This window comes from Geodermatophilus sp. SYSU D01106 (genome assembly GCF_054049995.1).
The window spans coordinates 1-52,536 of the sequence record NZ_JBJGYM010000028.1; the positions used below are offsets into that span (position 1 = coordinate 1).

53 protein-coding genes are annotated in these 52,536 nt (G+C 76.8%); 30 read left to right on the forward strand and 23 right to left on the reverse strand.

Annotated features, from left to right (window positions below):
• Positions 1-124 precede the first annotated feature (124 nt).
• On the reverse strand, positions 125-1,060 hold the full coding sequence (locus tag ACI78R_RS21170; RefSeq protein ID WP_457042170.1) for a DUF5926 family protein: 936 nt from the start codon (positions 1,058-1,060) through the stop codon (positions 125-127).
• A 45-nt stretch (positions 1,061-1,105) separates the two neighbouring features.
• Between ACI78R_RS21170 and ACI78R_RS21175 the strand changes: the two genes are divergently transcribed.
• From ACI78R_RS21175 to ACI78R_RS21185, 3 genes are read left to right on the forward strand one after another with little or no spacing between them, the layout of a single operon-like run.
• Positions 1,106-2,314 carry a cytochrome P450 gene (locus ACI78R_RS21175; RefSeq protein ID WP_457042171.1) on the forward strand — a complete coding sequence of 403 codons (1,209 nt, stop codon included), beginning with the start codon at positions 1,106-1,108 and terminating at the stop codon, positions 2,312-2,314.
• Complete coding sequence (locus ACI78R_RS21180) at positions 2,311-2,973, forward strand: DNA alkylation repair protein (protein ID WP_457042172.1); 663 nt, start codon at positions 2,311-2,313, stop codon at positions 2,971-2,973. Before ACI78R_RS21175 ends, ACI78R_RS21180 begins: the two co-directional genes overlap by 4 nt.
• 32 nt (positions 2,974-3,005) lie before the next feature.
• A complete protein-coding gene (locus ACI78R_RS21185) occupies positions 3,006-4,622 on the forward strand; it encodes a long-chain fatty acid--CoA ligase (RefSeq protein WP_073417794.1) in 1,617 nt (538 codons plus the stop codon).
• 9 nt (positions 4,623-4,631) lie between these two features.
• Here the strand turns inward: ACI78R_RS21185 and ACI78R_RS21190 are convergent, their stop codons facing one another.
• Complete coding sequence (locus tag ACI78R_RS21190) at positions 4,632-4,961, reverse strand: rhodanese-like domain-containing protein (RefSeq protein ID WP_457042206.1); 330 nt, start codon at positions 4,959-4,961, stop codon at positions 4,632-4,634.
• Between the two features lie 69 nt (positions 4,962-5,030).
• On the opposite strand from ACI78R_RS21190, the gene ACI78R_RS21195 reads away from it, so the two are divergent.
• Both ACI78R_RS21195 and ACI78R_RS21200 read left to right on the forward strand, forming a co-directional pair.
• Positions 5,031-5,546 carry a PH domain-containing protein gene (locus tag ACI78R_RS21195; RefSeq protein WP_073419402.1) on the forward strand — a complete coding sequence of 172 codons (516 nt, stop codon included), beginning with the start codon at positions 5,031-5,033 and terminating at the stop codon, positions 5,544-5,546.
• The gene (locus ACI78R_RS21200; protein ID WP_457042173.1) at positions 5,543-7,078 is read left to right on the forward strand and encodes a PH domain-containing protein; all 1,536 of its coding nucleotides are present in this window, start codon (positions 5,543-5,545) and stop codon (positions 7,076-7,078) included. Before ACI78R_RS21195 ends, ACI78R_RS21200 begins: the two co-directional genes overlap by 4 nt.
• Positions 7,079-7,183: 105 nt before the next feature.
• Here the strand turns inward: ACI78R_RS21200 and ACI78R_RS21205 are convergent, their stop codons facing one another.
• Positions 7,184-7,888, reverse strand: coding sequence for a response regulator (locus ACI78R_RS21205; RefSeq protein WP_245794212.1), 705 nt, complete (start codon positions 7,886-7,888; stop codon positions 7,184-7,186).
• A gap of 56 nt (positions 7,889-7,944) precedes the next feature.
• Between ACI78R_RS21205 and ACI78R_RS21210 the strand changes: the two genes are divergently transcribed.
• The 3 genes from ACI78R_RS21210 (at position 7,945) to ACI78R_RS21220 (ending at position 10,059) form a co-directional block, all read left to right on the forward strand.
• Complete coding sequence (locus tag ACI78R_RS21210; protein WP_457042174.1) at positions 7,945-8,682, forward strand: sensor histidine kinase; 738 nt, start codon at positions 7,945-7,947, stop codon at positions 8,680-8,682.
• A 121-nt stretch (positions 8,683-8,803) separates the two neighbouring features.
• Positions 8,804-9,664, forward strand: coding sequence for a manganese catalase (locus ACI78R_RS21215; protein ID WP_073417785.1), 861 nt, complete (start codon positions 8,804-8,806; stop codon positions 9,662-9,664).
• 116 nt (positions 9,665-9,780) lie between these two features.
• Positions 9,781-10,059, forward strand: a complete 279-nt coding sequence (locus ACI78R_RS21220; RefSeq protein ID WP_457042175.1) for a hypothetical protein — start codon at positions 9,781-9,783, stop codon at positions 10,057-10,059.
• Positions 10,060-10,188: 129 nt separating this feature from the next.
• Here the strand turns inward: ACI78R_RS21220 and ACI78R_RS21225 are convergent, their stop codons facing one another.
• Both ACI78R_RS21225 and ACI78R_RS21230 read right to left on the reverse strand, forming a co-directional pair.
• Positions 10,189-11,835, reverse strand: coding sequence for a solute symporter family protein (locus ACI78R_RS21225; RefSeq protein WP_217651084.1), 1,647 nt, complete (start codon positions 11,833-11,835; stop codon positions 10,189-10,191).
• Positions 11,828-12,223, reverse strand: a complete 396-nt coding sequence (locus ACI78R_RS21230) for a DUF485 domain-containing protein (protein ID WP_073417781.1) — start codon at positions 12,221-12,223, stop codon at positions 11,828-11,830. The genes ACI78R_RS21225 and ACI78R_RS21230 overlap by 8 nt, the downstream gene beginning before the upstream one ends.
• A gap of 164 nt (positions 12,224-12,387) precedes the next feature.
• On the opposite strand from ACI78R_RS21230, the gene ACI78R_RS21235 reads away from it, so the two are divergent.
• Positions 12,388-13,626 carry a Rieske 2Fe-2S domain-containing protein gene (locus ACI78R_RS21235; protein ID WP_457042176.1) on the forward strand — a complete coding sequence of 413 codons (1,239 nt, stop codon included), beginning with the start codon at positions 12,388-12,390 and terminating at the stop codon, positions 13,624-13,626.
• Positions 13,627-13,741: 115 nt separating this feature from the next.
• On the opposite strand, the gene ACI78R_RS21240 is transcribed toward ACI78R_RS21235, so the two are convergent.
• Positions 13,742-13,900, reverse strand: coding sequence for a hypothetical protein (locus tag ACI78R_RS21240; RefSeq protein WP_457042177.1), 159 nt, complete (start codon positions 13,898-13,900; stop codon positions 13,742-13,744).
• A 62-nt stretch (positions 13,901-13,962) separates the two neighbouring features.
• Here ACI78R_RS21240 and ACI78R_RS21245 point away from each other — a divergent pair, with 62 nt between their 5' ends.
• Complete coding sequence (locus ACI78R_RS21245; protein ID WP_457042178.1) at positions 13,963-15,171, forward strand: MBL fold metallo-hydrolase; 1,209 nt, start codon at positions 13,963-13,965, stop codon at positions 15,169-15,171.
• A gap of 3 nt (positions 15,172-15,174) precedes the next feature.
• Here ACI78R_RS21245 and ACI78R_RS21250 read toward each other — a convergent pair whose 3' ends face one another.
• Entirely contained in the window at positions 15,175-16,161 is a 987-nt protein-coding gene (locus tag ACI78R_RS21250; RefSeq protein ID WP_457042179.1) for a LacI family DNA-binding transcriptional regulator, read from the reverse strand.
• A gap of 285 nt (positions 16,162-16,446) precedes the next feature.
• Between ACI78R_RS21250 and ACI78R_RS21255 the strand changes: the two genes are divergently transcribed.
• Positions 16,447-17,922: a GAF domain-containing protein gene (locus ACI78R_RS21255; RefSeq protein ID WP_457042180.1), complete on the forward strand. Its 1,476-nt coding sequence runs from the start codon at positions 16,447-16,449 to the stop codon at positions 17,920-17,922.
• 34 nt (positions 17,923-17,956) lie between these two features.
• On the opposite strand, the gene ACI78R_RS21260 is transcribed toward ACI78R_RS21255, so the two are convergent.
• The 3 genes from ACI78R_RS21260 to ACI78R_RS21270 all read right to left on the reverse strand — a co-directional run bounded on the left by ACI78R_RS21260 (position 17,957) and on the right by ACI78R_RS21270 (position 20,916).
• On the reverse strand, positions 17,957-18,811 hold the full coding sequence (locus ACI78R_RS21260) for an Fpg/Nei family DNA glycosylase (protein WP_073417771.1): 855 nt from the start codon (positions 18,809-18,811) through the stop codon (positions 17,957-17,959).
• 154 nt (positions 18,812-18,965) lie between these two features.
• The gene (locus tag ACI78R_RS21265; protein WP_457042181.1) at positions 18,966-20,486 is read right to left on the reverse strand and encodes a malic enzyme-like NAD(P)-binding protein; all 1,521 of its coding nucleotides are present in this window, start codon (positions 20,484-20,486) and stop codon (positions 18,966-18,968) included.
• A gap of 52 nt (positions 20,487-20,538) precedes the next feature.
• Complete coding sequence (locus ACI78R_RS21270) at positions 20,539-20,916, reverse strand: hypothetical protein (protein WP_073417769.1); 378 nt, start codon at positions 20,914-20,916, stop codon at positions 20,539-20,541.
• 98 nt (positions 20,917-21,014) lie between these two features.
• Here ACI78R_RS21270 and ACI78R_RS21275 point away from each other — a divergent pair, with 98 nt between their 5' ends.
• Positions 21,015-21,950: a CPBP family intramembrane glutamic endopeptidase gene (locus ACI78R_RS21275; RefSeq protein ID WP_457042182.1), complete on the forward strand. Its 936-nt coding sequence runs from the start codon at positions 21,015-21,017 to the stop codon at positions 21,948-21,950.
• A gap of 37 nt (positions 21,951-21,987) precedes the next feature.
• Positions 21,988-25,206 carry a BTAD domain-containing putative transcriptional regulator gene (locus tag ACI78R_RS21280; protein WP_457042183.1) on the forward strand — a complete coding sequence of 1,073 codons (3,219 nt, stop codon included), beginning with the start codon at positions 21,988-21,990 and terminating at the stop codon, positions 25,204-25,206.
• A gap of 3 nt (positions 25,207-25,209) precedes the next feature.
• Here ACI78R_RS21280 and ACI78R_RS21285 read toward each other — a convergent pair whose 3' ends face one another.
• Positions 25,210-25,647 (reverse strand): SRPBCC domain-containing protein, encoded by a 438-nt coding sequence (locus ACI78R_RS21285; protein ID WP_457042184.1) that lies wholly within the window; start codon positions 25,645-25,647, stop codon positions 25,210-25,212.
• 35 nt (positions 25,648-25,682) lie between these two features.
• Positions 25,683-26,144: a DUF309 domain-containing protein gene (locus ACI78R_RS21290; RefSeq protein WP_457042185.1), complete on the reverse strand. Its 462-nt coding sequence runs from the start codon at positions 26,142-26,144 to the stop codon at positions 25,683-25,685.
• 178 nt (positions 26,145-26,322) lie between these two features.
• Here ACI78R_RS21290 and egtA point away from each other — a divergent pair, with 178 nt between their 5' ends.
• From egtA to egtE, 9 genes are all read left to right on the forward strand, one after another.
• On the forward strand, positions 26,323-27,579 hold the full coding sequence (gene egtA / locus ACI78R_RS21295; RefSeq protein ID WP_457042186.1) for an ergothioneine biosynthesis glutamate--cysteine ligase EgtA: 1,257 nt from the start codon (positions 26,323-26,325) through the stop codon (positions 27,577-27,579).
• Positions 27,576-28,856, forward strand: a complete 1,281-nt coding sequence (gene egtB / locus ACI78R_RS21300; RefSeq protein WP_457042187.1) for an ergothioneine biosynthesis protein EgtB — start codon at positions 27,576-27,578, stop codon at positions 28,854-28,856. The genes egtA and egtB overlap by 4 nt, the downstream gene beginning before the upstream one ends.
• Before the next feature lie 2 nt (positions 28,857-28,858).
• Complete coding sequence (gene egtC, locus ACI78R_RS21305; protein ID WP_457042188.1) at positions 28,859-29,569, forward strand: ergothioneine biosynthesis protein EgtC; 711 nt, start codon at positions 28,859-28,861, stop codon at positions 29,567-29,569.
• On the forward strand, positions 29,566-30,537 hold the full coding sequence (gene egtD, locus ACI78R_RS21310) for an L-histidine N(alpha)-methyltransferase (protein WP_457042189.1): 972 nt from the start codon (positions 29,566-29,568) through the stop codon (positions 30,535-30,537). Before egtC ends, egtD begins: the two co-directional genes overlap by 4 nt.
• A gap of 173 nt (positions 30,538-30,710) precedes the next feature.
• Positions 30,711-31,523, forward strand: a complete 813-nt coding sequence (locus tag ACI78R_RS21315) for a DUF4397 domain-containing protein (RefSeq protein ID WP_073417751.1) — start codon at positions 30,711-30,713, stop codon at positions 31,521-31,523.
• A 5-nt stretch (positions 31,524-31,528) separates the two neighbouring features.
• Positions 31,529-32,209, forward strand: a complete 681-nt coding sequence (locus ACI78R_RS21320) for a class F sortase (protein ID WP_457042190.1) — start codon at positions 31,529-31,531, stop codon at positions 32,207-32,209.
• A gap of 50 nt (positions 32,210-32,259) precedes the next feature.
• On the forward strand, positions 32,260-32,859 hold the full coding sequence (locus ACI78R_RS21325; protein ID WP_073419397.1) for an RNA polymerase sigma factor: 600 nt from the start codon (positions 32,260-32,262) through the stop codon (positions 32,857-32,859).
• Complete coding sequence (locus ACI78R_RS21330) at positions 32,840-33,670, forward strand: anti-sigma factor (protein WP_457042191.1); 831 nt, start codon at positions 32,840-32,842, stop codon at positions 33,668-33,670. The genes ACI78R_RS21325 and ACI78R_RS21330 overlap by 20 nt, the downstream gene beginning before the upstream one ends.
• A gap of 16 nt (positions 33,671-33,686) precedes the next feature.
• Positions 33,687-34,817, forward strand: a complete 1,131-nt coding sequence (gene egtE / locus ACI78R_RS21335; RefSeq protein ID WP_457042192.1) for an ergothioneine biosynthesis PLP-dependent enzyme EgtE — start codon at positions 33,687-33,689, stop codon at positions 34,815-34,817.
• Between the two features lie 58 nt (positions 34,818-34,875).
• On the opposite strand, the gene ACI78R_RS21340 is transcribed toward egtE, so the two are convergent.
• Entirely contained in the window at positions 34,876-36,249 is a 1,374-nt protein-coding gene (locus tag ACI78R_RS21340; RefSeq protein ID WP_457042193.1) for an 8-oxoguanine deaminase, read from the reverse strand.
• Between the two features lie 132 nt (positions 36,250-36,381).
• Here ACI78R_RS21340 and ACI78R_RS21345 point away from each other — a divergent pair, with 132 nt between their 5' ends.
• The 4 genes from ACI78R_RS21345 (at position 36,382) to ACI78R_RS21360 (ending at position 41,250) form a co-directional block, all read left to right on the forward strand.
• Positions 36,382-37,257 carry an FAD binding domain-containing protein gene (locus ACI78R_RS21345; RefSeq protein ID WP_457042194.1) on the forward strand — a complete coding sequence of 292 codons (876 nt, stop codon included), beginning with the start codon at positions 36,382-36,384 and terminating at the stop codon, positions 37,255-37,257.
• Complete coding sequence (locus tag ACI78R_RS21350; RefSeq protein ID WP_457042195.1) at positions 37,248-37,736, forward strand: (2Fe-2S)-binding protein; 489 nt, start codon at positions 37,248-37,250, stop codon at positions 37,734-37,736. The genes ACI78R_RS21345 and ACI78R_RS21350 overlap by 10 nt, the downstream gene beginning before the upstream one ends.
• The gene (gene pucD / locus ACI78R_RS21355) at positions 37,733-40,102 is read left to right on the forward strand and encodes a xanthine dehydrogenase subunit D (protein WP_457042196.1); all 2,370 of its coding nucleotides are present in this window, start codon (positions 37,733-37,735) and stop codon (positions 40,100-40,102) included. The genes ACI78R_RS21350 and pucD overlap by 4 nt, the downstream gene beginning before the upstream one ends.
• A gap of 296 nt (positions 40,103-40,398) precedes the next feature.
• On the forward strand, positions 40,399-41,250 hold the full coding sequence (locus ACI78R_RS21360) for a serine hydrolase (RefSeq protein ID WP_457042197.1): 852 nt from the start codon (positions 40,399-40,401) through the stop codon (positions 41,248-41,250).
• Between the two features lie 8 nt (positions 41,251-41,258).
• On the opposite strand, the gene ACI78R_RS21365 is transcribed toward ACI78R_RS21360, so the two are convergent.
• Positions 41,259-42,002, reverse strand: a complete 744-nt coding sequence (locus ACI78R_RS21365; protein WP_457042198.1) for an SDR family NAD(P)-dependent oxidoreductase — start codon at positions 42,000-42,002, stop codon at positions 41,259-41,261.
• 126 nt (positions 42,003-42,128) lie between these two features.
• Positions 42,129-43,124 carry an allantoicase gene (alc, locus tag ACI78R_RS21370; RefSeq protein ID WP_457042199.1) on the reverse strand — a complete coding sequence of 332 codons (996 nt, stop codon included), beginning with the start codon at positions 43,122-43,124 and terminating at the stop codon, positions 42,129-42,131.
• 83 nt (positions 43,125-43,207) lie between these two features.
• Here alc and ACI78R_RS21375 point away from each other — a divergent pair, with 83 nt between their 5' ends.
• The gene (locus tag ACI78R_RS21375; protein WP_175562755.1) at positions 43,208-43,369 is read left to right on the forward strand and encodes a hypothetical protein; all 162 of its coding nucleotides are present in this window, start codon (positions 43,208-43,210) and stop codon (positions 43,367-43,369) included.
• Here the strand turns inward: ACI78R_RS21375 and allB are convergent, their stop codons facing one another.
• Genes allB through ACI78R_RS21415 form a run of 8 tightly spaced genes read right to left on the reverse strand, consistent with a single transcriptional unit; the run spans position 43,370 to position 50,221 of the window.
• Positions 43,370-44,683, reverse strand: a complete 1,314-nt coding sequence (gene allB / locus ACI78R_RS21380) for an allantoinase AllB (RefSeq protein WP_457042200.1) — start codon at positions 44,681-44,683, stop codon at positions 43,370-43,372.
• Positions 44,680-45,363 carry an urease accessory protein UreD gene (locus ACI78R_RS21385; RefSeq protein ID WP_073417732.1) on the reverse strand — a complete coding sequence of 228 codons (684 nt, stop codon included), beginning with the start codon at positions 45,361-45,363 and terminating at the stop codon, positions 44,680-44,682. Before ACI78R_RS21385 ends, allB begins: the two co-directional genes overlap by 4 nt.
• Positions 45,360-46,037 (reverse strand): urease accessory protein UreG, encoded by a 678-nt coding sequence (ureG, locus tag ACI78R_RS21390; protein WP_073417730.1) that lies wholly within the window; start codon positions 46,035-46,037, stop codon positions 45,360-45,362. The genes ACI78R_RS21385 and ureG overlap by 4 nt, the downstream gene beginning before the upstream one ends.
• Before the next feature lie 18 nt (positions 46,038-46,055).
• A complete protein-coding gene (locus ACI78R_RS21395) occupies positions 46,056-46,694 on the reverse strand; it encodes an urease accessory protein UreF (protein WP_457042201.1) in 639 nt (212 codons plus the stop codon).
• Positions 46,694-48,415 (reverse strand): urease subunit alpha, encoded by a 1,722-nt coding sequence (locus tag ACI78R_RS21400; RefSeq protein WP_073417726.1) that lies wholly within the window; start codon positions 48,413-48,415, stop codon positions 46,694-46,696. The genes ACI78R_RS21395 and ACI78R_RS21400 overlap by 1 nt, the downstream gene beginning before the upstream one ends.
• On the reverse strand, positions 48,415-48,732 hold the full coding sequence (locus ACI78R_RS21405; protein ID WP_457042202.1) for an urease subunit beta: 318 nt from the start codon (positions 48,730-48,732) through the stop codon (positions 48,415-48,417). Before ACI78R_RS21405 ends, ACI78R_RS21400 begins: the two co-directional genes overlap by 1 nt.
• Complete coding sequence (locus tag ACI78R_RS21410; RefSeq protein ID WP_073417724.1) at positions 48,729-49,031, reverse strand: urease subunit gamma; 303 nt, start codon at positions 49,029-49,031, stop codon at positions 48,729-48,731. Before ACI78R_RS21410 ends, ACI78R_RS21405 begins: the two co-directional genes overlap by 4 nt.
• A gap of 59 nt (positions 49,032-49,090) precedes the next feature.
• Positions 49,091-50,221 (reverse strand): epoxide hydrolase family protein, encoded by a 1,131-nt coding sequence (locus ACI78R_RS21415; protein WP_457042203.1) that lies wholly within the window; start codon positions 50,219-50,221, stop codon positions 49,091-49,093.
• 109 nt (positions 50,222-50,330) lie between these two features.
• Between ACI78R_RS21415 and ACI78R_RS21420 the strand changes: the two genes are divergently transcribed.
• Genes ACI78R_RS21420 through ACI78R_RS21430 form a run of 3 tightly spaced genes read left to right on the forward strand, consistent with a single transcriptional unit; the run spans position 50,331 to position 52,323 of the window.
• On the forward strand, positions 50,331-50,693 hold the full coding sequence (locus ACI78R_RS21420; RefSeq protein WP_073417720.1) for a GntR family transcriptional regulator: 363 nt from the start codon (positions 50,331-50,333) through the stop codon (positions 50,691-50,693).
• Positions 50,690-51,628, forward strand: coding sequence for an ABC transporter ATP-binding protein (locus ACI78R_RS21425; RefSeq protein ID WP_457042204.1), 939 nt, complete (start codon positions 50,690-50,692; stop codon positions 51,626-51,628). The genes ACI78R_RS21420 and ACI78R_RS21425 overlap by 4 nt, the downstream gene beginning before the upstream one ends.
• Positions 51,625-52,323 (forward strand): hypothetical protein, encoded by a 699-nt coding sequence (locus ACI78R_RS21430; protein ID WP_457042205.1) that lies wholly within the window; start codon positions 51,625-51,627, stop codon positions 52,321-52,323. The genes ACI78R_RS21425 and ACI78R_RS21430 overlap by 4 nt, the downstream gene beginning before the upstream one ends.
• Positions 52,324-52,536 lie beyond the last annotated feature (213 nt).

The window sequence follows — 52,536 nt, forward strand, 5'->3', positions numbered from 1 at the left end:
CCCCCCCCCCCCCCCCCCCCCCCCCCCCCCCCCCCCCCCCCCCCCCCCCCCCCCCCCCCCCCCCCCCCCCCCCCCCCCCCCCCCCCCCCCCCCCCCCCCCCCCCCCCCCCCCCCCCCCCCCGGCTCAGCGCAGGGTGACCTGGCGGGACAGCAGCCCGGCGCGGGCGCGGCGCTCGTCGGCCGACAGCGGGCCGGAGGCGGCCAGCGCCTGCTCCAGCCGGCCGGCGAACTCCCCGGCCGGGCCGTTCCACTCCTCCGCCGGGGTGTCGGCGGGCAGGTCCCACACCGGCACGACCAGCCCGTGGGCGCGGAAGGCACCGGCGTAGCGGGTGCCCTCCCCGAGCACCAGCTCGTCGGCGGCCGACAGCCGGGCCAGCGCGTCGAGCAGCGGCTCCTCGGCCTCGGGCCGCACCCAGCGCAGGTGCGCCCGCTCGCTGCCGGGCCGCACCCAGTACGCGGCGCCGTGCCCGTCGAGCCGGACCGTCGGCAGCACCGCCTCGTTGGCCTGCTGCAGGCCGGCCATGGCGGCGGCGCCGGCGTCGGTGCCCTCGAGCCAGAAGCCGAAGTCCTCGTGCACGGTCACCTCGAGCGGCTTCTCCAGGTCCAGCAGCTCCTGCAGCCGGGGGCCGGCGGAGCCCGCGGCGCCGATCGGGCCCGGGTCGACCGGCGCACCCGCCGGGGCCTCGAGCGCCGCGGCCAGCGCCGTGCCGAGGTCGCGGCTCACGTCGTCGGAGGAGGCGGTGAGCTGGACGCCGAGCAGGATCTCGCCGTTGCTGCGCACCAGCGCGGGCGCCCCGCCGGGCAGCACGCTCGCGAGCGTGACGTCGCGACCGTCCGTGGTCGTCAGCGGCGCGGTGGCGGCGGGCACCAGCTCGCGCAGCGCCACCCAGTCGGGCTCGCCGGGCAGGCCCTCGAACGGGCGGGTCACCGGCGGCGCGTAGCCCGAGCCGTGGCAGTGCTTGTAGCGGCGGCCGGACCCGCAGGGGCAGGGGGCCTTGGGGTTGATCTCACCGGCGGCGGGCGCGGGCGCGGGACGGCGGCGGGTCGCGGAACGGGCCATGCGGCCCAGCGTAGAGAAGGGACCTCGCGCCCTAGGCTTCCCGCCGTGACCTCGCCGGCCGTCCCCCTCGACCTGACCGACGCGGCCGTCGTCGCCGATCCCTACCCGGCCTTCGCCGCGGCCCGCGCCACCGCGCCGGTGCAGTGGGACGAGCGCCTGGGCCTGTGGCTGGCCTTCACCCACGCCGAGAGCAACGCCGTGCTGCGCGACCGCCGGCTCGGCCGGATCTGGCGGGACCGCACGCCGGAGGAGCGGTTCGGGCAGTTCAACCTGATCCACCGCAACGCCATCCTCGAGATGGAGCCGCCCGAGCACACCCGGCTGCGGCGGCTGATCAGCGCGGCGTTCGCCCGCGGGCACGTCGAGCGGCTGCGGCCGTGGGTGCAGGAGTTGGCCGACTCGCTGGTCGACGGCCTGGTCGAGCGCTCCGGCGGCACCGCGGAGGTCGACGTCCTCTCCGAGATGGCCGAGGAGCTGCCGGTCGCCGTCATCGCCGAGCTGCTCGGCGTCCCGGCCGCCGACCGGCCGCTGCTGCGGCCGTGGTCCAACGCCATCGTGAAGATGTACGAGTACGGCCGCACCGACGCGGTGGAGGACGCCGCCGAGCGCGCCGCCGCCGAGTTCGTCGCCTACCTGCGGGAGCTCGCGGCCGAGCGGCGCCGCGCGCCCGGCGAGGACCTGCTCACCCACCTGGTCACCGTGCGCGACTCCGACGGCGACCGGCTGACCGAGGACGAGCTGGTCACCACCTGCATCCTGCTGCTCAACGCCGGCCACGAGGCCACGGTGAACGTGAGCGGCAACGGCCTGCTGGCGCTGCTGCAGCACCGCGACCAGCTCGCGCGGCTGCGCGCGGACCCGGCGCTGCTGCCTACGGCGATCGAGGAGCTCATGCGGTTCGACTCGCCGCTGCAGCTGTTCGAGCGCACCGCCACCGAGGACGTCGAGGTGGGCGGGGTGACCGTCCCGGCGGGGGCGAAGGTCGCCGCGCTGCTCGGGGCGGCCAACCGCGACCCCGCCGTCTTCCCCGACCCGGACACCCTCGACGTCGGCCGCACCGACAACCCGCACATCTCCTTCGGCGCCGGGGTGCACTTCTGCATCGGGGCGCCGCTGGCCCGCGTGGAGCTGCAGGCCTCCTTCGGCGCGCTGCTGTCCCGGACGTCGGACCTGCAGCTGGCCCGCCCGGCGCGGCGCCGTCCGGAGTTCGTCATCCGCGGCCTGGCCGAGCTGCCCGTCGTCCTCACCCGGTGACCGACGCCGCGGCGGTGCTCGGCCGGCTCCGCGAGCTGGCCGACCCGGCGCGGCTGGCCGGCATGGCGCGCACCGGCGTCGGCGGCGCGCGGACCCTCGGCGTCACGGTGACCGAGCTGCGCGCCCTGGCCCGGGAGCTCGGCCGCGACTCCGCGCTCGCCGCGGCGCTGTGGGACACGGGCGTCCACGAGGCCCGGATCCTCGCGAGCATGGTCGAGGACCCGGCGGCCGTCGACGCCGCGCAACTCGACGCGTGGGCCGCGGGGTTCGACGCGTGGGACCTGTGCGACCAGGTCTGCCAGAACCTCGTCCGGCACACCCCGCTCGCCCGGGACCGCGCCCTCGCGTGGGCCGCGCGGCCGGAGCCCTACGTCAAGCGGGCCGGGTTCGCCGTCATGGCCGGCCTCGCGGTCTCCGAGAAGCGGGCCGGCGACGACCGGTTCGAGCCGTTCCTCCGGGCGGTCGCCGAGCACGCCGACGACGACCGGCCGGTGGTCCGCAAGGGGGCGAGCTGGGCGCTGCGACAGATGGGCAAGCGCAGCCCTGGCCTGCACGGACGCGCCGTGGCGACCGCCGAGGGCCTGCGCTCCGGGGGCCGCGGCGCCCGCTGGGTCGCCGCCGACGTCCTGCGCGAGCTGGGCCGGCGTACTCCCCGGTAGATCGTGAGCGCCGTCACTGGCACGATGCCGCCATGCGCGGGCTCATGCAGGACTTCCCCCTCACCATCGACGCGATCTTCCGGCACGTCGAGCAGCACTACGGCGACGGGACGATCGCGACCAACAGCCCCACCGGCGTCACACGGGTGACCTACGCCGAGTGGGCCGAGCGCACCCGGCGACTGGGCGGCGTCCTGGACACCCTCGGCATCAGCGCCGACGGCCGGGTGGGCACGTTCGGCTGGAACAGCCAGCGCCACCTGGAGCTGTACTTCGCCGCGCCGTCGACCGGCCGCGTCCTGCACACGCTCAACATCCGGCTGTTCCCCGAGCAGCTGACCTACATCGCCAACCACGCCGAGGACGAGGTCGTGTTCGTCGACCGCTCGGTGCTGCCGCTGTTCTGGCCCCTGGTCGACACGATGAAGACCGTCCAGCACGTCGTCGTCATGGACGACGGCGGGGACAACGAGATCCCCGACGACCCGCGCGTCCAGGACTACGAGGCGCTGCTCGCCGATGCCTCGCCGGTCGACTTCCGCGTCACGGACGAGAACAGCGCCGCCTCGATGTGCTACACGTCGGGCACCACCGGCAACCCCAAGGGCGTCGTCTACAGCCACCGCTCGACGTTCCTGCACACCATGGGCGTGCTGCAGCGCAACGCCTTCGGCCTGGGCATCCAGGACGTCGCGATGCCGGTCGTGCCGATGTTCCACGCCAACGCCTGGGGCATCGCGCAGGCCGCCCCGGCCGCCGGCGCCTCGCTCGTCATGCCCGGCCCGATGATGCAGCCCGAGGCGCTGGCCAAGCTGATCGTCGATGAGGGCGTCACGTTCACCGCCGGCGTCCCGACCATCTGGCAGGGCGTGCTCCCCCACCTCGCCGGCAAGCCGCACAAGCTGCGCGACATCGGCTGCGGCGGCTCGGCGGTGCCCAAGGCGCTGTCGGAGGCCTACCGCGAGCAGGTCGGCCTGCCGATCCTGCAGGCCTGGGGCATGACCGAGACCCACCCGGTCGCCTCCTCCGGGATCCTGCCGCCGCGCTTCGCCGACGCCGACGACGAGACCAAGGCCGACCAGCGCGCCCGCGCCGGCATCCCGTTCCTCGGCGTCGAGGCGCGGATCGTCGACGCCGAGACGCTCGAGCCCCAGGCCTGGGACGACAAGGCCACCGGCGAGCTGCAGGTCCGCGGGCCGTGGTGCGCCCAGGACTACTACAACCCCGACGCCGGCGTCGTGCTCAGCACCGAGGACGGCTGGATGCGCACCGGCGACGTCGCCGCGATGGACGCGTTCGGCTCGATCCGCATCGCCGACCGCACCAAGGACCTCATCAAGTCCGGCGGCGAGTGGATCAGCTCGGTCGACCTCGAGAACGTGATCATGAGCCACCCGAAGGTGAAGGAGGCCGCCGTCGTCGGCATCCCGCACCCGAAGTGGGACGAGCGCCCGCTGGCCTGCGTCGTCCTCAAGGAGGGCGAGACGGCGACCGAGCAGGAGATCCTCGAGTTCCTCCAGCCGAAGGTGGCCAAGTGGTGGCTGCCCGACGCCGTCGAGTTCATCGACGAGGTGCCGAAGACCAGCGTCGGCAAGTTCTCGAAGAAGGACCTGCGCAGCCGCTTCGCGGAGTACGCGCCGAGGTCCTGAGGCGGAGGACTAGCGGACGAAGGGCGGCTGGCCGGTCTCGCTCACCAGGGGCCGGCCCGCCGCCTCCCACGCGCCCATCCCGCCGCCGACGTTCACCGCGTCGTAGCCGTTCTGGTTGAGCCAGGCGGCCACCCGCGCCGAGCGCCCGCCGCTGCGGCAGACGACGTAGAGCGGGTCGCCCTCGGGGACGTCGTCGAGGCGCGCGGGCACCTCGCCCATGGGGATGTGGGTGGCGCCCTCGGCGTGGCCGGCGACCCACTCGTCGTCCTCGCGGACGTCGAGGAGGACGGCGTCGGCGGGCAGCTCGTCGGCGGACACGGTCGGGACCTGCTGCGGCATCACGGCACCCATCCTCCCAGCCCGGACGCGCGGGCCGCCCTCCGCGCGGTCCTGGGAGGATGGGCCGTGATGTCCGCCGCCCCCGCGCCCCCGGTGTCCGAGCCGGCCTGGTCGCTCTCGCGTTCCGCGATCTGGCTCTGGGTGACCGAGGGGATCGTCGGCACGCTCGTCTACGGCGCGATCGTGACCGTCGCCGTGCTCCTGGTGCCGGCCTCGGTGGGCGGCCCGGTGCCGGTGCTGCGCTGGCTGCTGCCGGTGCTCGTCGGCGTCTACGCGGTCGTGGCGATCGGGATCCGGCCGTGGGTCCGCTACCGCGTGCACCGCTGGGAGGTCACCGCCGAGACGGTGCACACCCTCACCGGCTGGCTGACCCGCACCTGGACGCTCGTGCCGGTCGCCCGGATCCAGACCGTCGACGTCACCCGCGGCGTGCTGCAGCAGCTCTACGGCCTGGCCAGCGTCGCGGTGCTGACCGCGTCGTCGCAGGGCACCGTCCGGGTCCCGCACCTGGAGGTGGCGGTGGCCGAGCGGGTCGCCGAGGACCTGGCCCGCCGGGCCGAGCAGGTGCGGGACGAGGCCACGTGACAGGACCCGGCCCCTGGCCGGCGCCCACCACGTCGGTGGCCGCGCCGCCCGCCCCGCCGCCGCCCGCGCGCCGCACGTCGCCCCTCGTGGTGCTGCTGCACACCGTCACCTTCAAGCAGGCCCGGCAGGTCGTGCCGGCGGCGATCCCGGTGGTCGCCGCGGTCGGGGTCGACGGGCCCGGCGTCGTCGTCGCGCTCGTGGTGGCGGTGACGGCGCTGTCGCTGCTGTTCGCCGGGCTCACCTGGTGGCGCACCACCTACGCCGACACCCCCGCCGCGGTGGTGGTCACCCGGGGCCTGCTCGCCCGCTCGGTGCGCACCGTCCCCAACGACCGCATCCGCGGCGTCGAGGTGGAGGCGCCCGCGCTGCACCGGCTGTTCGGCCTGGTCCGGGTGCGCATCGACGCCGCGGCCGGGGTGGGCACCGACGGCGACGAGGAGGTGGTGGTCGACGGCGTCCCGCGGGCCGAGGGCGACCGGCTGCGCGTCTCCGTGCTCACCCACCGCCGCTCGGCCCGGCCCGTGCCCCCGGGCGCCGACCCGGAGGCGCCGTTCGAGGAGCCGCCCGAGGAGGAGCTCGCCCGCTTCGACCCGCGCTGGCTGCTGTACGCGCCGCTGGTCGCGAGCTACCTGGCGGTGCCGCTGGCCGCCGTCGGGGCGCTGTCGCGGCTGCTGCAGGAGCTGCCGCGCGACCTGCGGCCCGACCTCGACGGCCCGGAGCTGACCGGCGGCGTGGTGGCCGTCGCCGTGGTGGCCGGGCTGGCGCTGCTCGCGGTCGGGGCGGTGCTCGGGGCGGCGGTGGTCAACTGGGGCTTCCGGCTGGTGCGCCGCGGCGGGTCGCTGGTGGCCGTGCGCGGGCTGCTCACCCGCCGGCACACCGAGCTGGAGGTCGACCGGGTCCGCGGCGGCACGCTGGCCGAGGGCCTGGGCATGCGGCTGGTGCGTGCGGCCCGGGTGAACGCGCTGGTCACCGGCCTGGGCGCGGCCAACCGGCGGGGGCAGCTGTTCCCGCTCGGCCCGCGGCCGGAGGCGGTGCGGCTGCTCGGCGTGCTCGTCGACGACCCCGGCCCGCTGCGGCCGCACCCGCCCGCCGCGCGCCGGCGGGCCGTGTTCCGCGCGGTCCTGTCCGGCCTCGTCGTCACCGCGGGCGGGGCCTGGCTGTCGGCCGGCACCGGCTTCTGGGGCCTGCTCGCCGCCGGCATCGCGCTCACCGTGCTCGGCGTGCCGCTGGGGCTCGGGCGCTACGCCGCGCTCGGGCACGCCGCCGGGCCGCGGTCGTTCAGCGTGCGCAGCGGCCTGCTCGTGCGCGAGCAGGCGGTGCTGCAGCGCCGCGCCGTCGTCGGCTGGACGGTCCGGCAGACGTTCTTCCAGCGGCGGGCGGGGCTGGCCACGGTCACCGCCTGCGTGGGCGCCGGGGCCGGCGGCTACGCGGCCGTGGACATGGCCGCCGCCGAGGTCGCGGCGTTCACCGTGGCGGCGTCCGGCCCGTGGGCCGCCGCGGCGGGCGACGGCGCCCCGCCGGCCGCCGGCTGACCCGGCGTCCCGCTGGCCCGTCGGGGCCACCTTCCGGAACGCGGGCGTGTCGATCATGCGCCCGGGTAGCGGGGGCGCGATGCCCCCCGCACAGCCGGCTCCTGCTCAGCCCGGCCCGTCGGTCCCCTTCCGGAGGCCCGCGCGGCCGGCGAGTGCCGCCGCCTCCACGCGGGTCGCCACGCCCAGGCTGCGCAGCAGCGAGGCGACGAGCCGCTTGGCGGTGCGCTCCGAGACGTGCAGCGTCGTGGCGATGTCGACGGTGCTCGTGCCGTCGGCGACCAGCCGCCACAGCCGGCGCTCGTCGCTGGTGAGCCGGTCGGCGACGGTCTGCTCACCGGTCGGCGCGGCCTCGTCGAGCAGCTGGCGCAGCAGCGCCTCCGGCACCACCGACCAGCCGTCGAGGACCGCCAGCAGCGGGCGGACGAGGTGCTCGGGGTCGGCGGTCTTCGGCAGGAAGCCGGCCGCGCCCGCCCGCAGCGCCTCGAGCGCCGCGTCGGCCTCGGCGAGCCCCGACAGCGCCACCACGCGCACCATCGGGTCGGCGCGGCGGATGGCCGCGATCGCCCGAACCCCGCCCGGCGGCGGCATGTGCAGGTCCACGACGGCGACGTCGGCGTGGTGCCGGCTGACCATGGCCGCGGCGGCCGAGGCGTCGTCGGTGGTGGCCACGACGCGCACCCGGCCCTCGCTCACCCCGGGCAGCAGCAGCGAGAGCCCCCGGCTGAACAGCGGGTGGTCGTCGACGACCACCACGTCCACGTGCCCGCCCATCTGCCCGTGGCGCCCAGCCCCGGCGTCGGTCGACCCCACGACCCTCCCGTCCTCCGCGGCCGGCTCCGCCGGCCGCACGCACCCCGGAGGTGCCCGTGACCCTCGCCCCCGACACCCCGCGCACGCAGCGGCCCAGCGGGCTGCTGCCCGACCTCGCCCGGGTGGTGCGCGACCACGTCGTGCGCGCCACCCGCCGCCGGCGCCCGGAGCAGGAGCTGCCCCCCACCCCGGAGACGGCGCTGCTCCGGGCCATGTGCCACGACATGCGCAGCCCGCTGGCCTCGCTGGAGGCGCTGCTGGGCACGCTCGACCGCGTCCCCGCCGACCGTCCGGAGCTGCTGGAGCTCGCCCGCGCGCAGACCGCGCACCTGTCGTCGATGCTGCGCACCGCCGACGCCACCGGCGGGGCGACCCGTCGCACGGGCGGCCGGCTGCTCGGCGACGTCGTCCGTGCCGCCGTGTCCGCCTCCGGCCTGCCGGCCGGGCAGCTGTGCCTCGCCCTGCAGGACCGGGCCGCCGACGTCCGGGTGGCCGACGCCCGGGTGCAGCGGATCCTCACCAACCTGCTGGAGAACGCCCACCGGCACGGCGACGGCGCCCCCGTGGTGCTGGCGGTGACCAGCCGCGGCGGCGTCGTGCGCCTGTCGCTGACCCAGGACGTCGCGCACCCGCACCGCGTCGTGCAGTACCTGCGCCGCGACGTCCCGCCGGTGGACCTGACCGGCCTGGGGCTGTGGTCGGTGCAGCGGCACACCCACGACCTCGGCGGCACCGTCGTCTGGGCGGTGACCGGCGCCGGCCTGACCCTCCGGGTGGACCTCCCGGACCGCTGAGGGGGTTCCGGACGATCTGGCACCGGGGGGCCACGGGACGGCACGGGTGGGCCAGCGGGCGGGGGCAGAACGGAGGTGTCACCGCAGCGGCGGCGACGCGACGACGCCCCGAGGAGAGCCCGTGTTCACGCACACCCACGCCCTGCAGTACGAGGCCAAGCCCGACGGCCCGGACCCGGACTTCGCCCGCAAGATGCAGGAGATCCTCGGCGGTCAGTGGGGCGAGATGACCGTCGCCACCCAGTACCTGCTGCAGGGCTGGAACTGCCGACTGCCCGGCAAGTACAAGGACATGCTGCTCTCGATCGGCACCGAGGAGCTGGCCCACGTCGAGATGATCATCACGATGATCGACCGGCTGCTCGACCACGCGCCGCTCAAGCCCGACGCCGCCGACCGCACCAAGGAGGCCGCCGCCGGCTACGGGCAGCACAACCCGCAGCACCTGATCCAGAACGGCCAGGCGGCGTCCTACATGGACAGCATGGGCAACCCGTGGACCGGCGCGTACGTGACCGCCAGCGGGAACCTCTACGCCGACTTCATGTACAACGCGACGGCGGAGATGCAGGGCCGGCTGCAGGTCGCCCGGCTCTACAACATGACCGACGACCCGGGCGTCAAGGACATGCTCCGCTTCCTGATCACCCGCGACCACATGCACCAGCAGCAGTGGCTCGCCGCGGTCGAGCAGCTCAAGGAGGACGGCATCGAGGGCCTCCCGGTGCCGGAGGCCTTCCCGCTCGACGAGGAGATCGGCGACCTGGGCTACACCTTCATCCAGGCCTCCGACGGCCCCGAGGCCGCCAACGGCCGCTGGGCCTCCGGCCCGTCGATCGACGGCCGGAGCGAGTTCCGCGCCGCGGCGATCGAGGCCACCGCCGACGCCCCGGTCCTCCCCCCGGGCGACCCGCGGCTGTACAGCACCCCGCAGACCGAGGCCCACACGATGCTGCAGAAGGCCAAGGACCTGCTCAAGTGAGGCGCTGACCTCGCACCCCGCGCCGCGGCCGCGCCGGTGGCCGGGCTGTCCGCAGCCCGGCCGCCGGCCCGGCGGGCGCGTCCCCCGCTCGACCGGCAGTCCCCCGGAGGTCCCCCGTGCACCTGCCCTCCCCCGCCGTCCTGCTGACGGCGGTCTACGCCGCGGCGCTCGCCGTCGCCGTGGCGGCCGCCGCCACCGGCTCGGTCCGCGAGGCCCTGGCCGGCCTCGTCGTCGCCGCCGCCCTCGGCACCCGGTTCGCGGTGCAGCGCTCGCGCCGCGCCGCCCGCTCGACCGGCTCGGCCGTCACCGCGGTCGACGCCGCGCTGCCGGACGCCCTGCCCGACGCGCTGCCGGCCCCCCTGCCCGACGCCGTCCCCGCCGTCCGCGCCGCCTGATCCCGGACGCGCGAGACGCGCGCCCCCGGGTGGGGACGCGCGCCTCGGCCGGTGAGGTGCTGGAACCGGCCCCCTGGCAGGGGCCCGCCCCGAGCGGAGCGAGGGGTGGGGGGCCAGGGGGTCCTTCCGCTAGTGCTGGACGGCCTTCTCGGCACCGATCCCGGTGAGGGAGCGGACCTCGAGCTCGGCGTTCTTGTCGAGGTCCGGCTTCTCCTTGGACAGGATCGAGCCGAGCCAGCCGAGGAAGAACGACAGCGGGATCGACACGATGCCCGGGTTGTTCAGCGGGAACCAGTGGAAGTCCACGTCCTGGAACAGCGACGGGGACAGCCCGGTGGCCGGGTTGACCGGGGCACCGGACACGACCGGCGAGAAGACGATCAGCACGATGCACGCGATGAGGCCGCCGTACATCGACCACAGCGCGCCCTGGGTGGTGAACCGCTTCCAGAACAGCGTGTAGAGGATCGTCGGCAGGTTCGCCGAGGCGGCCACCGCGAAGGCGAGCGCCACCAGGAAGGCGATGTTCAGGCCCGCCTGCAGCGCCAGGATGCCCAGGCCGATCGAGATCGCCCCGATGACGATCGCGGTGATGCGGGCGACCTTCACCTCCCCGTTCGGGGACACCTGGCCCTTCTTGATCACCGACGCGTAGACGTCGTGCGCGAAGGAGGCCGAGGCCGTGATCGTCAGCCCGGCGACCACCGCGAGGATCGTCGCGAAGGCGACGCCGGCGATGATGCCGAGCAGGATCGTCCCGCCCAGCTCGAAGGCCAGCAGCGGCGCGGCGGAGTTGACCGCACCCGGGGCGCCGAGGATCCGCTCGGGGCCCACGAGCGCGCCCGCGCCGTAGCCGATCACCAGGCTGAACAGGTAGAAGACGCCGATCAGCCAGATCGCCCAGACCACCGAGCGACGGGCGTCCTTCGCCGTCGGCACGGTGTAGAAGCGCATGAGCACGTGCGGCAGGCCCGCCGTGCCGAGCACCAGGGCGAGGCCCAGGGAGACGAAGTCGAGCTTCGAGGTGCCGGTGGCGCCGTACTGCGCACCCGGGGCGAGCACGTCGCGGCCCTCGACCGCCACCGACTGCGCGTCGCCGAGCAGCGAGGAGAGGTTGAAGCCGAACTCCGTCAGCACCCACAGGGTCATGACCAGGGCGCCCGCGATGAGCAGCGTGGCCTTGATGATCTGCACGTAGGTGGTGCCGCGCATGCCGCCGACCAGCACGTAGATGATCATCAGGGCGCCGACCAGGACGACGACGAGCGCCTGCGCCGCCTCGCCGGTGACCCCGAGCAGCAGGGTGACCAGCCCGCCGGCGCCGGCCATCTGGGCCAGCAGGTAGAACAGCGACACCGCGAGCGTGGAGATCGCCGCCGCGGTGCGCACCGGGCCCTGCCGCATCCGGAAGGCCAGGACGTCGGCCATCGTGTACCGCGCGGTGTTGCGCATGAGCTCGGCGACGAGCAGCAGCGCGACGAGCCAGGCGACGAGGAAGCCGATCGAGTAGAGGAAGCCGTCGTAGCCGTAGACGGCGATCGCGCCGGCGATGCCCAGGAACGACGCCGCGGACAGGTAGTCGCCGGCGATGGCCAGGCCGTTCTGCGTGCCGCTGATGTTGCGGCCGGCGGCGTAGTAGTCGGCCGCGCTCTTGTTGTTGCGGCTGGCGCGGAACGTGATCACCAGGGTGATCAGGACGAACGCGCCGAAGATCGAGATGTTGACGGCGGGGCTGCCGATGGTGGCGTCCGCCGCGAGCACGGTGGTGTCAGGCACGCGTGGCACCGCCCTTGCTGATGTCGGTGCCCGTGCGGCCGGAGCCGGCGTACTGGTGGCTCTCGAGCCGCTCGCGCATCTCGTCGGCGATGGGGTCGGTCCTGCGGTTCGCGTGCGCCACGTAGAGGTGGGTGATCACGAACGTGGAGACGAACTGCCCCAGCCCCAGCAGGACGCCGAGGTTCACGTTGCCGAAGACCTGCGTGGACATGAAGTCCGGCGCGTAGGTCGAGAGCAGGACGTAGAGCAGGTACCAGGCCAGGAAGGCCACGGTCATCGGGAAGGCGAAGCGCCGGAAGCGCCTGCGCAGCTCGGTGAACTCCGGCGAGTCCTGCGCCTGCCGGTACTCCTCCGGCGTCAGCAACCGCCGTTCGGCGGGTTCTGTCACGGGTTGCTCCCTCGTCGATCCGGAACGCCACTGGTCTTGTGACCGCGCTCACCTTAGGGGTCGAGAGGTTGCGTCGCGTACCACCGAAACTTTCGAGGCCGGGCCGTGACCTGAGCTTCTTCCTCGCGGAACGCGCCGGTAGCGCGGCGGCGCTGCAATGGGTCATGACCGCGACGCGGATGCCGTCGACCGCACGGTCGGCGGGCTGGTTCCCGGTGGCGCGCGCCGCCGAGGTGGGGACGACGCCGGTGCCGGTGGGCGCCGGCGGCCGGTCCTGGGTCGTCGTCCGGCTGCGGCCGGGCGCGGAGGTGAGCGCCTTCCCCGCCCGCTGCCCGCACCGGCTGGTGCCGCTCGCGGCGGCCACCGTGGTGGAGGGCCGGCTGCAGTGCCCGTACCACGGCTGGCGGTTCGACGGCGACGGCCGCTGCGTCGACGTGCCGTCGCTGGGCCCCGACGGCTCAGCGCCCCCGCGCGCGGACCTCGCCGTCCCGTGGGCGGTCGAGGAGCGGCACGGCTGGGTCTGGCTGGCGCCCGAGCGCACCGCCGTCGGCCTGCCCCCGGCGCCGTCGGCCGCCCCCGTCCCGGAGACGGCGCCCGCCCCCGCGCCGCCGGCCGGTCCGGTGCTCGGCAACCTGCACCCCGCCCTCGAGCACGCCTGGCACCCCGTCGCGCTGTCCCGGGAGCTGCGCCCCGGCGGCTGGCTGCAGGTGCGGCTGCTCGGGCGCACGTGGACGCTGTCGCGCACCGCCGCCGGCGTGATCGCCGACCCGCCGGCGTGGGGCGTGCGCGAGCGGCTCGGCGTCGTCTGGCTGGCGCCGGCCGAGCCGCGCGGCGCCGACCTCGTGGTCCCCGAGGACGGCGACCGGCGGTTCGTGCGCGGCTGGCTGCCGCCGGCGCGGTCGGCCGGCCCCGCCGCGACGCTCGCCGACGCGCTCCTCGACGTCGCCCACCTGCCGTTCGTGCACGCGGACGGCGGCGAGCCGGAGGTCGCCGGCGGCACGGTGACCGCGGAGCCCGGCGGGTTCACGGTCAAGCGGACGGGCGACGGGCGGCGGGTCACCTCGGAGTTCCGCGCCCCGTTCCTGCTCCGGGAGCGCACCGACCTCGACGACGGCTCCTCCCGGACGCTGCTGGTCCTCCTGCAACCCGAGGACGCCGACTCCACCCGCGTGCACGCCTGCGTGCTGCTCGCCGCGCCTCCCGGGGCGCCGCTGCCCGGGCCCGACGACGTCGCCGCCGCTGTGGCCGCCGAGGCGCGGGCGCTCGACGAGGACCTCGACCTGCAGGCGCAGCTGGAGAGCCCGGGCCTGCCGCTGGACCTGCGTGCGGAGCTGCACGTGCGCGCCGACGCCGCCGGGGTGGCGCTGCGGCGCGCGCTCGCCGACCTCGCCGCCGGCCGCTGACCTCGCGCCGCACGATCAGGTGGCCTGATCGTGCCGCGTCCTGGCTCACCGCCGACCGCGAGCCAGGACGCGCTGCGGTGAGCCAGGACGTCACCGGAGCGAGCCGAGGCGGGCGTCAGTCCGCGGGGAGCTCCTCGCCGCACGCCGGGCAGCGGGTGGGCGGGTCCTCGTCGGCGAGCCGGCCGCACGCGGGGCAGACCCGCGCCAGCCAGCACGCCGGGTCGCCGCCCTCGTCATCGGGGACGGGCACCCGCCGGTCTCCGTCGGCCGCCACGTGGTGAGCATGACCCCGGCGCTCCCGGCCGGCACCCGGTGACGGCTGGGATGCTGGAGGGCGTGCCGTCCCCGCGCCGAGCCCGTCGCATCGCCCTGACCGCCGCCCTCGCCCTGCCCGCCGGCTTCCTGGCCCGCGCCGCGTGGGGCCTGCCGACGGCGATCGGCGCCGGGCGCCGCGAGATCCGCTCGACGGTGGCCGGCTCCCCGCAGTGGTCGGGCGGCCGGTTCTCCAACACGCTGCCCACGCCGGCGCTGCCGCCGCCCAACGCCCGCCGCGGACTGCTGCGCCAGTGGCACGACGACCGGCACGTCGGCCTGCCCGCCGGCCCGGTGCCGCTGGCCCGCCCGGAGATCCCGGCCGAGGCCGGCGAGCTCGCCGTCACCTGGTTCGGGCACTCGAGCGCGCTGCTGGAGGTCGATGGCGCCCGCGTGCTGGTCGACCCGGTGTGGGGCCACCGGGTCTCGCCGTCGCCGGTGTTCGGCCCCACCCGCCTGCACGAGCCGCCGGCCCCGGTGGAGACCCTCCCCCGCGTCGACGCGGTGCTGATCTCGCACGACCACTACGACCACCTGGACCTGCCCACCGTGCGGGCCCTGGTCGAGCAGCAGGACGCGCCGTTCGTCGTCCCGCTCGGCGTCGGCGTGCACCTGCGGCACTGGGGCGTCCCGGCCGACCGCGTCGTCGAGCTGGACTGGGACGGCGCGACGACGGTCGGCGACCTGACGATCACCTGCACCGAGGCGCGGCACTTCTCCGGCCGCTACCTCACCCGCGACACCACGCTGTGGTCGTCCTGGGTGGTCGCCGGGCCGCGGCACCGCGTGTTCTTCGGCGGCGACACCGGCTACACGCCCGCCTTCGCCGGCATCGGCGCGCGGCTGGGCCCCTTCGACCTCACGCTGCTGCCCATCGGCGCCTACAACGACGCGTGGGCGCACATCCACATGGACCCCGAGCAGGCGGTGCGCGCGCACGGCGACCTGGGCGGCCGCGCCCTCCTGCCGGTGCACTGGGCCACGTTCAACCTGGCCTTCCACCGCTGGGCGGAGCCGGTGCAGCGGCTGCTGGCCGCCGTCGGCCCCGACGTGCCGGTGCTCGTGCCCCGCCCGGGTCAGCGGGTCGACGTGCTGGCCCCGCCGCCGCTGGAGGACTGGTGGAGCGCCGTCGACCCCGCCGGGGAGGAGCGGACCGCCGACGACGACGCCGGCGTCGGCGGCGCGGTGTTCGCCCGGCTGTTGTCGCGCCTGACCTCGCTGCTCGCCGGCTGACGGTCAGGCGCTGCGGCGCAGGACCAGCTCGGAGGGGAAGAACAGCGTCCCGTCCGCCGGGGCGCCGGTCAGCACCGCCCGCACGGCCGCGTCGGTGATCCGCTCGACCGGGTGGGTCGCCGTCGTCAGGTCGGTGACCTCGGCGAGCGGCGCGTCGTCGAAGCCGGTGACCGCGACGTCGCCGGGCACCTGCCGGCCGTGCCGACGCAGGACGGCGAGGACGCCGAGGGCGACGTCGTCACAGCTGCCGAGGACGGCGTCGGTGTCGGGCCACCGGGCGAGCACCTCCTCCGCGCCGGCCGCCCCGGCCGCGGCGTCGAACCCGCCCGGGACCGTGCGCACCGGCAGCCCGGCCGCGGCGACGGCGGCGCGGAAGGCCGCCACCGGCCGCCGGGTGCACGGCAGCCACTCCGGGCCGGTGACCATCGCGATCCGGCGGCGCCCCGACCGGACGAGGTGCGCGACGGAGGCGGCGGCCGCCGCGGCGGCGTCGACGTCGACCGAGGGGACGACGGCGCTGCCCACCCCGATCGACACGACCCGGCCGCGCAGCTCCCGGGGCACCGCGGCCAGCTCCTCGGCGGTGGTGTTCACCAGGACGACGCCGTCGACGGTGCGGTCACGCGCGAGCGCGTCGAGCTCGGCGGCGGGCGCGTGCAGCGGCAGCCGGCGCAGCGCCACGCCCAGGCCCTCGGGGGCCAGCAGGCGGGCGGCGGTGCTCAGCACCCGGCCGGTGTAGGCGCAGTCCAGCACCGCGTCGGAGGTGCCGGTCATGGCGACGACGAGCCGCGTGCCCGTGCCGCGGGCCAGCGCCCGGGCGATCGGGTCGGCCACGTAGCCCAGCGCCTCGGCGGCGGCGCGGACCCGGCGCAGGGCGTCGGCCGACACCGGCCCGGAGCCGGTGACCGCGCGGGACACCGTCGCGCGCGAGACCCCGGCCGCGCGCGCGACGTGCTCCAGGGTCACCACGGGAGGCGGCCGCTCTGCCACGGGTCCGTCGTACCACCCCCGGGGCGCCGGCGGACCCCCTCCGCGGGCTGGGACCGCTCCCAGCCCGACGGCCGACCAGGACAGGTGGAACGAGACATGTCCGTTTCTGTGGCTTGTCATCCGATCGGGCGCGATCGGACTGTTTCGAACTCAACAACGCACCACCGATGCCGAGGAAGGGGTTGACGACGTCGAGGAGGACTCGCGATGGCACGGTTCGGACGGGCCGCACGGCCCGGACAGGATGAGCGCGACGCAGCCGAGGCGCGGGCGGACGTGGCCGCCGTGACCGCGGTGGTCCAGGCGCTCGCCGGTGCCACGACGGTCGAGGAGGCCGTCGGCCGCGCGCTCGACCTGGTGCGCGAGCACTTCGGCTGGGCGTACGGCTCCTACTGGCGGGTCGACGCCGGCGAGAAGGTGCTGCGCGTCGTCCGCGAGTCCGGGGACGCCGGGGAGGAGTTCCGCCGGGTGACCCGCGAGGCGTCCTTCCGCGAGGGCGTCGGGCTGGCCGGCCGCGCGTGGCGGGCGCGCGACCTGGTGTTCGTCCCCGACCTCGGGCAGCTCGGCGACTGCGTCCGGGCGCCCGCCGCCCAGCGGGCCGGGGTGCGCAGCGGGATCTGCTTCCCCCTGCTCGAGGACGGCGCCGTCACCGGCACCATGGACTTCTTCGCCACCGAGACGCTGACCCCGTCGCCGCAGCGGGTGGAGAGCCTGCGCGCCGTCGGCCGGCTCGTCTCGCAGGCGCTCGAGCGGATGACCGCCGCCGTCCGGCAGCGGCGGGCCGCCGAGGACACCCAGGCGGTCAGCGACCTCCTCCGGGTCATCAGCACCGCCATCACGCGCGAGGAGGCCACCACCCGCGCCCTGGAGACCATCCGCAACGGCTTCGACTGGACCTACGGCTCCTACTGGGCCGTCGACCCCGCCGACCGCGCGCTGCACTTCGTCCTGGAGTCGGGCACGGCGGGCCAGGAGTTCCGCGACGTCACCCTGCGCGCGTCCTTCCGCGAGGGCGTCGGCCTGTCCGGCCGGGCTTGGCGCAGCCGCGACCTGGTCTTCGTCGAGGACCTCGCCGAGGTGACCGACTGCGTCCGCGCACCCGCCGCCCAGCGGGCAGGCGTCAAGAGCGGCGTGTGCTTGCCGATCCTGGTCGGCGGCGAGGTGGTCGGGACGATGGACTTCTTCGCCACCCGCACGCTGGTGCTCGCCCCCGGGCGCGCCGCGGCCCTGCGCAGCGCCGCCTTCCTGCTCGGGCAGGCGCTGGAGCGGTTCGCCGTCGCCGAGCGGCTGGAGCTCGCCGGGCAGCAGCTGCTCGAGTCGATCTCCGAGGTCGAGCGCAACGTCCTCTCGGCGACCTCGGTGGCCGGCGACGGACAGCGGCTGGCCGCCGAGGCCGAGGACCAGGTGATCGGGCTCGGGGAGGCCAGCACCGACATCGGCAAGGTCGTCAAGACCATCCGCGGCATCGCCGACCAGACGAACCTGCTCGCCCTCAACGCCACGATCGAGGCCGCCCGGGCCGGCGAGGCGGGCCGCGGCTTCTCCGTCGTCGCGAACGAGGTGAAGGAGCTGGCGGCCGAGACGGCGCGGGCGACCACCGACGTCGACGCGCGGGTGACCGCGATCCAGCAGCAGGTGGAGCGGGTCACCGCCGGACTCACGGCCATCAGCAGCGTCGTGGCCAGCATCAACGAGACCCAGCAGGTGATCGGCGGCGTGCTCACCGAGCAGGCCGCGGTGACCCGGGAGATCCTCGGCTGAGCCGCCCCGGTCGGGCCGCCCCGCCGGACCGCTCTCAGCGCAGCAGCTTGCTCATCCGGCGGTCGGCCAGCGGCTTGCCGCCGGTCTGGCAGGTCGGGCAGTACTGCAGCGAGGTGTCGGCGAAGCTGACCTCGCGGACGGTGTCCCCGCAGACGGGACAGGGCAGGCCGGTGCGCGCGTGCACCTGCAGGCCCGAGCGCTTCTCGCCCTTGAGCGTCGCCGCCTGCTGCCCGACCTGGCGCTGCAGGGCGTCGGTCAGCACCGCCCGGACGGCGTCGTGCAGCCGCAGGACCTCGTCGTCGGTGAGCTTGTCGGCCATCTTGAACGGCGAGAGCCGGGCGACGTGCAGGATCTCGTCGGAGTAGGCGTTGCCGATGCCCGACAGCAGGGTCTGGTCGGTCAGCGCGCCCTTGACCTGGCCGGAGCGGCCGGCCATCAGCCGGGCGAAGGTGTCGCCGTCGACCTCGAGGGCGTCGGGGCCGAGCCGCTCGATCCCCGGCACCTCGGCCGGCGAGCGGACGACGTAGACGGCGAGGCCCTTGCGGGTGCCCTGCTCGGTGAGGTCGAAGCCGTTCCCGTCATCGAGGTGCACGCGCAGGGCGAGCGGCCCCTTGCCGGGCTTGGGCGGCGCGGCGGGCAGGGCGGTGCGCCAGTGCAGCCACCCGGCGCGGGCCAGGTGGACGACGAGGTGCAGGCCGGAGACCTCGAGGTCGAGGAACTTGCCGTGCCGGGAGGCGCCGGTGACCTCCAGGCCGGACAGCGCCGACAGCGGCGGGTCGAACGTCTTCAGCGCCTGGAGGCCGGTCAGGTCGGTGCGCGCGACCACCCGGCCGACGGCGTTCTCGCGGAGGAACGCCGCCAGGGCCTCCACCTCGGGCAACTCGGGCACGGTGACATCGTCGTCCTCCGGACGACACCGCGGCCAATCACCGTCCCCCGCCCGGGTGGAGCCCCCTCGTCCGCTCCTCGCGGGAGCCTCCGGCCCCCACTCGTCGAGGACACCGCGGCCGATCACCGTCCCCCGCCCGGGTGGAGCCCCGGCGTCAGCCGCTCGAGCTCATCCGGTCGGTGACGGGGGCGGTCGCGCCCGGCTCGGCGCGGGCCTGGTCGGCGACGGCGGCGGCGACCGCGGGCGTCACCGCCGGGTCGAACACGCTCGGGATGACGTAGTTGGCGTTGAGCTGGTCGTCGCGCACCAGCGCCGAGAGCGCCTCGGCGGCGGCCAGCAGCATGCCGGTGCTGATCTCCGTGGCGCGGGCGTCGAGCAGGCCGCGGAACACGCCGGGGAAGGCCAGCACGTTGTTGATCTGGTTGGGCAGGTCCGACCGGCCCGAGGCGACGACGGCGGCGTACTGGCGCGCCCGCACCGGGTCGACCTCCGGCGTCGGGTTGGCCATCGGGAACACCACCGCGCGCTCGGCCATCCCGGCCAGCGCCTCGACCGGCAGCACGTTGCCGGCGCTGACACCGATGAACACATCGGCGCCGGCCAGCGCGGCGGGCAGGTCGCCGCGCGTGCACGCGGGGTTGGTCCGCTGCGCCAGCGCGAGCTTGGCCGGGGACAGCCGCTCGTCGTCCGGCGAGAGGATGCCCTCGCGGTCCCACACCAGCACCTGCCCGGCGCCGGCCTCCAGCAGCAGGTGCACGATCGCCGTCCCGGCGGCGCCCGCCCCGGCGACGACGATCCGCACGTCGGGCAGCTGCTTGTCCACGACGCGCAGGGCGTTGCGCAGGGCGGCCAGCGCGACGATCGCCGTCCCGTGCTGGTCGTCGTGGAAGACGGGGACGTCGAGCCGCTCGCGCAGCCGGGCCTCGATCTCGAAGCAGCGGGGCGCGGCGATGTCCTCGAGGTTGATGCCGCCGAAGCCCGGCGCGATCAGCTCGACGGTGCGCACGATCTCGTCGACGTCCTGGGTGTCCAGACAGATCGGCCAGGCGTCGATGTCGGCGAACCGCTTGAACAGCGCCGCCTTGCCCTCCATGACCGGCAGCGCCGCGCCGGGCCCGAGGTCGCCGAGGCCCAGGACGGCCGAGCCGTCGGTGACGACGGCGACGGTGTTGCCCTTGATGGTCAGCCGCCGCACGTCCTCGGGGTGCTCGGCCAGCGCGAGGCACACCCGCGCGACGCCGGGCGTGTAGGCCATCGACAGGTCGTCGCGCGTCTTGAGCGGCACCTTGGAGGCCACCTCCAGCTTGCCGCCGAGGTGCAGCAGGAAGGTGCGGTCGCTGACCTTGCGCACGGCCACGCCGGGGACGGCGCGCAGCGCGTCGACCATCTCCTCGGAGTGGGCGGCGTCGGCGGCCGAGCAGGTGACGTCGACGGTGAGCCCGTCGGAGCGGGAGTCGACGACGTCGATCGCGGTCACCGCGCCGCCGGCGGTGCCCACCGCGGTGGCGATCCGGCCGATGGACGCCGGGTCGCCGTCGGCGGTCAGCCGCACGGTGATCGAGTAGGACGCCGAGGTGACCGGCCCGCGGGGCGCGGCGGCCGGCTCGCCGGGCGCGCTGTCGCCGGTGGCGGTGGAGGGAGCGGTGCCGGTGGAGGGAGCGGTGTCGGTGCTCACCGGACCATCGTGACACCGCGACCGGAGCCGGACGTGGTTCCGGTCACAGTGGTCACGGCACCCGCCGCAGCGGCTCCAGCACGACCTCCAGGCCGCCGTCGGCCGCGGCGGCCACGAGAGCGGCGCCGTCCAGCGGCGGCGGTCCGACGAGGGCGGCGAGCGTCCGCTCCGGCCCCGACGGGAAGCCGACGGCGGCCAGCCGGGCGGGTGCCGGGCCGCCGGCGACCGACCAGGTCACCCCCCGCGGGCAGACGACGACCGAGCCGGCCGGGCGGGCCTGCGGCGGGCCCGCCCCGACCGCGAGCGCCGGCGCCCCCTCCAGGACGACGAGCACCAGGTCGGCGCGGCGGGCGAGGTAGCGGTGCGCCGGGGTGCCCGCCGGGAGGGTCAGCACCTGCGCGCCGGGGAGGACGGCGTCGATCGGCTCCATGTCCCGCACGGTGCGCCCGCGCGCTGGTGGGCCGCTGGTCGGCGCCGCGCCAGCCGGCGACCAGCACCCGACCAGCCCGGTCACCGAGCGTGGCCGCCATGACCTCCCCCTCGCTGTCCACCCCGGCGGCGGCCACCCCACAGGCCACCGCACCGGCCACTGCACCGGCCACCGCGCCGGCGCCCGCCGTCCGCCCGTCCCCGTGGCGGGAGATCGGCGTCTTCCTCGCCACGGTCGCCGTCCTGCTCTCCGTCACCACCTCCGTCGCCGCGGCCGCCGGCGCCGACGTGACGCGCGTCGACGAGGCGCCGCCGCTGGTCCAGGCGCTGCTGTTCGGCCAGGCGCTCATCCCGCTGCTGGCCGCCGTCGTCGCCCGCCTGGTCGCCACCGGGACGCTGCGCCGGCCGGACTGGGGCGTCCGCCGGACGTCGCTGCGCAGCCTCGGCACCGCGTGGCTGTGGGCGCTGCTGCCCACGCTGGCCGCCGGCGTCCTGCTGTGGGTCACCGGCCTGGCCGGCTTCGCCTCCGGCGCGGTCGGCCCGGTGCTGCCGCTCGGCCTGACCGTGCTGGTGCTGCCCTACGTGGCGCTCGCGCTGGCCGAGGACGTCGGCTGGCGCGGCCTGCTCGTGCAGCGCCTGGCGCAGGTGGCGGGCCCGCGCACCGTCGTGCTGGTCAGCGGGCTGGCGTGGTCGCTGTTCCACTGGCCGCTCGTGCTCTTCGTCGGCGGCGCGCCCGCGGGTGTCCCGGTGGTCTTCGCGCTGGCCTGCCTGACGCTGGGCACGACCTCGCTCGGCGCGGTGCTCGCGAGCATGCAGCTGCGCTGGGGCATCTGGCCGGGCGTGCTGGCGCACGCGGTGCTCAACGCGCTGCTCTACCACGTGCTCGCGCCCCTCACGGCCGACAGCGGGCCCACCGAGTGGCTCTCCACCGAGACCGGCGCCATGGGCGCGGTCACCCTGCTGCTGGCCGCCCTCGCCTGGTGGCGGGTCGCCCCGCTGCGGCGGGCGCCCGGCGGCGGCACGGTCGCCGGCTGACCCGGCGACGGGCCGCGAGCACCTACCCTCCTGCGCCGTGGAGCTGCAGCTGGACGTCCTCGGGCCGACCCGGCTGGTCCGGGACGGCGCCGGGCTGGACCTCGGCGGGCGCCGGCCCGCCGAGGTCCTGGCGCTGCTCGCGGCGGCCGAGGGCCGGATCGTCCCGGCGGGCGCGCTCGCCGACCGGCTGTGGCGCGGGGCCCCGCCGGCCACCGCCACGACGACGCTGCAGGGGCACGTCAGCCGCCTGCGCCGGCTGGTCGACCCGGGCCGCGGCGCCCGCGACGCGGAGGTCCTGGTCACCCGCGGCGACGGCTACGCGCTGGTCCTCCCGCGCACCGCCGTCGACGCGCACGCCTTCGCCGACCTGGTCACCGCGGGCACCTCCGGCGACGACCGGGAGGCCGCCCGGCTGCTGCCCGAGGCGCTCGCCCGCTGGCAGGACCGCCCCTACGCCGACGTGGCCGACGTCGACGACGTCGTCCCGGTGGTCGCCCGGCTGGAGGAGCTGCGGCGGGTCGCCGTCGAGCGGCTGGCCGAGGCGCGGCTGGCGCTCGGCGCCGGCGCGGAGCTGGTGCCCGGCCTCACCGAGGCGGTGGCGGTGTCCCCGCTGCGGGAGCGCACCGCCGGCCTCCTGGCCCGGGCGCTGGTCCGCGCGGGGCGGCAGGCCGACGCCTTGGACGTGCTGCGCCGCGTGCGGGAGCGGATCGCCGACGAGCTGGGACTCGACCCCTCCGCCGAGCTGCGCGACCTCGAGGCCGCCGTGCTGCGCCAGGACCCCGCGCTCGGCGCGAGGCCGGCGCCCGCCCGAGCGCGCGGGACGGCGCCTCCTCCGCCCGCGCCCGCCCCGCCGGGGCCCGCCACGGACGGCTTCGTCGGCCGGCCCGCCGAGCTGGCCGCCCTCGGCGCCGCCTGGTCGGCGGCCTCCGCCGGGCGCGGCACCGCCGTCGTGGTCACCGGCGAGCCCGGCATCGGCAAGACCCGGCTGGTCGAGGCCTTCGCCGCCCGCGCCGGGGCGGCGGTCCGCTGGGGGCGCTGCGCGGAGATCGGCGGGGCGCCGCCGTACTGGCCGTGGCAGCAGGTGCTGGGCGGCCTGCCCGAGGCGGCGCTCGGCTCCGACACCGGCGCCCGCTTCGCGCTCGGCCTGGACACCGCCCGCCGGCTGCACGCGCTCGCGGCCGACGCGCCGCTGCTCGTCGTCCTCGACGACCTGCAGTGGGCCGACCGCGACTCCCTGCACGTGCTGGAGGTGGTGCTGTCCCAGCTGCACGACAGCCGGGTGCTGCTCGCCGTCACCTGCCGCGAGGAGGCGACCGGCGACGCGGCGCTGTCGCGGGTGCTCGGCGCCGCGGCCCGCCTGCCCGGTGCGCGCCGGCTGCGCCTGGGCGGCCTGGCGGCCGACGAGGTCGCCGACCTGGTCGGGGAGCTGCGCGGCGCCCCCGCCGAGGACGCCGCCGCGCTCACCGCGCGCACCGGCGGCAACCCGTTCTTCGTCACCGAGCTCGCCGCGCTGCCCGCTCCGTCCGGTCCCGCCGTCCCGGCGGGCGTGCGCGACGTCGTCCGGCTGCGGGTGGCCGCGCTCCCGGCCGGCGCGCAGCGCGTGCTGGCCACGGCCGCCGTCGCCGGGCGGGAGGTGTCGCTGGCGCTGCTCGGCGCGGCGCTCGGCCCCGGCGACCCCGCCGGGGTGACGGCGGCCCTGCGCACCGGGCTGCTGCTGGAGACGACGCCCGGCCGGGTGCGGGTGGCACACGACCTGGTGCGGGAGGTCCTGCTGGCCGACCTCGGCCCGGTCGAGCGCGCCGCCGTCCACGGCCGGCTCGCCGCGGCGCTGGAGGACGGGCCGGCCGCGGCCACCTCCGCCGGGGCCATCGCCGTGCACCGCAGCGAGGCCGCCGCCGGCGGGCCGGACGAGCCGGCCGCCCGGGCCTGCCTCCGCGCCGCCGGTGAGGCCCTCGACCGGGCCGGCGTCGACGAGGCGGTCGCGCTCGCCGGGCGGGGGCTGGCGCACGTCCCGGCCGGCGCCTCCGCGCTCGGGGCCGACCTGCACCTGATCCGCGGCGAGGGGCTGCGCCGGCTGGGCCTGCTGGAGGACAGCGGCGCCGAGCTGCGCACCGCCGCGGGCCTCGCCCGCGCCGCCGACGACCCCGCCCGGCTGGCCCGCGCCGCCGTCGCCTCGGCCGGGGGCGGGGTGGGCGGCTACTGGGCGTCGGTGGGCGCGCCGGCCGCCACCGACGTCGCGCTGCTGGAGGAGGCCGCCGCCCGCGCCGGGGAGCTGCCGCCCGCGCTCGCCTCGGCGGTGCTCGCCGCACTGGCGGTGCAGCGGTCCTCCTCCGGCGAGCCCGGCGGCCGCGAGCTGGCCGACCGGGCGCTGGCCGCGGCCGGCGACTCGCCCACCGCGCGCCCGCGGGCGCGGGTGGCCCGGTTCGTCGCCGACTGGGCGCCGGCGCACGCGGCCGGCCGGGTGGCGCTGGCCCGGACGATGCTGCGCGAGTCCACCGGCGACCCGGCGGCCGAGGCGACCGCGCTGCACCTGCTGCGCTGCGCGCTCACCGAGACCGCGCAGGCGGAGGAGGCGGCGGTGGTCAGCCGGCGGTTCACCGAGCTGGCCACCCGCCGCGGCGACGGCGACCTGCTGCAGCTCGACGCCTGGTGGTCGGCCGGCCTGGCGCTGGCCCGCGGCGACGCCGACGGCGCGCGCCGGCTGGCCGACGCCGCCGTCGCCGACGCGCCCACCACCTCCCCGGCCGCCGCGGACGTCACCCGCATGTCCCGCCAGACGATCGAGGGCATCGCCGCCTGGCACGAGCGGCGGATGCCCGACCTGGTGCCCGAGGTGGTCGACCTGGCGGCCACGGTCGACCCCGGCTGGCTGGCGGTGCTCGCCCAGGCGCACGCGCAGGCCGGCCGCACCGGGGCGTCGCGCGCCGCCGTCGAGCGGTGGCTGGGCTTCCCCGCGCACGGCGCCCGCGAGCCGGTGCGCACCGTCCTGCTGGCCGACGTCGCCCTGGAGCTGCGCGCCCGCGACCTTGCCGCCACCGTGCTGCCCGCGCTGCGCTCCTACGGCGACACGGTGGTGGTCCTGTGGGCCGGGACGACGGTGCTCGGCCCGACGGCGCTCTACCGCGGCGGCGTGCTCGGCCTGCTCGGCGAGCCGGGCGCGGCCGCGGAGCTGGAGCGGGCGCTGGAGCTGTGCGACCTGTTCGGCTTCGCGCCGTTCGCCGCCCGCGCGCGGGCGCTGCTCGCCGAGTTCTGCTGAGCCTCAGCCCGGGTGCCGGGCCGACCGCTCGGCGCGCGCCCGGAGCCCCGCGCAGAACTGGCGGAACGAGGGGTTGAGGTCCGGTGTCGCCCGCTCGGTCACCCAGGCCAGCGGGCCGGTCTGGTCCTCACGGACGGTGAGCACCGTGCCGCCGCCGTCCTGCCGGTCCAGGGTGTAGGTGCGCTCGATGACCGCCAGCCCGAACGGCAGGCCGCCGCGCCAGCGCATCGCCTCGCCCGGCCGCAGCTCGGTGACGGTGACCGCGAACGGGCGGCTGCGGATCATCGTGGCGTAGAGGGTCAGCCGCTCGCCGAGCGCGACGCGGCCCTCGACCCGGTCGACGCCGGAGTCCCAGTCCCGCCAGCTGCCGACGTCGACCAGGTGCCGCCACACCTCGTCCGGCGCCGCGTCGATCCGCGTGGCCGCCTCGTAGCTGCGCATGGGGCCTCCTCCCGCCGCCCGCAGTCTGCCCGGGCTCAGGGGCGCGGGCCAGGGGCACGCAGGCGGAACGGCCGGTCCGGGTCGAGCGGCCCGCGCGCCCAGGCCAGCAGCCCGGCGACGTCGAGGCCGTGCGGCGGTGCGGCGGCGTAGGGGGCGACGTTGGCGGCGCCCCGCTCCACCAGCGTCGCGGCGCCGCGGGCGTTCCCGCGGGCGGCGTGGGTGAGGCCGACGGCGAGCTGGGCCAGGCCGCGCCAGAGCTGCCGCTCGTCGGCGGGCGCGGCCTTCCACGCGTCCTCCAGCACCTCGTGGGCGTGGAACGGGCGGCCGGCGTCGAGCAGTGCCTGCGCCTCGGCCACCGCCTCGTCCGGGGTGCGCGGCACGCCCTCGGGCGCCCGCTCGATGCCCTCGGCGCCGCGCGGCAGCGGGCGGCCGAGCGCGTCGCGGGGGCGGGCGTTGCGTGCCCGGCCCTCCGGATCACGGTCGCGGGAGACATCCACCCGGCGATCGTGCGACGAACGCGGGGGGACGGCACGACGACGACGGCCGCGGGGGGTTGTCACCGCGGCCGTCGCGTGACTGGATGGGAGCCGAGGACGGCCGCGCACTGGAGGCCGCCCCCGCACCGACCCGCGGTCGCCCCGGCGACCGGTCCGGACCTGGAGGGGGGTGGGCGCCATGGCGCCCGTCGTGGAGGAGTGCACGGCGCTCGACCTGGACGCCGCCGTCGCGGCCGTCACCGCCGCCGCGCTGCGGCCGGGGCCCGTGGGCACCGTCGGCCTGGAGCTCGAGGCGAACCTGGTCGACCTGGACGCGCCCGCCGACCGGGTGCCGTGGGAGCGCGTCACGGCCGCGGTCGCCGGCCTGCCGCCGCTGCCCGGCGGCTCGCGGGTGACGCTCGAGCCCGGCGGGCAGGTGGAGCTCTCCGGCCCGCCGCTGCCCGGCGCCGGCGCGGCCGTGGCTGCCCTGCGGGCCGACCGGGCGGTGCTCGCGTCGGCACTGGCCGCGGACCGGCTGGCGCTCGCTCCGCTCGGCACCGACCCGCTACGGCCGCCCGCCCGGGTGAGCCCCGCCCCGCGGTACCGGGCGATGGAACGGCACTTCGCCGCCGTGGGCTGCGGCGAGGCGGGCGCCGCGATGATGACGGCGACCGCGTCGCTGCAGGTCAACCTCGACGCCGGCCCGCGGGAGGGCTGGGGCGCGCGGGTGTCACTGGCCCACCGGGTGGGCCCGGTGCTGGTGGCGCTGTCGGCCTGCTCGCCGCTGACCGCCGGGCGGGCCACCGGCTGGCGCTCGGCGCGCCAGCGGGTGTGGGGCGCGATCGACCAGCGCCGCTGCGGGCCGCTGCTCGGCGGCCCCGACCCGGCCGGCGAGTGGGCCGACTACGCCCTCGCCGCCCCGGTGATGCTGGTGCGCGACCCGGCGAGCGGCGCGGCGGAGCCGGTCCGCGCCCGGGTGCCGTTCGCCGACTGGGTCACCGGCGCCGCGCCGCTGGGCGGGCGCCGGCCGACGGCGGCCGACCTCGACTACCACCTGTCCACGCTGTTCCCGCCGGTCCGCCCGCGTGGCTACCTGGAGATCCGCTACCTCGACGCCGCCCCCGAGCCGTGGTGGCCGGCGCTGGCCGCGGTCACCACCGCGCTGCTCGACGACCCGCGGGCCGCCGACGCCGCGGCCGACGCCACCGCGCCCGTGGCCGGCGCCTGGACCCGCGCCGCCCGCGACGGGCTGGCCGACCCCGCGCTGCGCGCCGCCGCGGTGGCCTGCCTGGCGGCGGCGGTGCCCGCCGTCCCCGCGGCGCTGCGCCCGGAGGCCGAGGCGCTCGCCGCGCTCGCGGAGTCCGGGCGGTCCCCCGGCGACCTGCTGCCCCCCGATCCCGTCGCCGCCCTGCTCACCGCCACCCTCCCGATCCCCGGCCCGGAGGACCTGCCGTGACCGCGACTCCCGAACGGCTGGCCCGGGAGCTGGAGGCCGCCCGCCGGCGCACCCTGCTGCTCACCGACCACGACGACCCGGAGCTGCTGCGCCAGCACAGCCCGCTGATGAGCCCGCTGGTGTGGGACCTCGCGCACGTCGGCCAGCAGGAGGACCTGTGGCTGCTGCGCGGCGGCGACGCCCGCCGGCCGGGCCTGCTGCCGCCCGCCGTCGAGGCGCTGTACGACGCCTTCACCCACCCCCGGGCGGTGCGCGACCGGCTGCCGCTGCTGCCGCCCGTGGAGGCACGCGCCTACGTGCGCGAGGTGCGCGGGCAGGTGCTGGACCGGCTGGAGCACCTCGGGCCGGAGGACGACCCCTTCGACGTCGCCATGGTGGTCAGCCACGAGGCCCAGCACGCGGAGACCATGCTGCAGACCCTCGGCCTGCGCACCGGCCCGCCGCTGCTCGGCGACGGCGACCCGCTACCGCCGGGCCGGCCGGGCGTGGCCGGGACGTCGGTGGCCGTGCCCGGCGGCCCGTTCGTGCTCGGCGTCGACGCCGCGGACGAGCCGTTCGCGCTGGACAACGAGCGGCCGGCGCACGTGGTCGACGTGCCCGCCTTCCGCATCGGCCGGGTGCCGGTGACCAATGCCGAGTACGCCGCCTTCGTCGCCGACGGCGGTTACGACACCCCGCGCTGGTGGTCGGCGCGCGGCTGGGCGCACCGGCAGGAGGCCGGGCTCACCGGGCCGCGGAACTGGAGCCCCGACGGCACGGTGCGCACCCGCTTCGGCGTGCTGGAGGAGCTGCCGCCCGACGAGCCGGTGCAGCACGTGACGTTCTTCGAGGCGGAGGCGTACGCCGCCTGGGCCGGCGCCCGGCTGCCCACGGAGGCGGAGTGGGAGAAGGCCGCCGTCTGGGACCCCGCCACCGGAGGGCGGCGGCGCTGGCCGTGGGGCGACGCCGACCCGACGCCGGCGGTGGCGAACCTCGGCGGCGGGGCGCTGCGGCCCGCGCCCGCCGGCGCCTACCCGGCGTCGGCCTCCCCGTGCGGGGCCGAGCAGATGATCGGCGACGTCTGGGAGTGGACGTCGTCGGACTTCACCGCCTGGCCCGGCTTCCGCCCGATGCTCTACGCCGACTACTCCGCGCCCTTCTTCGGCGGCGACTACAAGGTGCTGCGCGGCGGCGCCTGGTCGGTGGAGCCCTCGATCCTGCGGCCGAGCTTCCGCAACTGGGACCACCCGGTGCGCCGGCAGGTGTTCAGCGGGCTCCGGCTGGCCTGGGACGCGTAGGCGTGTGCCGCCACCTCGCCTGGCTCGGCCGGCCGCGGTCGCTCGCGTCGCTGGTGCTCGACCCGCCGTCGTCGCTGCTCGTGCAGTCGTGGGCGCCGCGGCGGCAGCGGTACGGCACCGTCAACGCCGACGGCTGGGGCGTGGGCTTCTGGGCCGAGGGGCGCGAGGGCCCGGCGCGGTGGCGATCGGCCCGGCCGCTGTGGGGCGACCCGTCGTTCGCCTCGGTGGCGCCGGTGCTCCGGTCGGGGTGCGTGGTGGCCGCCGTCCGCTCGGCCACCGTCGGCATGCCGCTGGAGGAGAGCGCGGTCGCGCCGTTCACCGACGGGCGGTGGCTGCTGTCGCACAACGGCCGGGTCGACCGGGCGGTACTGCCGCCGGTGCGCGACGCGGAGTCCACCGTCGACAGCGCGCTGCTCGCGGCGCTGGTGTTCGCCCGCGGGCCCGAGGCGCTCGGCGACGTCGTCCGGGAGGTGGGGGCCGCCGACCCCGCCGCCCGGCTCAACCTGCTCGCCGCCGACGGCAGCCGGCTGCTGGCCACCACCTGGGGCGACACGCTGTCGGCGCTGGTCACCGACGAGGGGACGGCGCTGGCCAGCGAGCCGTGGGACGACGACCCGGCCTGGACCGACCTCCCCGACCGATCGCTGGTCGCGGTGACGCCCGACGGCCTCACCGTGACCCCCCTCGACCACCCGAGCAGAGGAGCCCCGTGACCGACACGCAGGACCGCCTGACCCCCTCCGACGCCGACGCGCTGGCCGCCGACGTGCGGGCCGGGCTCACCGCGACGCCGAGGTCGCTGCCGCCGCGCTGGTTCTACGACGCCCGCGGCAGCGAGCTGTTCGACGAGATCACCCGGCTGCCCGAGTACTACCCGACCCGCGCCGAGCGGGCCGTCCTCGAGGCGCACGCCGGCGACGTCGCGGCCGCCTCGGGCGCCGACGTGCTGGTGGAGCTCGGCAGCGGCACGTCGGAGAAGACGCGGCTGCTGCTCACCGCGCTCTCCCGCGCGGGGACGCTGCGCCGGTTCGTGCCGGTCGACGTCGACCCGACCGTGCTGGCGGCGGCCGGCACGGCGATCCGCGAGGAGTACCCGGGCGTCGTCGTCGAGCCGCTGGTCGCCGACCTCACCTGCGACCTGCACCGGCTGCCCCGCACCGGCCGGCGGCTGGTGGCCTTCCTCGGCTCCACGATCGGCAACCTCGAGCCGGGCCCGCGGGCGGCCTTCCTCCGTGACCTGGCCGCCACGCTGCGGCCCGGCGACTCCTTCCTCCTCGGCACCGACCTGGTCAAGGACCCGGCGCGGCTGGTGCGCGCCTACGACGACGCCGCCGGGGTGACCGCGGCGTTCAACCGCAACGTGCTCGCGGTGCTGCGCCGCGAGCTCGGCGCCGACGTCGACCCGGACGCCTTCGAGCACGTGGCGCTGTGGGACCCCGACGCCGAGTGGATCGAGATGCGGCTGCGCTCGCGCACCGACCAGGTGGTGGCGGTGCCGGCGCTCGGGCTGGAGGTGCCGTTCGCCGCCGGCGAGGACCTGCGCACGGAGGTGTCGGCGAAGTTCCGCCGCGAGGGCGTCGAGGCCGAGCTCGCCGCGGCGGGCCTGGCGATGACGCACTGGTGGACCGACCCGGCCGGCGACTTCGGCGTCTCCCTCTCGGTCCCCGCACCGGTGTCCTGAGCCGGTGTCCTGAGCCGGGTCGTGCTCTGCACACCCCGGTGTGCAGAGCACGAAGCGCACCTCGTGCTCTGCACACGTCCGCGTGCAGAGCACGACCTCGCCGGGGACTGCATCCGGACCTGGGAGGACGCCGGAAGAGGGGGTGTCAGCACACCCCGACCCCGGAGGTCCCCGTGACCCGCACCCGCACCCTCGGCATCGCCACCGTCGCCGGTACCGGCGCACTGCTGGCGCTCGGCGTCGCCCCCGCCTCGGCGGCCGACGCCACCGTCTCGGTCCTGCACGCCGTCCCGGACACCCCGGTGGACGTCTATGCCAACGGCGAGCGGCTCATCGACGACTTCCAGCCCGGCACCCTGACCGACCCGCTGTCGCTGCCGGCCGGCTCCTACGACCTGGCGCTCTTCCCCGCCGACGCCGCCGACGGCTCGGGCACCCCGCTGCTGTCGGCGAACGACGTCGCCGTCCCGTCCGGCGCGAACGCCACCGTGGTCGCCCACCTGACCGCCGAGGGCCAGCCGGCGCTCACCCCGTTCGTCAACGACGTCTCCGAGGTGGCCGCGGGCCAGGGCCGGGTCACCGTCCGGCACACCGCCGCCGCCCCCGCCGTCGACGTCCGCGCCGGCGGCCAGGTGGTCGTGCCGAACCTCGCCAACCCGAACGAGGCGTCGCTGGAGGTCCCGGCGGGCACCGTGAGCGCCGACGTCGTCCTGGCCGGCACCGGCACGGTCGCCATCGGCCCGGCCGACCTCGAGGTCGCCGAGGGCGCCACCACGATCGTCTACGCGTGGGGCTCCGAGGAGGCCGGCTACGAGCTCGCCGTCCAGACGATCGGCGGCGGCCACTCCTCGCCGTCCGGCGTCCCCGGCGGCAGCGCCGGCCTGGCCGACGACGAGGGCCTGCCCATGCCGCTGCTCGGCCTGTCCGCCCTGGGCCTGGTCGGCGCAGGCCTCGCCGCCCGCCGGCTCGCCACCACGCGGGCCTGACGGCCGTGCGACCCGCTGCCGCCGGCGTGGCCCTGGGCCTGGCCCTCGCCGTGGGCGTGCCCACCGCGTGGGAGCTGACCCGGCCCCCGGCGGCGGCGGGCGCGCCCGTCGAGCAGGCCCTTGCGGCCACCCCGACACCGACACCGACACCGACCCCGACCCCGACGACGGCACCCCCGCCGTCGCCGGCCGTCCCGCAGGTGACCACCCGCGACGCCGCGCCGTCCCCCGCCGCCCAGGTGGTCCCGCCGGTGCGGGTCGAGCTGCCCGCCCGCGGCCTCGACGTCCCCGTCGACGCCGTGGGCACCGCGGACGACGGGCAGATGGCCATCCCCGACGACGTCGACCGTGCAGGCTGGTACCGCTTCGGCCCGGCGCCCGGCGCGGCCGGCTCGGCGGTGGTCGCCGGGCACGTCGACGACGTCGAGCAGGGCCTCGGCGCGATGGCGGCGCTGCGCGCGGCCGAGCCCGGCGACGAGGTGCTGGTCACCGACGCCGCCGGCGCCGTCACCCGCTGGCGGGTCCTCGGCCGGGAGCTGCTCGACAAGGGCGCCCTGCCGGTCGACGACCTGTTCCGCCGCGACGGACCGCCCCGGCTGACCCTCGTCACCTGCGGCGGACCATTCCTCCCCGACCTCGGCGGTTACCGCGACAACCTCGTCGTCGTGGCGGAGCCGGCGCCGTGACCGGCCTGCTCGAGCCCCGCACGGGCCGGTGGTCGCCTAGGGTCGGTGACGTGACCACCCAGGCCGAGCCGGTGCCCCCGGGCGCGGCGGAGCCCGACGACGACGAGGTCGGGCGCCGCTTCGCCGCGGGCGACGAGCAGGCGCTGGCCTGGGCCTACGAGCGCTGGGCCGCCCGCGTGCACGGCATGGCGGTGCGCGCCTTCGGCCCCGGCCCCGACGCCGAGGACGTCACCCAGCAGACCTTCGTCTCCGCCTGGACCGGCCGCGCCGGCTACCGCCCCGACCAGGGCCCGCTGCCCGCGTGGCTCACCGGCGTCTGCCGCCACAAGATCGCCGACACCTGGGCCAAGCGGGACCGCCAGCGCCGCGCCGCCGAGGCCGCGATCATCGAGGCCCAGGCCCGCCCGACCGGCGGCCCGCAGCCGGTCGACGCCGCCGTCGCCGACCGCGTGCTGCTGCTCGGCGAGCTGGACCGCCTGGGGCAGCCCCAGCGCGGCATCATCGAGCTGGCGTTCTTCGCCGACCTCACCCACGCGCAGATCTCCGAGCGCACCGGCCTGCCGCTGGGGACGGTCAAGAGCCACATCCGGCGCACCCTGGAGCGCCTGCGCGACCGGTTGGAGGTGGACGGTGCCGCACTGCACGCCTGAGGACCTCGGCCTGGCGGCGCTGCGCGAGCCGCTGGGCCCCGACGCCGCCGAGCACCTCGCCGGCTGCGCCTCCTGCACCGACGAGGTGGGCCGGCTGCGCCGCGCCGTCGACGTGCTCACCGTCCCCGAGCTGGCCGAGCCGACGGCGCCGGTCGCTCCCCCGCCCGCGCTGTGGGCCGGCATCGCCGCGGCCACCGGCGTCTCCAGCGCCCCGCGCCCGCAGGTGGTGGCGGCGTCGGCCCCGCCGGCCGGCCCCGTGCCCGACGCGCCGCCCGTTCCGCTCGCACCCCTGCCCGCGGAACCGGTCCCCCCGCGGCCGGCCGCCGCCCGGCCGCTCCCGCCCGAGCCGCCGGTCGCCCCGGTGGTGCCGCTGCGCCCCCGCCGCTCCCGGCTGCTGCTCGCCGCCGCCGCGGCGCTCGTGGTGGGCCTCGGTGTCGGGGCCGGCGCGGTGGCGCTGTCCGGCCGGGAGGACGAGGGCGTCGCGGTCGCGGCGGCGCAGCTCGACCCGCTGGCCGGCAGCGACGCCACCGGCACCGCCTCGGTCGTCGAGCGCGAGGACGGCACGCGGGTGCTGCGGGTGGAACTCGCCGCCGACGCGCCGGCCGAGGGCTACTACGAGGCCTGGCTGCTCACCGAGTCGGTGTCCGGGCTGGTCCCGCTCGGGGTGGTCCGCGCCGGCACGGAGGAGTTCGAGCTGCCGCCGGGCATCGACATCGGCGAGTACCCGGTCGTCGACGTCTCCGTGGAGCCCCTCGACGGCGACCCCGCGCACTCCGGCGAGTCGGTGGCCCGGGGGCTGCTGGAGTCCTGAGCGCTAGCGTCGCGGGGTGACCGCGCTCGACCTGCTGCTGCCGCACGACGACCTCGCCGACGCCTGGCGCGCCGGCCGCCCCCGCGCGGCCGGCCGGCACCTGGACTCCGCCGCGTGCAGCCGGCAGAGCGAGCGGGTGCTCGGCGCGGTCGCGCAGCACGCCCGGCACGAGGCCGAGCTCGGCGGCTACGTGGCGCAGGCGGCGGCCGAGCACCTGCTGCAGCAGGGCCGCAGCGTGATCGGCGGGCTGGCCGGCATGGCGGCGGCCGACGTGGTCTTCGTCGAGTCGGCGCAGGCGGCGCTCGGGGCGCTGCTGGCCGCCTGGCGGCTGCCGGCCGGGGCGCGGGTCGCGGCGCCGACCGGCGAGTACGGGCCGAACCTGGCGCTGCTGCGGGCGGCCGGCTTGGAGGTGGTCCCGGTGGCGTCCGACGGCGACGGACGGGTCGACGTCGCCGCGCTGGAGCGGCTGCTGGCCGCCGACCCGCCGCGCTTCGTGCACCTCACGCACGTAGGCAGCCACCGCGGCGTCGTCCAGCCGGCCCGCGAGGTGGCGGCGCTGTGCCGGGCGCACGGGGTGCCGCTGGTGCTCGACGCCGCGCAGTCGCTCGGCCACGTCGACGTCGACCTCGGCGCCGACGTCGTCTACTCGACCTCCCGCAAGTGGCTGGCCGGGCCGCGCGGCGTCGGGGTGCTGTGCGTGCGCCCGGCGGTGGCCGCGGAACTCACCCCGGCGGTCCCGGCGCCCGGGGACGTGCCGCCGTTGCGCGCGCTGGAGAGCGGTGAGGCGCACGTGGCCGGGCGGGTCGGGCTGGTGCTCGCGGTCGGGGAGCACCTGGCCTCCGGCCCCGACCGGGTGCGCGAGCGGCTGGCGGCGCTGGGCCGGGCGGCGCGCACGGTGCTCGACGGCGCGGCGGGCTGGTCGGTGGTGGAGCCGGCGGGCGAGCCCACCGCGACGACCACGCTGCGCCCGCCGGACGGCGTCGACGTCGCGGCCACCCGGGCGCGGCTGCTCGCCGAGCACGGCGTCGTCACCACCGCGGCCGGCCCGGAGCGGGCGCCGGGCGAGATGACCGGGCCGGTGCTGCGGGTGTCGCCGCACGTGGACGCCACCCTCGACGACCTCGAGGCCCTCGCCGCCGCCCTCTGAGGGCCTTTGTAGCGCCAATGGCTCCCCGCCGAGGGGCCTTTGTAGCGCTATTGGCCCCTCAGACGGCGGCCTGCATGCGCTCGCTCACCCGGCGGTGGACGGCGAGCTGCCCGTCGAGGCCCGGGTGCACCGGCACGCCGTCCTCCACCACGAACCGCCCGCCGACGACGGTGTGCCGAGCGGCCACGGGCCCGCAGCGCAGCCACGCCTCCACCGGGTCCGACAGGGCGCCCGCGAACGCCGGCCCGGTGAGCGGCCAGACGGCGAGGTCGCCGCACGCGCCCACCGACAGCTGCCCGATCTCGCCGGTGCGCCCCAGGCACGCCGCGCCGCCTCGGGTGGCGATCTCCAGGGCGTCGCGGGCGGAGAAGGCGCCGGCGCCGTGCCGGAGCTTGCCCTGCAGCATCGCGGTGCGGGCCTCCAGCCACAGCGACGCCGCGTCCGCCGACGCCGACCCGTCGACGCCCAGCCCCACCGGCGCCCCGGCCGCCCGCAGCTCTGCCACCGGCGACAGCCCGCTGCCCAGCACCATGTTCGACGACGGGCAGTGCGCCGCCCCGACCCGCGCGGCCCCGAGCCGGGTCACCTCGTCGGCCGAGGGCCACACCACGTGCGCGAGCCAGGTGCGGTCGGTCATCCAGCCGACGTCGGCGAGGTAGTCCACGGGGCGGCGGCCGAAGCGCTCGAGGCAGAACGCGTCCTCGTCCTGCGTCTCGGCGAGGTGGGTGTGCAGCCGGACGTCGAGCCGCTCGGCCAGCTCCGCCGTCCGGGTCATGAGCTCCGTGGAGACGCTGAACGGCGAGCAGGGCGCCAGCGCCAGCCGGGTCAGCGCGTGCGGCGAGCGGTCGTGGTGGGCCTCCACCAGGCGCTGCGACTCGGCGAGGACCTCGTCGTCGTCCTGGACGACGGAGTCCGGCGGCAGCCCGCCGTCCTTCACCGACAGCGACATCGAGCCGCGGGTGAAGTGCGAGCGCATCCCGAGGTCCTGCGCGGCGCGCACCTCGGCGCCGATCAGGTCGCCGGCGCCGCGCGGGTGCACGTAGAGGTGGTCGGTGGAGGTGGTGCACCCGGCCAGCGCGAGCTCGGTCAGCCCGACGTAGGCCGAGACGTACGCGGCCTCCTCGTCCAGCCGCGCCCACAGCGGGTACAGGGTGACCAGCCACTCGAAGAGCCCGCCGGTCAGCGCGGGGGCGAACGAGCGGGTGAGGTTCTGGTACAGGTGGTGGTGGGTGTTGACCAGCCCGGGCGTGACCAGGCAGCCGCGCGCGTCCACGGTGCGGATGGCGTCCGGCTGCGGGTCGCCGGGCCCGCCGACGCCGCTCACCACCCCGCCGGTGACGGCGACCCAGCCGCCGGGGATCTCGCGCCGGCCGTCGTCGACGGTGGCGAGCAGGTCGGCACCGTGCACCAGCAGGTCGGCGGTCGTCTCCACGCGCCGCATCCTGCCCAGCCCGTGTGAACGCGGCGAGTCGCCACGTGACGGCGTGCAACCCGATCGGAACGCACCGGGGCTACCGTGGCCGTCCCCCGGGAACCCGGGGGCCCTGAGCCACCGGGAGCGACGATGGACTTCCTGCAGCCCGCGACCTGGGCGGAGGCGCTGGAGGCGAAGGCCGCCGCCCGCGACGCCGTCCCGATCGCCGGGGGCACCGACGTCATGGTGGCGGTCAACTTCGGCCGCCTGCGCCCGACGACGCTGATCGACCTCACCCGCGTCCCCGAGCTGCAGGAGTGGGGCCTCGACGACGGCGCGGTGCGGCTGGGCGCCGGCGTCCCGTACGCCCGGGTGATCACCGAGCTCGGCGGCCGGCTGCCCGGACTGGCGATGGCGGCGCGCACGATCGGCTCGCCGCAGATCCGCAACCGCGGCACCGTCGGCGGCAACCTGGCCACCGCCTCGCCCGCCGGCGACGCGCACCCCGCGCTGCTGGCCGCGGACGCCGAGGTCGAGGTCGCGTCGGTCCGCGGCACACGCCGGATCCCGGTGAGCGAGTTCTACCGGGGCGTCAAGCGCTCCGCCCTGGCCGACGACGAGCTGATCGCCGCCGTCCGCATCCGCCCGCCGGCCGGGCCGCAGCAGTACAGCAAGATCGGCACCCGCAACGCGATGGTCATCGCCGTCGCCGCCTTCGGCCTGGCCCTGCACCCCGACCGCCGCGCCGTCGGCACCGGCATCGGGTCGGCCGCCCCCACCCCGCGCCGCGCGCCGGAGGCCGAGGAGTTCCTCGCCGGCGAGCTCGACGGGCTGTGGGAGTCCCGCGGCGAGCTGCCGGCCGCCACCGCCGGTCGCTTCGGCGAGCTGGTCGCCGCGGCCGCCGCCCCCATCGACGACGTCCGGGGCACCGCCGCCTACCGCGTGCACGCCCTGTCCGTGATGGCCCGCCGCACCCTCACCTGGGCCTGGGCCGACTACCGCAAGGGAGACCCGACGTGCGCCTGAGCTGCTCGGTCAACGGCACGCCCCGCGAGGTCGACGACGTGTGGGAGGGCGAGAGCCTGCTCTACGTCCTGCGCGAGCGGATGGGCCTGCCCGGGTCGAAGAACGCCTGCGAGCAGGGCGAGTGCGGCTCGTGCACCGTCTACCTCGACGACGTCCCGGTCTGCGCCTGCCTGGTCGCCGCCGGCCAGGCGCAGGGCCGCGAGGTCGGCACCGTCGAGGGCCTCGCGCCCGCCGGCGAGCTGCACCCGGTCCAGGAGGCGTTCCTCGAGGCCGGCGCCGTCCAGTGCGGCTTCTGCACGCCCGGCCTGCTGGTGGCCACCGACGACCTGGTCGCCCGCACCCGCGCCGAGGGCCGCAGGCCCGCCGACGCCGAGATCCGCGAGGCGCTGGCCGGCAACCTCTGCCGCTGCACCGGCTACGAGAAGATCCTCGACGCCGTCCGGCTGGCCGCCGACCGCATGGCAGGTGACGCGCGATGAGCACCCCCACCCGCGCCCCGAGCGGCGCCCCGGCGCACCTGACCGGCGCCGGCGGCGGCATCGGTGCCGACGCGCAGCGCCCCGACGGCGTGCTCAAGGTCCGCGGCGAGTTCGCCTACGGCAGCGACCTGTGGATGGACGACATGCTGTGGGGCGTCACGCTGCGCAGCCCGCACCCCTACGCCCGCATCCGCTCGATCGACGTCGGCCCCGCTCTCGCCGTCCCCGGGGTGCACGCCGTCCTGACCTCCGCCGACGTCCCCGGCGAGAAGGTCTACGGCCTCGAGCTCGCCGACCAGCCGGTGCTCGCGCTCGACGTCGTCCGCTACCAGGGCGAGCCGGTGGCGCTGGTGGCCGCCGACCACCCCGACACCGCCCGGCGGGCCGCCGCGCGCGTCGTCGTCGACTACGAGGTGTGGGAGCCGGTCACCGACGCCCGCACCGCGCTCGGCCACCCGAACTGGAACCAGGTGCACGACACCCCCGCGGAGGTCACCGAGCTGTCCCGGGAGAGCGCCCACCTGCACCCGCAGGGCAACCTGGTGCGCCACCTGAAGATCCGCAGGGGCGACCCCGAGCCCACGGCCGACGTCGTGGTGGTCGGCGAGTACGAGGTCGGCATGCAGGACCAGGCGTTCCTCGGGCCGGAGTCCGGGCTCGCGGTCCCGGCCGAGGACGGCGGCGTCGACCTCTACGTGGCCACCCAGTGGCTGCACGTCGACCAGCGGCAGATCTGCGCGGCGCTGGGCATGCCCGAGGAGAAGGTGCGGCTAACCCTCGCCGGCGTCGGTGGGGCGTTCGGCGGCCGCGAGGACCTCTCCATGCACGTGCACGCCTGCCTGCTGGCGCTGCACACCGGCCGGCCGGTGAAGATGTCCTACAACCGCGAGGAGTCCTTCTTCGGCCACGTGCACCGGCACCCGGCCACCATGCGCTACGAGCACGGCGCCACCCGCGACGGCGACCTCGTCTACGTCCGGGCCACGATCTACCTCGACGGCGGCGCCTACGCCTCCAGCACCCCGGCGGTCGTGGGCAACGCCGGGACCATGGGCCTGGGGCCCTACGTCGTGCCGAACGTGCACGTCGACTGCTACGGCGCCTACACCAACAACCCGCCCTGCGGCGCCATGCGTGGGTTCGGCTCGGTGCAGACCGCGTTCGCCTACGAGTCGCAGATGGACGCCCTCGCCGCCGAGCTCGGCATGGACCCGGTCGAGCTGCGCTGCCGCAACGCGATGGAGGAGGGCTCGGTCACCCCCAACGGGCAGGTGGTCGACAGCGCGGCGCCGGTCGTCGAGCTGCTGCGCCGGCTGGAGGCCATGCCGCTGCCCCCGGCGCCCGCCACCGGCGCCGACGTCGACCTGCGCGACATGCCCGGCGGCGTCTCCAACACCACCCACGGCGAGGGCGTGCGGCGCGGCGTCGGGTACGCCGTCGCCTACAAGAACGTCGCCTTCTCGGAGGGCTTCGACGACCACTCGACGGCGCGGGTGCGGCTGGAGGTCGTCGGCGGCGAGGCGGTGGCCACCGTGCACACCGCGGCCGCCGAGGTCGGGCAGGGCCTGGTCACCGTCGAGCAGCAGATCGCCCGCACCGAGCTCGGCGTCGAGCGGGTCGTCGTCGCCCCGAAGGACACCGCCGTCGGCTCGGCCGGCTCCACCTCCGCGTCGCGGCAGACCTACGTCACCGGCGGCGCGGTGAAGGCCGCGTGCGAGGCGGTGCGGGAGCGGGTGCTCGCCCGGGCCCGGGACCTGGTCGGCCGGGCGGTGCCCGACCTGCGGCTGGACGGCGGCAAGGTCGTCTCCGACGGCGAGGGCGTCGCGCTGACGCTGGCCGAGGTGCTCGGCGACGACGTCGTCGAGGAGACGCTGGAGTGGCGGCACCGGCGCACCGAGCCGATCGACCCGGAGACCGGCCAGGGCTTCGCGCACGTGCAGTACGCGTTCTCCGCGCACCGCGCCGTGGTCGACGTCGACACCGAGCTCGGCCTGGTCAAGGTCGTGGAGATGGCCTGCACCCAGGACGTGGGCAAGGCGATCAACCCGCAGGCGGTGATCGGGCAGATCCAGGGCGGCACCGCACAGGGTCTCGGCCTCGCGGTGATGGAGGAGATCCTGGTGCGCGACGGCCGGGTGCAGAACCCGTCGTTCACCGACTACCTGATCCCCACGGTGCTCGACATGCCGCCGATGCGCATCGAGGTCCTGGAGTACGCCGACCCGCACGCCCCGTACGGGCTGCGCGGCGTCGGCGAGGCGCCCAACATCTCCTCCGGCCCGGCGGTGCTCGCCGCGATCCGCCAGGCCACCGGCCTGCCGCTGACCCGCGTGCCGGTCCGCCCGGAGCACCTCACCGGGACGTGAGCGTGCGCTCAGCCCGGAGGGTGACGACGGCGTAGGCCGCCGGGGGTACCGGGGGGCGGCCCGGGATCGGCTCCTGCTCCGACGCGGGGGGACGGCGTCCGGAACGAGGGTGGTCGCCGACCCGACCGCCCCGATCCGGAGAGCCGGCGCACGCACCGCCGGCCTGGATCGCCCCGCCGAGGAGCCCTCCCATGGCCCCGACCTGCCCGGCTCCTGCCCGGCCCGCCCCTGCCCGGTCCGGGCGCCCCGTCGTCCCGGGCCGGGCACCGACCCGCTACGGCCGCGGCGGGCGCCCCGTGCGGAGGCGCCGCCCCCGCGCGACCCGGCTGGTGGTGCTCGGCCTCGCCGTCGCCGCGGCCGTCGTCGTGGTGCCGGCCGTCCGGGACGCGGTGGGTGGCTGCGACCAGGACCCGGCGCTCCCGGCCGCGGCGGTGGACGCCGCAGCCCGGATCGGGGTGGACGCCGGGCTGCGGGTGGGCGTCGCCGTGGTGGACACCGCGACCGGCGCCTGCCTGGTGGCCGGCGACCAGGACGGTGAGTTCGCCACCGCCTCCGTGGTGAAGGTGATGGTCGCGGCCCGGCTGCTGACCGAGGGGGCGTTGACCGGTGAGACCGAGGCGCTGGCCCGTGCGATGGTCAGCCTCTCCGACGACGCCGCGGCGAACGTGCTGTGGGAGCGGGCCGGCGGCCCGGACCTCGAGCCGTGGATCGAGGAGCACTACGACCTGCCGGAGCTGGGCTCCCCCAACGGGATCACCGGCCGCTGGGGCAACACCCACGTCACGCCCCTCGGCCTGGCGCGGCTCTACGCGGCCCTGCGTGCGGACCCGGTGGTCTGGCCCTGGCTCGGCGCCGCGCTGCACGACGTGCGGGCCCGGGCCGCGGACGGCACCGACCAGGGCTTCGGCCTGCAGTCGGTCGCGCCCGGCGCCGCGGTCAAGCAGGGGTGGGCGAACGGCTCCGCCGACGACGCGGGCGACGCGGTGGTCAACAGCACCGGGCTCCTGGCGGGCGACCGCTACGTCGTCGTCCTCCTGACCGAGGGCGACGGGAACGTGTCCGGGTGCGACGGCCGTGGGTTCCACGCCGGCCAGGCGGCGGTCGTCACCGCCATGGCGCAGCAGCTCGTCCCGCCCCTGGCGGGATGAGGGGCCTCTCAGCCCGAGATGCCGGCCAGGCGGTCCATCGCGGCCAGCACGCGGTCCTGCAGGCCGGGGTCCTCCAGCGTGCCCGGCGTCCGGGCAGGGCGGCGACCGGCGGTGTAGCCGCCCGGCCAGTCGCCGGCCGCGGCCAGCGCCACCCGCGCGCCGCCGTCCTCGACGTCGCCCGGCGCCCCCGCGGAGGCGAGCTTCGTGCGCACCCAGCCGGGGTCGACGGCGCCCACCCGCAGGTGCGGCAGGCGGCGGGCCCAGCCGAGGGACAGCACGACGTCGAGGGCCTTGGAGTCGGCGTAGGCCCGACGGGAGTCCCGCGGGGTGCCGAGGTCGTCGGGGTCGACGCGACCCGAGCCGACCATGCCGCTGCCGAGGAAGACCAGCCGCTCGCGCACCCGGTCGCGCAGGAGGGCGGTCAGCAGGTGCGGCGCCAGCGCGTTGACGGCGAAGGCGATCTCGTGGCCCTGCGCGCTGGGCGCCGCGCCGTCGGCCGGCCACACGCCGGCGTTGTGCACGAGCGCGTCCACCTCGCCGATCCGGTCGGCCAGCGCGCGCACCTCGCCGAGGTCGGCCAGGTCGCCGGTGACCAGCCGCACCTCGCCGAGCCGCCCCAGCTCCTCGGCGACCGGCGCGCCGCGGGCCTCGCTGCGGGCGTGCAGGACGACGGTGTGCCCGTCGCCCAGCAGCTGCCGTGCGGCCGCCCGGCCGATGCCGTCGGTGGAGCCGGTGATCGCGATCGTCGCCACGGGCGCCACCTACCCGCTGCTCCGCGTGCCATCCCCGGGACGTTCCCGAGAGAACGCCTCGGAGCGTGTGCGGCGACGCCGCGTTCCGGACCCCGGGATGCCGCGCCGGCGCACACGCTCGGCCCCTCAGCGCCTGGCCGTGGCCTCCCACCGCTGCTGCAGGGCGGCGCGGCCGGCACCGGTCGGGCGGCCCCACAGCCGCAGCCGGGCCATGCCGCCGTCGGGGAACACGTCCATCCGGACCGAGGTCACCGCGGCGTCGCCGGGGAGCACGAAGCGGTGCCGCGTGTCGGGCTGCAGCGGCGTGCGGGGCAGCAGCTCCACCTCGGCGCCGTCCGCCGTCCGGCCGGTCAGCGACGCCGCGCCGGGCGCGTTGCCGAGGAACCAGGAGGTGTCGAGCTCGGCGAGGGTCACCGTGCCCTCGCAGGCCAGCGCGACATCGACCCAGTCGTTGCCGTCGTCGCGGCGGCGGGCGTTCTCCCAGCCCTCCCCCATCGACCGGGCCTCGCCGCGGCCGATGAGCTGGTGCGGGCTGCCGTAGAAGGCGTTGCTCACCCCGGTGATCCGCCCGCCGTTCTCCAGCGCCGCGAGGTCGCACGGGCCGGCGTCGAGCAGACGCGGGTCGGGCACGACCTCGCCGTGCACCCTCAGCCGGGCGACGCCCCCGTCGGGGTGGATCGACAGCCGCACGTGCGTCACCCGCGGCCCCGGCTCGACGGCGAAGCGGTTGGCGGTGCCGCCGGCCAGGTCCGACAGGGGCAGCAGCGGCACCCAGTCGGCGCCCGCCAGCGCGGACGCCGGCGGGTGCCCCTCCAGCGCCGCACCCTCCAGCGACGCCCGCGGCGGGTAGTTGCCGAGGAAGAACGCCGTGTCGACGACGACGGCGCGCACCACCCCCGGCATGCCGAGCCGCACGACCGCCTCGTCGTGCCCGGGCTCGCGGCGCCGCCGGGTCTCCCAGCCGTCGTACTCCTTGCCGCGGGCGCCGAAGTCGTCGCGGGCGCGCGCCGGGCCGGGCAGGACGAGGGCCTCCTTGCCGGCGAAGAACTCGTCGTTGGCGGCGACCACGGCACCGCCCTGCGTGCGCACGGCGAGGTCGGGCAGGTCGAACGGGTCGCTCACGGCTCTCCTCCGGGGTCGGCGGGGGTCACTGTGTCACGGGCGGGGTAGGGGTCCGGTGTTCCACCAGACCCCGAGGAGGACCCGTGTCCGAACCGACCGACGACCTGCGCGAGCGCGCCCGCGAGCACGTCCGGCAGATGCCCGCCGAGACCGCGCTGGGCAACGCCGACCCCGCCGGGGGCTCCACCGACGACCCGAAGATCATGGACGACGCCGCCCGCGAGGAGGGCGAGCAGCAGTCCTGATCAGCGGTCCCCTCGGCTGAGCAACCGGCCGAGGGGGCTGCCGTCGGCCTCCCGCCCGCGCAGCCAGGTCCGCCGGACGACGCCGGTGAGCTCCCGCCCGGCGTAGGGCGTCACCGGGTTGCGGTGCTGCAGCCGGCCCACGGTGAACGGCTCGTCGGGCGCGAAGGCCACCAGGTCGGCGTCCCGCCCGACGGCGATCGCGCCCTTGCCCGGGAGCCCGGCCAGCCGCGCCGGCGCCTCCGCCATCCACCCGACCACCTGCGGGAGCGGGATGCCACGGGCCCGCGCCCCGGTCCACACCGCCGGCAGGGTCACCTGCAGGCCCGCGATGCCGCCCCAGGCCAGCCCGAAGTCGCCGACGTCGAGCCGCTTGAGCTCGGGCGTGCACGGCGAGTGGTCGCTCACGACCAGGTCGACGTCGCCGGCCGCCAGCGCCGCCCACAGCGCCTCCCGGTGCGCCGCCTCGCGGATCGGCGGGCAGCACTTGTAGGCGGTGTCGCCGTCGGGCACGTCCTCGGCGGCGAAGGTCAGGTAGTGCGGGCAGGTCTCCACGGTGACGCGCACGCCGTCAGAACGGGCGGCGCGCAGCAGCGGCAGCGCGTCGCCGTCGGCCAGGTGGACGACGTGGCTGCGCGCGCCGGTGTCCCGCGTGGCCGCGACCAGCCGGCCGATCGCCGTCTCCTCCGCCGCGGGCGGCCGGGAGGTGAGGAACGCCGCGTAGCTCGCGCCCGCTGGCTCCGGCGCCGCGTCGATGACCGCCTCGTCCTCGGCGTGCGCGATCAGCAGCCCTTCGAACGCCGCCAGCTCGGCCAGCGCGGCGCGCAGGCCGGCGTCGTCCAGCGGCGGGAACTCCGGCACCCCGGAGTCGAGCAGGAAGCACTTGAACCCGACGACGCCGGCCTCGTGCATCGGCCGCAGCTCGGCGAGGTTGCCGGGCACCGCGCCGCCCCAGAACGCCACGTCGACGGCGACCTGCCCGGCCGCCACCTCCCGCTTGACCCGCAGCGCGTCGAGCGTGGTGGTCGCCGGCACGGAGTTCAGCGGCATGTCCACGATCGTGGTGATCCCGCCGGCGGCCGCGGCCCGGGTGGCGCTGGCGAAGCCCTCCCACTCGGTGCGGCCCGGCTCGTTGACGTGCACGTGGCTGTCGACCAGCCCCGGGATCAGGACCTCGTCGTCGGCGAGGGTGACCGCGCCGGGCGGGACGTCGTCGAACGCCGTCACCGCCGTGACGACGCCGTCCCGCGTGTGCACGGCCGCGGCACGCTCGCCGCCCGGCAGCACCACCCGCCGCGCCCGCACGACGAGGCTCACGCCACCGCCTCCACCGCGCGCACCACGGTGTGCAGCTCGGCGCCCCAGGCGGTGGCCACCCACCCGGTGTCCAGCGGCAGGCGGACGGCGTCCCCGGCGGTCAGCACCCCGGCAGCCTGCCCCACGTGCACCGTGGACGCGTAGGCACGCGGCGCGACCGGCGGCAGCCAGGCCGGCGCTCCCGGGCCGAGACCGACGGTCGTGTGCACCAGCGGCCGCCCGTCGGCGACCACCCGCGTGGTGCCGGTCCACCGGCCGGGCTCCTCGCCGGTGCGGCCGAGCAGCACCTGCTCGGTGGCGGTCAGCACGGCGCCCGCCGCGAGCTCCGCCGTCAGCCCGGCGCGGTGGTGCGCGCCCCGAGCGACGACGGTCGGCTCCATCCGCAGGTCGAGCTCCCCGGCCACCTCCGCGAGGACGCGCTGCACCGAGGGCCGGTCGCCGTCGCGGGCGGGCAGCGCGACGGCGGCGGCCACCGAGCGCACCGCGAGCACGGCGCCCTCCTCGACCACCAGCCGGATCTCGGCGTCGTCGCCGCCGAGCGGGCCGAACGCCGTCGCCACGAGGTGGACGGCGGACGGACCGGTCCGGCGCACCGCCAGCTGCCCGCTCCCGCGGACCACCGGCAGCACGGTGCGCCCGCCGGGCCCCCGCCGCGCGACGACCTCGACCCGTGTCCTCACGCCTGCTGCAGCTGCCGCGCCCGCACCTGTGCGCGCACCCACTCGGCCACCTCGGTGGCGGCCGGGTCCTCGCGCAGCGAGATGAGCAGGGTCGGCTTGTCCCCGCGCACCACCGCGGAGTCGCGCCGCATGACGTCGAGGTCGGCGCCCACCAGCGGCGCGAGGTCGGTCTTGTTCACCACGAGCAGGTCGCTCGCGGTGACCCCGGGCCCGCCCTTGCGCGGCACCTTGTCCCCGCCGGCGACGTCGACGACGAACACCTGCACGTCGACCAGCCCGTAGCTGAAGCTCGCCGTCAGGTTGTCCCCGCCGGACTCCACGAGCACCAGCTCCAGGCCGGGGTGGCGGGCCTCGAGCAGCTCGACGGCGTCGAGGTTGGCGGTGATGTCGTCGCGGATGGCGGTGTGCGGGCAGCAGCCGGTCTGCACCGCCTCGATCCGGTCGTCGGGGAGGACGGCGTTTCGGCGCAGGAAGTCGGCGTCCTCGGTCGTGTAGATGTCGTTGGTGACGACGGCGAGGTCGTACTCGGCGCCGAGCGTGCGGCACAGCGCGGCGGCGAGCGCCGTCTTGCCCGAACCGACCGGGCCGCCGAGCCCGACGCGCAGCGGCCCGCCGTGCCGGTGTCCGTGCTCGTAGGCGTCCACGTAGTCGTCCAGGTTGTGGTCAGGTGGCATGTGTCCTCCGGTTGGTGATCATGACGCGAAGAAGCGGTCCCCTCTCGTGGCGTGCACCTCGGCCAGCAGGTCGAGGAGCGGGTCGGTGTCGGCGGGCAGCTCGCCGTCCGCGCGCGAGAGGCAGTCCTCGGCGACGGCGTCGATCTCCGGCGCGAGCCGCGCGGTGACGGCGGCGACGGTGAGCGGGTCCATGGCGAGCAGCCGCTGGGCCGCGGTCGCCGGGCCGCTGACCGACAGGTAGGCGGCGGCCGCGGCGGCGTCGCGGGGCGTCAGCCCGCCGGCGGCCGCGGCGACGCCGAGCGCGACGGGGTGGTGCGGCGCGGCGGGCAGGGCGTCCCAGAGCGGCGAGGGCCAGGCGCGGCGGCCCACCCGCACGAGCCCGCGGCCCTGCTGCCGGGAGGCGGCCCGCAGCGCCGGCGACGGCGTCCGCGCGTCGGCCTCCGCATCGAGCACCGGGAGGTTCCTTCCACGGCACGCCGCTGCAGCGAGCCCGGCCGCCACAGCGCCGGACGTCACCAGCCGGCGCAGCAGGAAGGCGGCCAGCGACGCCGGGTCGCGCACCAGCCCGGCCGCGATCGCCTGCTCCACCCCGCCGGAATGCGTGTGCCCGCCCGCGGGGAGCCGCGAGTCGGCCAGCGTGAGCAGGGAGGCCGTCATCAGAACAGGAAGTACCGCTGCGCCATCGGCAGCTCGCGCACCGGCTCGGGCTCCCACACCTCGCCGTCCACGGTCACCGTGAAGGTGTCCGGGTCGACGCGGATCTCCGGCAGCGCGGTGTTCTCCGGCATGTCGGCCTTGGTGAGCCGGGTGGTGTCGGTGACCGCGGCCAGCCGCCGGTCGATGGCCAGCCGGTCGCCGAGCCCCGCCTCCAGGGCCGCCGGCGCCACGAAGTGCACCGAGGTCAGCGCCGGCACCTTCCCGTACGCGCCGAACATCGGCCGCGGGAGCTGCGGCTGCGGCGTCGGGATGGAGGCGTTGGCGTCGCCCATCTGCGCCCACGCGACCATCCCGCCCTTGAGCACCGCGTGCGGGCGGACGCCGAAGAACCGCGGGTCCCACAGCACGAGGTCGGCGAGCTTGCCGGGCTCCACCGAGCCCACCTCGCCGTCGATGCCGTGCGCCACCGCCGGGCAGATCGTGTACTTCGCGACGTACCGGCGCGCCCGCAGGTTGTCCGCGGCGCCGTCGCCGGCCAGCGACCCGCGCTTGCGCTTCATCACGTGCGCCGTCTGCCAGGTGCGCATCACGACCTCGCCCACCCGGCCCATGGCCTGCGCGTCGGAGCCGATCATCGAGATGGCGCCGATGTCGTGCAGCAGGTCCTCGGCGGCGATCGTCGTCGGCCGGATCCGGCTCTCGGCGAAGGCCAGGTCCTCCGGCACGGAGGAGTCCAGGTGGTGGCAGACCATGAGCATGTCGAGGTGCTCGTCGAGGGTGTTCACCGTGTGCGGCCGGGTCGGGTTGGTCGACGACGGCAGCACGTTCGGGTGCCCGGCGACGGTGATGATGTCCGGCGCGTGCCCGCCCCCGGCACCCTCGGTGTGGTACGCGTGGATCGACCGGCCGGCGATCGCCGCCAGGGTGTCCTCGACGAACCCGGCCTCGTTGAGCGTGTCCGAGTGCAGCGCGACCGGGACGCCGTTGCGCCCGGCCACGGTGAGGCAGGCGTCGATCGCCGCGGGCGTGGAGCCCCAGTCCTCGTGCAACTTGAACCCGCTGGCACCGGCGCGGAGCTGCTCCTCCATCGACTCGAGCGAGACCGTGTTGCCCTTGCCGAGCAGCGCGACGTTCACCGGCCACGGGTCCATCGCCTCGAGCATCCGGGCCAGGTACCAGGCACCCGGGGTGATCGTGGTGGCCTTCGACCCCTCGGCCGGTCCGGTGCCGCCGCCGATGAGCGTGGTGACCCCGGAGCCGAGCGCCGTGGGGACGATCTGCGGGCAGATGAAGTGCACGTGGCAGTCGATGCCGCCGGCGGTCAGGATCCGGCCGTTGCCGGCCATCACCTCGGTGCCCGGGCCGATCACCAGGTCGGGGTGGACGCCGTCCATGGTGTCGGGGTTGCCGGCCTTGCCCAGCGCCACGATCCGCCCGTCGCGGATGCCGACGTCGGCCTTGACGATCCCCCAGTGGTCCAGGACGACGGCGCCGGTGATGACCAGGTCGGGTGCGCCCTGCGCGCGGGTGGCGCGGCCCTGGCCCATCGACTCGCGGATCACCTTGCCGCCGCCGAAGACCGCCTCCTCGCCGGCGCGGCCGGGGCCGCCGCAACGGTCCTCCTCGACCTCGATCAGCAGGTCGGTGTCGGCCAGCCGGATGCGGTCGCCCGTCGTGGGGCCGTACAGCTGGGCGTAGCGCTCGCGGGACAGCTGCACCATCAGCCGAGCCCTCCCTCTGCGGTCAGGCCGGGGACGACGCGCGCGCCGGCCAGCGGCACCAGCGTCACCGCGCGGGTGATGCCGGGCTCGAAGCGGACGGCGGTGCCGGCGGCGACGTCGAGCCGGTGGCCGGCTGCCGCGGCTCGGTCGAAGGCCAGGGCGCGGTTGGTCTGCGCGAAGTGGAGGTGCGAGCCCACCTGCACCGGCCGGTCGCCGGTGTTGGTCACCTCGAGCTCGATCCGCGGGACGCCGGGCAGCGTCTCGATCGTCCCCTCCGCGGGGATGACCTCACCCGGGACCACGGGCCCCACGCTCACGGGATCGGGTGGTGGACCGTGACCAGCTTGGTCCCGTCCGGGAAGGTCGCCTCCACCTGCACCTCCTCCAGCAGCTCGGGGACGCCGTCCATCACGTCGTCGCGGGTGAGCACCGTGCGGCCGGACTGCATGAGCTCGGCCACCAGCACGCCGTCGCGGGCGCCCTCGAGCACGTGGTCGGTGACGATCGCCGTCGCCTCGGGCAGGTTGAGCCGCAGGCCCCGCGCGCGCCGTCGTCGTGCCAGCTCGGCGGCGTAGGAGAGCAGCAGGCGCTCCTGCTCGTGCGGGGAGAGGTGCACGCGGGGTCCTCCGGGGGTCGGCGGAGCCCGGACGCTAACCGCCGGATGTGTCGCGGCGGTTACCTGAGCGGGCGGAAGAACTCCCGGACGTCGGCCAGCAGCTCGCCCGGCCGTTCCATCGCCGCGAAGTGCCCGCCGCTGTCGTGCTCGCGCCAGAGCCGCAGGTCGGTCAGCTGCCGCTCCACCCACGCCCGCGGCGGCACGAAGATCTCGTGCGGGAACAGCGAGACGCCGGACGGCACGTCCACCTGCGGTGCCCGCTCCTCCGGAGCCCGGGCCATCTCCCAGTACATCCGCGCCGACGACGTCGCCGTCCGCGTGAACCAGTAGACCGAGACGTCGTCCAGCAGCCGGTCGAGCGCGATCGCGGAGGTCGGGTCGCCGTCGTTGTCGGTCCAGGCGGCGAACTTCTCGAGGATCCACGCGGCCTGCCCGGCCGGGGAGTCGGTGAGGCCGTAGCCGAGCGTCTGCGGCCGGGTGCGGTGCTGGTGGCTGTAGGACGACCCGTCGGTGCGGAAGGTGCGCATCCGGTCCAGGGCGCGCTGCTCGCGCTCGTCGAACTCGGTCTGCCCGGGCGGCGGCTCGGTCACCACCATGTTGAGGTGCACGCCGGCCACCCGGTCGGGGTGGCGCGCGCCCAGGTTGGCCGACACGAACGAGCCGATGTCCCCGCCCTGCGCCCCGAAGCGCTCGTACCCGAGCCGGCGCATCACCTCCGCCCACGCGTCCGCGGTCCGCGCCGGACCCCAGCCGGGCGCCTCCGGGTGCCCGCTCCACCCGTAGCCGGGCAGCGACGGCACGACGACGGAGAACGCGTCGCGCGGGTCCTCGGGGTCGGTGAGCGGGCCGAGGAGGTCGAGGAACTCGAGCACCGACCCGGGCCAGCCGTGCGTGAGGACCAGCGGCAGCGCGCCGGGGTGCGGCGAGGGGACGTGCAGGAGGTGGACCGCCAGCCCGTCGACGACCGTCGTCAGCTGGGGGACGGCGTCCAGCCGGGCCTGGCAGGCGGACCAGTCGTACTCCTCGGCCCAGTACCGGCAGACCTCGCGCAGCCAGTCCAGCGGCACGCCCTGCGACCAGTCAGCGACCGTCGCGGCGTCGGGCCAGCGGGTGCCGCGCAGCCGGCGGCGGAGGTCGTCCACCTCCTCCACGGGGACGTCGACGGTGAAGGGCGTCAGTGCGTCGTCCACGGCGCGACCGTAGCCGCTCTTGACGGTCGGGCTCCACCACCCCTACGGTTCACTACATGAGTAATGAACCCCGGCACCGGGACGGGCCGGCGGGACACCGGGGCGCCGGGTGAACGAGGACGCCGGCCCGATCTTCCGGCAGGTCGCGGCCCAGATCGAGAACGCGATCGTCGACGGCTCCCTCCCCGAGGAGAGCCAGGCGCCCTCGTCGAACGAGCTCAGCGCCTTCCACCGCATCAACCCCGCGACAGCCGCCAAGGGCCTCAACCAGCTCGTCACCGACGGGGTCCTCTACAAGAGACGAGGAGTCGGGATGTTCGTCGCCACGGGCGCCCGGGAGCAGCTGCTCAAGCGCCGCCGCAGCGAGTTCGCCGACCAGTACGTCCGCCCCCTGATGACCGAGGCCTCCAAGCTCGGCATCTCCACCACCGAGCTGGCCCGCATGATCGACCGCTGGGAGGACGAGCGATGACCGCCGCCGCGGCGCTGACCGACGTCACTATGCGGTACCGGGAGCACACCGCCCTCGACGCGGTGACCACCTCCTTCGCCACCGACGGCATCACGGGCCTGCTGGGCCGCAACGGCGCCGGCAAGACGACGCTCATGCAGCTGCTCGCCGGGCACCGCGTGCCCACCAGCGGCCAGGTGCGGGTGCTCGGCACCGACCCGTACGAGGACGACGCCGTCCTCCAGCAGATCTGCTTCGTCAAGGAGAGCCAGCGCTACCCCGACCACTTCCGGGTGCGCGACGCCCTCGCGGCGGCGGCCACCCTCTTCCCCACCTGGGACGAGGACCTGGCCCGCTCGCTGGTGGCCGACTTCGACCTCCCGGCCCGCCGGCCGGTGGTCAAGCTGTCCCGCGGGATGGTGTCGGCCGTCGGCATCACCATCGGCCTGGCCTCCCGGGCGCCGGTCACCTTCTTCGACGAGCCCTACCTGGGCCTCGACGCCGTCGCCCGCCAGCTCTTCTACGACCGGCTGATCGCCGACTACGCCGAGGAGCCCCGGACGATCGTCCTGTCCACGCACCTCATCGAGGAGATCAGCGGGCTGCTCGAGCACGTCGTCCTCCTCGACGGCGGCCGGGTGCTCCTCGACGACGACGTCGAGACCCTGCGCGCCTCCGCCCTCACCGTCACCGGCCCGACCGGGCGCGTCGAGGCGCTGGCACGGGAGCACGAGGTGCTCACCCGGGACGCCCTGGGCGGGTCGACGCGCGCCGTCCTGCGCCTCGGCCGGCCGCTCGACCCGGCCGACCTCGCGGCGTCCGGCCTGACGGCGGAGCCGACGCCGCTGCAGCAGCTCGTCGTCGCCCTGAGCACGCGCGCCGCGGGGACGCCCTCCGCGGCCGCCGCGGCCCGCACCGCCCGTTCCTCCACGCCCTACGAGGGAACCACCCGATGAACCGCGTCCTGGCGTCCGCCCGGCTGCACGCGATGAACCCGCTGCTGACCGTCGGCATCCCCTGGGGCGTCGTCTCGCTCAGCTTCGTCATCAACCTGGCGGTGTGGTCCCTGACCGACGCCGGCACGCAGCCGGGCGGCGGCATCACCGGCGGCGTCGCGTCCCTCTACATCACCGTCCTGGTGGTCTTCATCCAGTCGGTCACCCAGGTGATGCCCTTCGCGATGGGGATGAGCTTGAGCCGGCGCACCTTCTACCTGGGGACGGCACTGGCCGCGCTGGTCGCGGCGCTGGTCTACGGGGTCGCCGTGGCGCTGCTCGTCGCGATCGAGGACGCCACCGGCGGCTGGGGGATCCGGCTGAACTTCTGGGCCCCCGGCCAGATGGACGTCGACAACGTCGCCCTGCAGGTGCTCGTCTCCGGCGCCCCGATGCTCGCCGCGGCCTTCCTCGGTGTGGCGATCGGTGTGGTGATGAAGCGCTGGGGCCAGTACGGCATCTGGGGCCTGGTGATCGGCGCGATGGTCGTCTTCGGCGGCCTGGCCGTCCTGGTCTCCTGGCGCGGCTGGTGGGGCGACGTGGGCACCTGGCTGGTGGACCAGTCGACGCTCACCACGGCCGTCGCCATCCCGGTGGCCCTGGCGGCCGTCGCAGCGGCACTGTCCTTCGCCGGCCTCCGGCGGGTCGTCCCCTGACGGCGCACGACTGACGCCCGCGGCCCCGGTTCCGTCCTGACGGAACCGGGGCCGTTGCCCATTCCGCGACCGTTCCGGATGAATGGTCCCGGAAATGCAGGAAGGGCCCCCACCGGGTGGTGGGGGCCCTTCCTGTGAGGAGTTGTCCGGCGGCGTCCTACTCTCCCACCCCGTCTCCAGGGCAGTACCATCGGCGCTGAGAGGCTTAGCTTC

Excerpts from the sequence above, each read along its gene's own strand:
- ACI78R_RS21170 (WP_457042170.1), bottom strand. The coding sequence starts at position 1,060 with ATGGCCCGTTCCGCGACCCGCCGCCGTCCCGCGCCCGCGCCCGCCGCC.
- ACI78R_RS21185 (WP_073417794.1), top strand. The coding sequence starts at position 3,006 with ATGCGCGGGCTCATGCAGGACTTCCCCCTCACCATCGACGCGATCTTC.
- ACI78R_RS21190 (WP_457042206.1), bottom strand. The coding sequence starts at position 4,961 with ATGCCGCAGCAGGTCCCGACCGTGTCCGCCGACGAGCTGCCCGCCGAC.
- ACI78R_RS21195 (WP_073419402.1), top strand. The coding sequence starts at position 5,031 with ATGTCCGCCGCCCCCGCGCCCCCGGTGTCCGAGCCGGCCTGGTCGCTC.
- ACI78R_RS21235 (WP_457042176.1), top strand. The coding sequence starts at position 12,388 with ATGACCGCGACGCGGATGCCGTCGACCGCACGGTCGGCGGGCTGGTTC.
- ACI78R_RS21270 (WP_073417769.1), bottom strand. The coding sequence starts at position 20,916 with ATGGAGCCGATCGACGCCGTCCTCCCCGGCGCGCAGGTGCTGACCCTC.
- ACI78R_RS21275 (WP_457042182.1), top strand. The coding sequence starts at position 21,015 with ATGACCTCCCCCTCGCTGTCCACCCCGGCGGCGGCCACCCCACAGGCC.
- ACI78R_RS21285 (WP_457042184.1), bottom strand. The coding sequence starts at position 25,647 with ATGCGCAGCTACGAGGCGGCCACGCGGATCGACGCGGCGCCGGACGAG.
- egtA (WP_457042186.1), top strand. The coding sequence starts at position 26,323 with ATGGCGCCCGTCGTGGAGGAGTGCACGGCGCTCGACCTGGACGCCGCC.
- ACI78R_RS21345 (WP_457042194.1), top strand. The coding sequence starts at position 36,382 with ATGGACTTCCTGCAGCCCGCGACCTGGGCGGAGGCGCTGGAGGCGAAG.
- pucD (WP_457042196.1), top strand. The coding sequence starts at position 37,733 with ATGAGCACCCCCACCCGCGCCCCGAGCGGCGCCCCGGCGCACCTGACC.
- ureG (WP_073417730.1), bottom strand. The coding sequence starts at position 46,037 with ATGCCACCTGACCACAACCTGGACGACTACGTGGACGCCTACGAGCAC.
- ACI78R_RS21395 (WP_457042201.1), bottom strand. The coding sequence starts at position 46,694 with ATGACGGCCTCCCTGCTCACGCTGGCCGACTCGCGGCTCCCCGCGGGC.
- ACI78R_RS21400 (WP_073417726.1), bottom strand. The coding sequence starts at position 48,415 with ATGGTGCAGCTGTCCCGCGAGCGCTACGCCCAGCTGTACGGCCCCACG.
- ACI78R_RS21425 (WP_457042204.1), top strand. The coding sequence starts at position 50,690 with ATGACCGCCGCCGCGGCGCTGACCGACGTCACTATGCGGTACCGGGAG.
- ACI78R_RS21430 (WP_457042205.1), top strand. The coding sequence starts at position 51,625 with ATGAACCGCGTCCTGGCGTCCGCCCGGCTGCACGCGATGAACCCGCTG.